The sequence below is a fragment of the Nitrosomonas sp. Nm58 genome, assembly GCF_900107335.1.
In the GTDB taxonomy this organism is placed as follows: Bacteria; Pseudomonadota; Gammaproteobacteria; order Burkholderiales; family Nitrosomonadaceae; genus Nitrosomonas.
In genome coordinates this window covers 1-57,671 of record NZ_FNPQ01000019.1, presented here as the reverse complement: position 1 = coordinate 57,671, position 57,671 = coordinate 1, and the positions used below count along the sequence as shown (strand labels likewise).

The following is a 57,671-nucleotide window of genomic DNA, read 5'->3' as shown; positions in this document are numbered from 1 at the left end:
TCGAGTGGAATTTGGGTTTCCTGCGCAAGCGCTGTAGTTAAGCACGCCCACGCCAGCAGCGATGTGCAGATTAATAATTCGGTGAACGGACGAAATTGTGATAGATTCATAGTTTCTAATTCCTCGAATTTCAGAGAATGTACGGGCTCTGGCATACCAGAACGGCAATGCCTATTGAGAACAATTTAATGCATCATCATGCAACTTATTGAAACCAAGAGGGATAAGTGTTTGTTATTTCCAGCTCGACTTCCAACTGGTCATCCATTTCATGTTCGGGTTCAAAAGCTCTTTTTTTCGGCTCTCTATAATAAGCATTTACCGAAACTATCTCTCGAAATACGTCTTTCAAGTCAATGTCGACGCTATAATCAAGTAATGATTTATGTTTCATATCTCCTCCTTTGAAGAGAGCTTTAAAGATTCATTTATACTTCTTTCAGCTATAGATTGCACTTTGTTAGTTAATCTTCTCCTCAGTTCCCTCTTTGAGGGAGATTGAGGCACTTGGTTTGAATCGAACAGAAATTTAGCTTTAAAAATGACTAGACAGAATGAATCATTTTGTCCAATGTCAAAATCTCCTGTTCTTAATTTTGTCAGATTCCGGTTTCCCCAAAAACACCCAAACATTAGGTAAAGCGATATAACCAACCACTTCTGGCCTCACTATAAAAATCACAATAGCAGAATTATTTAATAACCACTGTTCGGTAGCGTACATAGTGGGAAAAGTGAAACTTCCGTTCGAGAAGTTAACTGGCCAAGTCGAGAAAAGTTGGTTTTGTCGCATTAACCACAAAAACGCATATTTCGAACGAGTAAATATGCCAGTCCTTCAAACTAGGCTTGATATATATATTCGCTTTGATGCGGGTCAAAGCCACAGGATTATCAACATAATCTTCAAGAACAAAAAGTTCATGGCTTGGTTGATTAAGCAGTGATTTCCTTCAATACATCAGGACGGCGCTCAGCAATAGCAATCAGTGTTTTGGCTGCACCACTGGGCTGACGGCGGCCTTGTTCCCAATCCTGCAAGGTGAGGTAGAGAATCAGCTCGCGTAGGGCAAAAAATTTAGTGCCAGACCTTACATTTGACATTCTTTTTCCTTCTTTTCAATCTGTTCATGTCAAATGTATGATCTGATGAAAGTCTGCTAAAACTGGATCCGCTGTTCGTTGAAACTGACATCAACCGCAGCTTTTTCAAAGTTCTAGAAACCATTCCCGAAATTGGACTTGAATTTCTAGTGGTATGTTTAATTTTCTTTGTTCAAAGCATTGCATTGATCGATAAATGCTTGCCGTCCAGCTTCGTCGTTTTTAAAAGCTGTAAGTGCTTTCTCCATTCCTTTCCCCGAACAATTTACTGCATCGGCTTCGGGAACTCCGTCGCAACCGATCAGAGCGATACTAAGGCCAATAATACAAACGACGCTATATTTAAAATTCATCTAAAATTTTCCTCTATAAAATATTCACTATGGCTTGTTGTATATATCAGATTTCTCAATTGCTTGTTGTTGGCCGGCCACACGAACCTAACCATCTCATTCTACCTGAATCTTCACGGTCTGAGACTTTTGCAAAACGCTTCATTTTCTTAGAGCCTGTTCAAAGTCATTTGGTTTGACGGAAAAAGTGTGGTACTTGCAGGATGAGAACACGTTATCCAAGCGATATCAGTCGCGAACAATTCGAGCAGATTCGCTCGCTGCTGGAAAGTGCGCGCAAGAAGACCAGTCCGCGTCGAATCGATTTATACGAAGTATTTTGTGCGGTGTTGTATTTACTCAAGAGTGGTTGCCAGTGGCGCATGTTGCCAAGCGAATTTCCGAAGTGGCGTACGGTCCATTCGTACTTTGCTATTTGGAGCGAGCCGGATAAAGATGGAGTGAGCCTGCTGGAGCAGGCACTTAAAAAATCAGGTTGGCGCGGCCCGTATGAGACAGGGGCGCAACGCCTGCACGTCATATTTGATCATAGACGCGCAGAGTGTGAAGAACACGGATACGGCGAACCAAAAGGGTTATGACGCGGGCAAGAAGGTTTCGGGTATCAAACGCCATATTGCGGTGGATACGCAGGGGTTGCCACATGCAATTGCAGTCACTACGGCGGAGGTCACTGATCGGCAAGGGAGCGTTGCAGGCGATGGATCGGTGCAAGACGAACCTGGATAGAGTGCAAAGTGTATTGGCTGACGGCGGTTATGTGGGACAACCGTTCGCTGAAGCAGTGAAGACCACAATTGGCGCAACTGTGCAGATTGCTCGGCGCAATCAATTACACATGTTTTCTGTGATGCCGAAACGCTGGGTGGTAGAACGCTCTTTCGCATGGTTGGAAAAATGCCGGCGGCTATGGAAAAATTGTGAACGCAAGCTCAACACTAGCCTACAGTTCGTCCATCTTGCTTTCTTGGCATTGTTACTACAAAGACTTTGAACAGGCTCTTAGAAGCTGTTTGGAAACTTCTATTTTAAGTTAGTCGCCTCAACATAATACGGGTCATGGGCGATGTAAACCCAAGTTTTGTTGATGCGCGCGCGAGACGCTTGTAGCTTTTGCTGAGTTGGCGTGAATGGTTCAGTCAGCTGAAGGTGCGTTCTACCCTCCAGCAACGGGGCAGCAATACAAGTTTCCTGATTTTCTTGGGGCGTAACACCACTACTACCCGGCAGATGACGCAACAGTAAGCGAACACCATCACGGTCCTGCACAATGACAATGGTTACTACAACCGTTAACAGTAACCCCAGTGTGTCTACCAGAATGTGGCGTTTACGACCATTGACCTTCTTGCCAGAATCATAACCACGTTACCCGGAAACCGCAGTGCATTTGACGCTTTGACTGTCCAGACAACTTGCCGTCGGGTGCTTATGGCGTCCGTATTTTTCTCGCAGATGTGAGCGCAACAAATGAGGGAGATGTTCCCATGTTCCGTACGCAATCAGCAGTAAAAATAGTAATAACCGCGCTCCAGGCCGGAAACTCACGTAGCAATTGCCGCCATTGACAACCTGTTAATAGTGTATGTTGATAACATGAAAGCACCACATTATCCTTAACCCACTCTCATTTAATTCTGTAGATTGGCTCATGATTGCGCTTCATCATCCCAATCAATTGATGCATCAATGCCCGCTTCTTCATACAATTTCTTGGCTAGCGAACCATGACCGAAGAATTCAATAACCTGCTTCTGATCCGCGCAAGCCTCAGTCTCGTAGATATTACGTTGACCCTGCCAGCGGGTGCGGTGGATTCGTTGATAGGTAAACTTGCCTTTTACGGTAGAGCTTTAAGACTTGCTAACGACTCGTTTCACCAGACCATGATGAACTCATGGTGCAGTTATCGCTATTAGTTGTTCTGACGATCAATTCGTTCGTAAAAGGTAAGTTCTTCCGTCGTTACGTTCAACAACTATCTTTGAAAATAAAGCAGTCGTGTTTTCTGATGTGCTGCTGGTAAGTATTGTCGAAATATTTTTCATGGTGTTACCCGCTAAAGTATGAGTACATTGCAAAAATGCGGGTAACTTTACAGGTAGGTAATTTTCGATTTTCTGAAAGCTGGATTGGCTTTTGTAGACGCTTCCCACTGATTATGTGAATCTCCTCTCTAGTCCGACCATTTACCAATCTTTTTTAATCTATTTCTAAGACCAGGTAAGGGAAAATTGAGCGCGTAAGCTTTTTCTGCATGCACTTTAGCTTTACTATAGTTCTTTTTATCAAAATACAATAAACCAAGATTGTAATGAGCTGTTGCGCTATCTGGCATCAGTTTTACTGCAATTTCCAGCTGTTCAATAGCTTGATTGGGTTTTTCAATTTTCGATAAATAGCCACCATATATCATTCGAACCGTTCCATCATCTGATCTCATGCGAATGGCACGGTCAAAATAACACTCAACAGGCCACTTTGTTCCACGAGGGCGGGAGGTTTTATCTCTGAGAGAGAGTTTTGCCAAAGCAGTTAATGCTCTATGATGATTTGGCCAGGCGCGCAAGGTGTAGTCTAAATCCGCTCCGACTGATGCTGACATGCCACTGATTAAATTTTCAACATCTGAATTAAAGTGATACTGTTCTACGACATCAAGTTGACCTTTAAGATTAAACCTGTTTAGATAATCAAAAGGACCGAAATGATGGCCATGCAATTCACCGCAATAATTTTCTTCCATTGCTGCAAGCATGGGTGAAATTAATACGAGTGATATGAATAAGCAAATGCGAAGTGTTTTTTTCATATATCTTCTGTTTGCGGGATAATCTCAGTCAAGTTTACTGTTTTATCTGATCTAAATAAAGCTCCAGTCTTTTTCAATGTGAGATGCGTTTAAAGAGAAGAGGCCGTAACATTGGCTCTAATGTCACTTCTGTGATATTCTAAATTTGATTTAAGGAGGGCAGTCAAAACAACTCCAAAGATGATAGCACCAAGAAGATATACTATACCTCCACTGAAATTCAATAGATCTCAGTGGAGGTATAAATAATATCGATAAATTTCTGGAGAGCGAATGACAGCTTCTATTCACGCTAGAGATGTTGGTCGCTGGTGACTGAAGCACACGTTTTGTGTCATATGGGCACAAGGGTGGGGCAATCGTATAATTAAATAAAGCAGCTGGATCGTTGGTTTACCTGCAACAGTTAGGCGATTGATTTATTTAAAATCAAATCAATAGAAAGCAACAAGAATACGATTAAAATTTTCAAAGGCGGATTGATCCCATACATGGAAGTAACCAGATCATCCAGTATCTCAAGAAATTGGATATTGAATCTGATCTGCGGTATCTGATGTTCTTCCGGGTTGTAAATCATGCTGGAATATAAATGATCGCTCATGCTAATTGCTTAGGGATATTCCTAAACATGGTCTGAAGCAGTTACAGAAAGAAGGCGGCTAATATGCCATCCCAGCCTGATTTATCGAACACAGCTATGTTACTGAAACTAAGACGCCTGTATCTGCAACAATTGGGAGCAAAGCAAACCTTAATTGGAGATTCTGTTCAGATTGAAGTGCATTCAGTGATTTTTTGAGGTCTTTTTGTGAAGCGGGTATTGATGATTGCCTACCATTTTCCACCCTTGGCGGGGAGTAGTGGTATTCAAAGAACTTTACGATTTGCAAGGTACCTTCCTGAGTTTGGCTGGCAGCCACTTGTGCTTACCACTACTGCCAACGCCTATGTGCAAACGAGTAATGATCAATTAAAAGATATTCCACAGAATTGTGTTTTAGCGAGAGCACCCGCATTCGACGCAGCTAGAAGCCTCTCGATCCGGGGACGCTACCTGGCCGTAACCTCACGCCCTGACCGCTGGTTAAGTTGGTGGCCAGGCGCTGTTCTATATGGAATGAGATTGATTTCTCGCTACAAACCGGACGTCATTTGGTCGACTTATCCTATTGCCACGGCGCATCTTATTGCGCATACATTACATCGTCTTTCTGGCATTTCTTGGGTTGCCGATTTTAGGGATCCGATGGCTCAAGATGGGGATCCGAGCGATCCTCGACTATGGCGGAGTTTTAAACGTGTTGAACATAAAGTTTTTTCATGCGCAGCCAAATGCACATTCACCACACCCGGAGCAGTGCGATTTTATGCTCAGCAATATCCTGATTATCGCGGTCAGTTGGTTTGCATCGAGAATGGTTATGATGAGGAGGCGTTTACCGGCCTTGAATCCAGTAGTTTGCCTTTAAATGTCGGTAAACTTACTATCCTACACAGCGGAATTGTCTATCCAAAGGAGCGCGATCCCAGTCATCTGTTTCAAGCAATAGCCAAGCTGCGTGATCTGGGTAAAATTGATGCTTCAAGATTCCAGATTCGCTTTCGCGCGCCAGTTCATGAATCCCTTATACAGGTTCTGGTGGAAAAGTATCAATTGCAATCACTTGTGGAAATATTACCTCCCCTCCCATACCGGGAGGCGTTAGCTGAGATGTCCAGGGCAGATGCGTTACTAATTATGCAGGCTGCCATCTGTAATTATCAAATTCCTGCCAAACTCTATGAGTATTTTCGTTGCAATCGTCCAATCATCGCTCTTGCGGAGCCGGAAGGCGATACTGCTCAGACGCTGATAAAAGCGGGTATCCGATCCATTGCCCGGCTTAATCAGCCATCTGATATAGTGGATTTATTGGAGCGATTTATGCGTGCCGATGTTGAAGGCATGACGCCTGTACCCAGCGCCGTCGAGACAACTTCTAGGCGTGAGCGAACTCGCGAATTTGCACAACTACTGGACAGTATTTGATGCATAATTCCGCAAAGCAAAAGCTACTTCAAGTGATGCAGTCGAGTATATTTATAATCACAATAGTTATTATGGTTGCGTGCTCAGACAAATGGACCGCATCGCTACTCAGGGCGGCCGACTCTATGTATGGTATATCGAGCCAGGAGGCGCCCTACGGTATTTATGCTTAATGAGATTAATAAAAATCTAGTGGAACCTAAATTAAGGGAGGAGGCCTTCAACCCAACTTCCGGCCCCCCAGTATGGTGGTCCAAGCTTTTTGGCCAGGTGCAAGCAGGCAGCATTTTTCTTTCACCGCAATGGATGCAGACCTGGCTGGATATCTATGGCATGGATTTCAGCGGTAGATCGCTCTCTTGGTGGCAGAATGATATTTGCATAGCAGGAGTTATTCTGCTATTCCGCCCCGCAAAGCTTGGGCCTTTTCCCATAAGACTGGCGATTTTAAATACTGCCGCTGAAATAGACGAGAACGCCCCTTTTATTGAATACAACGATGTGCTTTGCCAGCCGGGTTATGAGGAATTTATTCTGGATTCACTGGCCTCCTATCTAGCACAGCAATCATGGGATCAACTTTATCTGGCGGGATACACAGAATCCTCTCTTATCGCACGTTTGCAAACCCGCGCGTTGCCTGGTGAGTGGCGTTTGATAGATAAGAAAAGTCCCTATATTGACCTCAAATCGCTTGGAAATGACAGTCTGGATAGATACTTTTCCTCCAACACGCGCACGCAGATTCGAAGAAGCATCAAGTTATACGAGGAGAGAGGGTCGCTGAGGATTGATGTAGCCCAAAATCTTGATGAAAGTCTGAAATATCTGGATGCACTTGCGGATCTGCATCGGGCAGCATGGACGCGACGTGGCCAGCCGGGCGGTTTCCGGTCGCCACGTTTTATTCACTTTCACAAAGCCTTAATACAACGCTTGCTGCCAGAGCGAGCTGTCGAACTTCTCCGTGTTTCAGCAGGAGATCAAACAGTCGGCTATATCTATAACTTTCTACTGGATGGCAAAGTCTATTTTTATCAATCAGGCTTTGCATACGAAGCAGATCCAAAAATTAAACCAGGCCTGGTTACGCATTATCTTGCTGTCCAGAATTACTGGGAGCGCGGTTTTATTGAATACGACTTCATGGCGGGTGATGCGCGTTATAAAAGATCCTTGGCGAAATCAACACGCACTCTTTATTGGTCATGGGTTGAGCGATCCAATTTCCGAATGATATTAATCAAGATCGCCAGAAAAGCGAAACACTTTCTGCGCCGTCAATCTCATACCGAGGCAAGCAATCAGGCTGATACCTGATCAATTCCTGGGACATAGATGTTAAATTACCGCCGGACTTTGCCGAAGGTAATTTAACCCGAATATTTCATAAATTGGCACGTGCCCTCACTTGTCTTTTGATTAATAAGAAAGATTTTGCTCAATCGGGTGTATGAATCACTACACCACTCTTTCTCAAAACTTCCCTATTAATCAAAATCCTGCGCGATCATCACGCGAATTTATGAAATATTCGGGTTAACCATACCGTGAATGGGCATATTTCTGGTGGGTTCGTAGTAAAGACAAAATCGCTCCCCATGCTCAGTTTTCAGGAAAAAGCTCTGCAGGAGGACTTTCTATGCTTCTTTCATTGGGACAGCTTTTGTTCAACAAAGTGGGTCAGGCTACCAAGCGTTGCAAAAGTTTTAGCGCTGATTTCATCGTCATCCACTGAAATATCGTAATACTCTTCCAAGGCAGTAATGATATTGATGACTGCCATTGAATCCAGTTCCGGAATATTTCCAAGTAAGACCGAATCTTCTTTAAGAGAATTTTTACGTTCTCCTAGGCTGAGGACATCAGCTAAGATGTTTTTGACTTCTTCAAGATGTTGCATGATTACTCCAAAGTTTTTAATTTTACTCCTTGTCTTCGTTGAATAATATAAGGGGAGGGCAGCATGATTGGAAGATTGCTTCTTTATTAAGGGTTGGTCGGGGTGAGAGGATTTGAACCTCCGACGCCTGCGTCCCGAACGCAGTACTCTACCAGGCTGAGCTACACCCCGTGAAATATCTTGTAAACCTGCATTAGATGTGTCGAGCTTTATCTCAAGCTTATTTTGATGGCACCGAGGAGAAGAGAATTAGCTAAGTTGCATCAGTGATTTCTCGTTACGGCGAAATAAGCCAATTGTAACAAACATTCCTTGTAGCTAGAATCAGCCAGCATTGCGATAGCTTCCGAAGCCATCTCCGCTTCATTTTGTGCACGTTGCTTTGCATAGGCAAGAGCGCCTGTTTCCTGAATAATTTCTAGAATAGTCTGGAATCCGCTTTCTCCACCTGTTTTAATGGCCTCGCGTATGACGCTTGCTTGCTTTTCTGAGCCTGTGCGCATGGCATAAATCAGGGGGAGTGTTGGTTTGCCTTCTGCAAGATCGTCACCTAGGTTTTTACCGGTATCCTGATGATCGCCGGAATAATCAAGCAGATCATCAATCAATTGGAATGCTGTGCCTAGATGCATTCCGTAAACTGCTAAAGCCTCTTCCTCGGATCGAGTGGCATTGCCAAGGATTGCCCCCAGGCGTGCAGCAGCCTCAAAAAGCTTGGCGGTTTTGAAGCGAATGACACGTAGATAATTTTCTTCTTCTACATTAGGATCTCTGCAATTAAGTAATTGTAGTACTTCACCTTCAGCAATGATATTAGTGGCATCAGATAGCACCTGCATCACGCGCATGTTGTTTACTTCCACCATCATCTGGAAGGCGCGTGAATAGAGAAAATCCCCCACTAATACGCTGGCTGCATTACCAAACAAAGCATTTGCAGTAGCTTTATTACGCCGCAACTGAGATTCGTCTACTACATCATCATGTAACAGTGTTGCCGTATGAATGAATTCAACTACCGCAGCTAGATGATGGTGATATTGCCCAGAATAACCAAAGATACCAGCAGACAAAATAACCAAAGCTGGTCGCAGTCGTTTGCCTCCATTGTGAATGATGTACTCACTTACCTGGTGAACAAGCGCGACCTGAGAATGAAGCTTTTGTTGTATAACAGCATTAACAGCGCTCATGTCCTGAGCAATAAAGCTTCTAATACGTTCGATTGGCACAACAACCCCTTGAAGAAATAACTATGGTAGAAATGTCTCGGCTTAAGTGTCAAGCTAGATGGTGTAAATAGATATTAAATATTTGTCACACAAGATCCTCATAGAATTGTATAATTTTAAAGTATAAGAAAGAGGATGAATAGGGAATAGGATATGTATGCTGTAATAAAAACTGGCGGAAAACAATATCGTGTAGAAGTCGGCAATAAACTGAAAATAGAGCAGTTAGCGGTAGAAGCTGGCAGCGATTTAGTAATTGATCGAGTATTGATGGTTTCTGAAGGTGAAAATATTTCAGTTGGAAAGCCATTTCTTGATAGTGCAAAGGTTAGTGCGACTGTTATAGGACATGGGCGGCACGATAAAATACGCATTTTTAAGATGCGTCGTCGCAAACACTATCAGAAACATCAAGGGCATCGACAAAATTATACTGAAATACAGATTACAGGTATTTCAGCGTAAATAACAGAAGCAAGGGGATTGCATGGCACATAAAAAAGCAGGTGGTAGCTCGCGAAATGGACGCGATTCTCATTCCAAGAGACTAGGGGTAAAACGTTTTGGGGGAGAGCTGATTAAGGCTGGAAGCATTATTGTTCGTCAACGTGGTACTCAGTTTCATCCTGGCGACAATGTTGGAATTGGTAAGGATCATACGTTATACGCGAAAATTGAAGGTAAGGTTCTATTTGGTATAAAAAGTGTATATAAGCGCAAAACTGTATCAGTTATACCCGCTTAAACTCACCAAATTCTAAAAAAGCCCCATTCAGTATGATGGGGCTTTTTTTATTGGCAATGCTTGCTTTCTAGCATTATTCTTATTTATTGTTGTGCTCAGAATCGTTGCTCGATTAAGACAGATTTATGAAATTCATTGATGAAGCGAAGATCCAAGTATTCGCAGGTGATGGAGGTGATGGCATAGCCAGTTTCCGCCGGGAAAAATTTATTCCTAAGGGCGGGCCAGACGGCGGAGATGGCGGGCATGGTGGCAGCATTTATGCGATTGCTGACCATAATATTAATACTCTTGTTGAGTATCGGTTCACGCCAATATTCCGTGCTAAGAAAGGGGAAAAGGGGCGCGGGTCAGACTGTTATGGTAAAGGTGCAGACGATATTATTCTGCGTATGCCGGTAGGAACAATGATTACCAATATGGTTACTGGAGAAATCATCGCGGATCTGCAACATCATCAACAAAAAATACTATTGGCTAAAGGTGGAGCAGGAGGGCTAGGTAACATCCATTTCAAATCCAGTACTAATCGAGCGCCAAGGCAATTTACCTATGGTGAACCTGGGCAAGCTTTTGAGCTAAAGTTGGAACTCAAGGTATTAGCAGATGTTGGACTTTTGGGAATGCCAAATGCTGGAAAATCAACCTTGATTCGGGCAGTATCGGCAGCGCGCCCCAAAGTGGCAGATTATCCATTTACGACGCTCCACCCAAATCTGGGTGTAGTACGAGTGGGCCAAGATCGAAGCTTTGTCATGGCGGATATTCCTGGTTTGGTAGAAGGCGCTGCAGAAGGGGTAGGACTTGGACATCGTTTCCTGAAACACCTGGCAAGAACGCGTTTATTACTTCACGTTATTGACATTGCACCATTAGATGAGCACATCAACCCCGTTCATGAAGCGAGGGCGCTTATCGAAGAACTCATGAAATATGATGAAACTCTTTATCAGAAACCTCGTTGGTTAGTACTAAATAAAATTGATATGCTGCCCGATACAGAGCGCGATGCGTTGTGTAATAAATTTATCCTTGATTTCGGATGGAAAGACAAGTGGTTTGGGATTTCGGCGTTATCAGGTGAAGGGTGCAATGCGTTGACTTATGCCATCATGAATTATCTCGAGCAAGAATTAGCGGTGACTATTGAATAATGAATCAATCAATACTGCAACAAGCTCGTCGTATCGTTATCAAAGTTGGGAGTAGCCTTGTCACCAACCAGGGTCAGGGGCTTGATCATGATGCACTCGCATGTTGGGCTGCTCAGATTTCTCAGATTAAAGATATGGGGAAAGAAATCATATTAGTTTCTTCAGGCGCCATAGCTGAAGGGATGCAGCGACTGGGTTGGAAAAAACGCCCTACTGCATTGTATGAACTGCAGGCTGCTGCTGCTGTTGGGCAAATGGGGCTAGCGCAAGCATACGCTGCCTGTTTTGGTCAGTATGAATTGCTTACGGCACAAGTATTGCTCACCCATGATGATTTATCCAACCGCAAGCGCTACTTGAATGCCCGTTCAACGCTCACTACCTTATTGAAACTGAATATCATTCCGATCATCAACGAAAATGATACGGTTGCAATTGATGAGATACGTTTTGGTGACAATGATACCTTGGCTGCATTGGTTACCAATCTTACTGAAGCCGACGCACTCGTGATTCTTACTGATCAAACCGGATTATTTACCAGTGATCCACGTAAAAACACGGATGCCAAATTAATCCAAGAAGCCAATGCCGGGGATCCTGAGATAGCAGCCATGGCGGGCGGTGCTGGCAGCGAAATTGGGCGTGGCGGCATGCAAAGCAAAGTGATTGCAGCCAAGCGTGCAGCGAGAAGTGGCGCACATACCCTTATTGCATCGGGCAGAGAAGTTAACGTGCTCGTTCGTTTGGCGCAAGGTGAGGCAATTGGCACTCGTTTGCTATCCAACATGCCAGTCCTCGTGGCACGAAAGCAATGGCTAGCTGACCATTTACAAATCCGTGGCAGTGTAGTCCTCGATTCAGGCGCTATGAAAGCACTTGTCACGGATGGAAAAAGTTTATTACCAATTGGTGTGGTAGATGTCAGGGGTGATTTCGAGCGAGGAGAAGCAGTGGCTTGCCTGGATCAGGAAGGGAATGAAATCGCGCGAGGTCTAATCAATTACAGTGCCAGGGAGACTCGAAAGATCATGCGACAGCCGAGTCATGAAATTCAGATCATTCTCGGTTATGTGGATGAATCCGAGCTCATCCATAGAAATAATTTGGTACTTTTGTAAACTGGAGTTTAACCCGAATATTTCATAAATTGGCACGTGTCCTCACTTGTCTTTTAATTAATAAGAAAGATTTTGCTCAGTCGGGTGTATGAATCACTACACCACTCTTTTTCAAAACTTCCCTATTAATCAAAATCCTGCGTGATCATCACGCGAATTTATGAAATATTCGCGTTAATTCAACGATTTTATCGACGAGGAATCGGGTATGACTGAAGCAGATGTGGAAATTATACGAAAAGAGCTGTGCTTTCATGGTTTTTTCCGTATGGAGCGTTATACTTTGCGCCACCGTCTGTTCAATGGTGATTGGAGTCAACCCATTACTCGTGAATTGCTGGAGCGCGGTCACGCCGCCGCTATCCTTCCCTATGATCCAGTAAAGGATCAAGTCGTATTGATCGAGCAATTTCGGGTGGGGGCGATGTCGATAGCTACTGGACCATGGCTACTTGAGATTGTAGCCGGTATCATAGAAACGAATGAAGCTGCAGAAGAAGTTGTGAGAAGGGAGGCTGTAGAAGAAGCTGGTTGCAATATCCTTGATCTTGTTCCCCTCTATGATTATCTGGTTAGCCCAGGCGGGACGACTGAGCGCATTGCTTTGTTTTGTGGTAAGGTCGACTCAACTGATATGGGTGGGATTTATGGCAAAATGGAAGAGGGAGAAGATATCAAAGTGCATGTGATGTCTCTGGATAGCGTATTAGCATTATTAAGTTCAGGGAAAATTATTTCAGCCAGCGCGATCATAGCGCTGCAATGGCTGGCTTTGAACCGGGAGTACCTTCATAAAATCTGGTTAAGCGGATAACAATCCAATGTGTTCTGAGAAAGAAAGTGAGCACGCTTCTTTTTACTTGAAAATCAAATTCAGCATTATCCTGCTGTTTTTCTTATGCTGGTTATGTCCAGCGATTGCGCAGACAAGTAACACGGCCTTATGGTTGGATGTCGATGGCGCTATTGGCCCAGCCAGCCATGACTATATCAAACGCAGTCTTGCCACGGCTGCAATACAGAATGCCCAGGTTGTTATCATTCGGCTCAATACTCCCGGTGGTTTGGATGTTTCCATGCGCGAGATCATTCAAGAAATCATTGCCTCCCCAGTCCCGGTTATCAGCTATGTTGCTCCAAGTGGAGCACGTGCAGCCAGCGCAGGTACCTATATTCTTTATGCGAGTCATATTGCCGTCATGGCGCCGGCCACTAATCTGGGTGCGGCTACGCCTGTAAAAATAGGCGGTTTCCCTGGTGTTCCCGATTCATCTGATAAGAAACCAGGAAATAGTCAACATGAACAGTCTGATGCGCAAGATCTCATGACGAAAAAAATTGTTAATGATGCGGTTGCTTATATTCGTGGACTTGCTCAGATGCGGGGGCGCAACGCGGAATGGGCAGAAAAAGCAGTACGTGAAGCTGTTAGCTTGACAGCTAATGAAGCACTGGGCGAGGATGTGATTGATCTGATCGCGGTTGATATTCCGGATTTGCTCACCAAGATTGATGGACGCATAATCAACATACAAGGACAAGAAATAACATTATCAACGCAAAAAATCAATATCCAGCAGCTGGAGCAGGATTGGCGCACGCGGTTGCTGGCAATCATCACGGATCCCAATATTGCCTATATTCTGATGCTGATTGGTATCTATGGATTAATATTTGAATTCGCCAATCCAGGTACAATCATACCTGGTGTGGTGGGGGCAGTTTGTTTATTGCTCGCGTTATTTGCATTTCAGGTATTACCCGTCAATTATGCCGGACTCGCGCTTATTTTTCTCGGTATTGTATTCATGCTGGCTGAAATGCTGGTACCGAGTTTTGGTGCGCTGGGAATTGGTGGAATGATCGCTTTTGTCATGGGGTCTATCATGTTACTTGATATGGATATACCGGGCTATGGTATTTCCATCCCACTGATTGCTACGGTTGCTCTGATGACTGCAGGATTCTTTCTACTGGTAGTGAGTATGGCAATAAAAGCCAGACAACGCCCTGTCGTAAGTGGTAAGGAAGAACTGATAGGCAATGTTGGCGAAGTGACCGATGATTTCGATAGTGAAGGATGGATCAGGGTGCATGGGGAATTGTGGCGAGCAAAATCCAACGTGCCATTACATCGTGGACAGAAAGTCAGGGTGACTGCAATGAAAGGTCTGATGCTGCAAGTGGAAGTCTATCGTCAGGATAATTCAGAGGAGAATTAGCATGGATATAGATATGGTATCAACGATTATATTGACCTTGGGGTTTGCTGTTTTTTTCCTGGCGAGTACTTTCAAGGTTCTGCGTGAATATGAACGTGGCGTCGTATTTCTGTTAGGGCGATTCTGGAAGGTGAAAGGACCGGGGCTGGTAATTGTTGTTCCGATCATTCAAACTATGGTGCGAGTCGATTTACGTACCATTGTCATGGACGTGCCCAGCCAGGATGTCATATCGCGTGACAATGTTTCGGTGAAAGTGAACGCAGTCCTGTATTTCCGTGTAGTTGATCCACAAAGAGCAATCATTCAGGTGGAGGATTACAATGCTGCTACCAGTCAGTTAGCCCAGACTACTTTACGTTCCGTACTTGGCCAGCATGAACTGGATGAGATGCTGGCAAGCCGTGAAAGGCTCAATAGTGATATCCAGAAGATTCTGGATGAACAAACCGAAGCCTGGGGTATCAAGGTTGCCAATGTCGAAATAAAACATGTCGATCTCAATGAAAGCATGATTAGGGCGATTGCCAAACAGGCAGAAGCAGAACGTGAACGACGGGCAAAGATCATCCATGCCGAGGGTGAGTTGCAGGCATCGCAACGCCTGTTGGAAGCTGCGCAGGTTCTTGCAAAACAACCTGAGGCGCTGCTGCTTCGTTATTTGCAAACGCTTACCGAGATTGCTGGGGAGAAGAGTTCCACGATAGTTTTTCCATTACCGATGGAGATGATGGCATCTCTTCAGAAAATGATGGAGAAACAGGTAGAAAAATAGTCACTGAAGCTCTCGTTCCATTTCCCTTTCCCTTATCGGAGGGCTTTCGGATGAACTCCTGCTTTTAACGCCTGAATAGCTTCTTCTGGCGATCCGACAATAAGGCCTCGCGGGCAGAAATAATATTTAGCAAGTTCACGTTGAGCGTAATCCTGTGTGATATTTTCGAGCCTTTGCCACTCGGAAATACGGGGTTGTCCCCAGGTTTTGTCATTGCGACCCAAAGCATAGCGCTTTTTTTCTTTTGTTTCACAGCGTATCCCTTCAAAAGTCGTATTCTCTGCGCCTTGTGCAGATTTCACTACCAGACTGTATCGAATTACCCCATCTTTCCCGATAGTGATGGATGCACTATCCACGTAATACCGGTGATTACTCGTAGGGCCTACATTAAATTCCAGCAGATTGCTGGCTTCGGGATAGGTCGGTAATTGTGTTTGAAGTTCTACCCAGTCTTTTTTATGATCCAATGTATCAATAAATTTTTCTTTACTTACACAAGCTGTAATGGACAAGACGCAAAGTATTGGAAGAATTTTTTTCATTTAGCTATTGCTTAGACTTTTGAATTAGATAGAAGAATCAACATTATATGTGACAAAGCAGCGATATGATTGAATAATGCCTCAATTGTGTTACAAGCCTATATCACTCATATTAAAATTATGACTCCAGGATTTCAGGCTAATCAGTGCTTCGGGAACTAGCGAACGGTTCTCTGTTTGTCAGTATGGTTACCAACATCATGACTGTTGAGACATGGAATCTTCATGATTAATTTTTGCAGAAAAAAGGCTTGCTGAAACGATCATTAAACCACCTATCCACTCTTTAGGCGTCATTACTTCATTAGTAAGAAAGTATGAAGCGATGGCGGCAACGATTAGTTCGAACAACATAATGACAATAGCTTGATTTGCCGGAATATGCGTTAAACCATATTGCAATATGATACTCAAGAAAAAAATTGTTAATCCTAGCCCCAGTAAAAGTAGCCAGGTATCGGTAGAAATGTTCGAGATCAATGGAAGGGATTCCATACGCCATGTCGCAAAAAAACCAGTAAGTGTGACACCCAGCCATATTGCCAGTGATTTTAATTGAACATTATGCTGCTGATCTTTACGAGCCAGTACATTGGCCAGAGCAAACATAATGCCACCCAATAATCCCATCCAGTCACTATATGAGACGGGAAAGGGAAAAACATTTCCTCGCTGCCATAGCATCGTCATTGCGCCGAGGATTGATAGCAGAATGACCCAGTATCCACGCAGGCTAAGCTTTTCGTTAAGCAGAGCGCGAGCAAATAGAATCGTCCACAATGGCGCCAGATAAAACAGAAGTAATACTCGCATGACTTCGCCATGGATAATTCCTAGAATATAAGCAATATTCGCCAAACCTGAACAAACACCAATCCAGACCAATAAATAGGCTGCTTTGTCCAGGAAATTGGGCGCTCGAATTTGTTTGTGGAATAACATAAGTCCCATTAATAAGGCGACAAAGTAAGTGAGAGTGGTAGAAGCTTCTCCTCTAATCCCAGACTGCTCCAGCAAACGATAGGGATACCAGGCTATACCCCAAATAGCTGCACCAATGAGCAAAGCGGTTATAGGGACGATATTTTTTTGTTTGGCCAACATTAACGCTGCCCTTTATAATGATTTGCTTTTATCAAACAATTGAATAAAACCGTGTAAGCTGGAAGAGATCATTTGAAATACATTTACTACTTATAGCCTAATCATAGACATACCAGAATGAATCCAATGCTGAACAGCTTGCAGCCATACCCTTTTCAGAAACTTTCAAAGTTACTTGAGGGAATTATACCTAACCCATCATTATCCCCCATCAATTTGCATATTGGCGAACCGAAACACGCAACACCTGATTTCATTCGCCAGGAATTGATCAATAATCTTGACGGGTTGGCGCATTATCCTACAACGCTTGGTGCAAAGTGGTTGCGTACGAGCATTGCCGCTTGGCTGGTGAAGCGTTATCGTTTAGCAACAATTAATCCTGATACAGAAGTGATTCCGGTCAATGGCAGCCGTGAAGCGTTATTTTCATTTGCCCAGGCCGTTATTGATGCCCATCGTGCTCAACCGCCGGTGGTGGTGTGTTCAAATCCTTTTTATCAGATTTATGAAGGCGCAGCTCTGTTAGCTGGAGCAATTCCCCATTTTCTCAATACGCTGGTTGAAAATAATTTTGTATTGAATTATGCGCAGCTGCCTGATGCTACTTGGTCACGTACCCAACTTGTCTACGTTTGTTCACCGAATAACCCTACCGGCAGGGTAATGACGCTAGATGAATGGCAACAATTGTTTGCACTTTCTGATCGTTATGAATTCATTATTGCCTCAGATGAATGTTATTCGGAGATTTATTTTGATGAGGACTACCCCCCGTTAGGAGCTCTGGAAGCGGCACACCGACTGGGCCGAGACGGGTTTCCCCGGCTAGTTGTGTTTAGTAGCTTGTCCAAGCGTTCCAATGTGCCTGGGATGCGCTCCGGTTTTGTGGCAGGAGATGCTGCTATTCTGAAAAAGTTTTTGTTATATCGCACTTATCACGGTAGTGCTATGAACCCCGCGGTGCAGGCTGCTAGTAAGGCTGCTTGGGCTGATGAGCAGCACGTGATTGAAAATCGTCGCATGTACCGGGAGAAATTCAATACAGCTATGTCAATCATGACAGGACACTTGCCTGTTACCATGCCCGATGCCGCCTTTTATCTATGGGTAAAAACGCCCCTCAGTGATACTGAATTCACTCAAAAGCTCTATCGCGATTATAATGTCAATGTTTTGCCAGGCAGCTACCTTGCGCGTGAAGCCCACGGTATTAATCCGGGCGAAAATTTCGTACGCATAGCGCTGGTCGCACCATTAGCTGAGTGTGTGGAAGCAATGGAAAGAATAAAAGATTGTTGTATCTGAATTGATTAAACGTTTTAAGGAATAGCATGGAACAATTGCAGGCCATTATTGAAGAAGCTTTTGAGCGTCGTGCTGAGATTACACCGCGTAATGTCGAAGCAAATCTCAAAGAGTCGATTGCACAAGTCATCAGTCTGCTTGACAGCGGCAAGTTACGTGTTGCTGAAAAAATTGGCGGCGAGTGGGTAACGCACCAATGGATCAAAAAAGCAGTATTATTATCTTTCCGGATCGAAGATAACAGTTTCATCAAGGGTGGCTTTTCTAATTACTTCGACAAGATTCCATCCAAATTTGCGGATTATAGTTCCAGAGATTTTCGTGACGGCGGGTTTCGGGTAGTACCGCCTGCAGCTGTCCGCAGAGGCTCATTTATCGCCAATAATGTGGTGCTGATGCCTTCTTATGTCAATATTGGGGCTTATGTGGATGAGGGCACCATGGTTGATACTTGGGCTACTGTGGGATCGTGTGCACAGATTGGCAAAAATGTTCATTTATCAGGGGGTGTAGGTATTGGCGGTGTGCTGGAACCCGTGCAAGCCAATCCCACGATCATTGAAGATAATTGTTTTATTGGGGCGCGCTCCGAAATTGTCGAAGGAGTCATTGTCGGGGAAAACTCGGTCATTTCGATGGGAGTCTATATTGGCCAGAGCACCAAGATATATCATCGTGAAACCGGGGAAATCAGCTACGGGAGAATACCGCCAGGTTCAGTCGTGGTGTCAGGAAGCCTGCCATCTGAGAATAAGCAATATAGCCTCTATTGTGCAGTGATTGTAAAACAGGTTGATGCTAAAACCCGTTCCAAAACGGGGATTAACGAATTGTTGAGGGGCATTTAACAGCAATCAGCGCAGGGGATCAAACAAACCCCGGGGTTTCTCCGGGGCAGCGCCAGTACTTCCTGTTATCTCTTATGTTTAGAGTCTACTGGTTTGGCGTTGATTGACTATCTTTTTAAGTGAATCTGATTATCAACCTTTTGGACGCCATCAACTAACCAAGTCTGCATGCTAATCTGGTCGATCTGGGTCTGATTGTCAGCCAGACCATTGATGGATACCTCGCCGTTTCTCACGTCAATATTGACAGCCAGGTCTTTCAGATCTGGATTAGCAGATAGTCTCGATTTGAGATTGTTAAGAATGTCGCTATCCTCATAACGAGGCCCCTCAGGTGGCACTATCCAGGATTTATGGACTCTTTCAGAATTGCCGCAGCCCGTCATAGCCAAAAAACTAAAAAGTATTGCAATCAAAACCCATAATTTATTACGCATTTCCATATTGTCCTCCTTAAAGTAATATAGTGAGAAGGAGGGGCTTGAATGTCAATCAGTTATTCGTTGTAAGATTCATCGTTTGCAAGTATGCAATCACTTGTTGGGACAAATTCTCCGCAAGGCAGTCGAATTCCTGTAATCCTGTCATTCCTCGTAACCAAGTTAATTGCCGTTTAGCTAATTGTCGTGTGGCCGCAATTCCCATATCTTTCATTGTAGTAAGACTAATGAGATTGTCCAGATACATGTATACCTGTCGATAGCCGACACAGCGCATTGAAGGAGTTTCGGCATTTACGCAATATTGGCCACGGATAGTGCGTACTTCATCAATTAATCCCATTTCTAGCATTCTCTCGAAACGGAGAAGAATACGCTGATGCAGAATTTTCCGATCATTCGGTAGTAATGCCATGCTGATCAACTGATAAGGAAGACTCATGTTTTTCGGCTGCGTGAGCACTGCTGACATGGGTCGGCCAGTGAGATAGCATACTTCCAGTGCCCGTTGAATGCGTTGGCTATCATGAGGTTTGATGCGTGCTGCGCTAACAGGGTCAAGTTGGCTCAGCATTTGATGCATTTCCGGCCAGCCTTTCTTTTCAGCAACCATTTCAATTTCCTTACGGAGACTGTTATCTGCCGGAGGAAGCTCAGAGAGACCTTCTTTCAAGGCCTTAAAGTAAAGCATGGTGCCTCCCACCAATAGGGGGATTTTTCCTTTCGCCGTGATTTCATCCATTCTTGTGAGGGCATCTTTGCGGAATTGTGCAGCAGAATAATGTTCGTCCGGATTAATTAAATCAATCAGATGATGAGGTACCGTAGCCAAGGCATGCTGGTCAGGTTTAGCACTCCCGATATTCATTTCCCGATAGACCTGCGCTGAATCTACGCTGATGATTTCAACCGGAAAATGTTGAGCAATTTCCATGGCGACATTTGATTTTCCGCTGGCTGTCGGTCCCATCAGAAGAATGGCAGGTGGAAGTTTTGCGACATTGTACTGACTCAACATATGATTTTGACAAAAATTGAAGGAATGATTAGAGAATTTCAAAAGACTACCTGGAAGTTACCGGATCAATCATATAAATTACGGTTATCAGTTACAATAAAGCTGAGCCAACAACTGAATAAGCCAAGACACTCGGTTATCTACTGTTTAGGCTTGATGATCAATGTAAGTAAATTCCAACAATTACAGGAATAAGAATTGAAGATCTTTGCTATTTTACTATTGCTGATAATACTTTACAGCCTCGGGTCTGCGCTTTACTACATGCTTAAAGATGGCGGAGAGAGCACTCGCATGGTCAAATCATTAACGATACGTGTCGTTCTGTCTCTTGTACTGTTCATTGTCATGATGATAGCGACCTATATTAACTATATTCATAAAGGTTGATTATTGCGATTACCCATAGAAAATGCGTAAAGCTGCTATCAAAATATGAAAATCACGCTTTCTTGTGATCAATAATCGTGCTTTGGCCGAAATAGCATGATGGCAGCGATAATACAATCACCAGAATGATTTCCGAGAACGTCAGCATTATTTGAAATAGACAATACCATCTAAAGAAGATATCAGTAGCAACGTGATGGGCTGGAACATTGATCAGAATGAAATGTTCAGCACATATGGCGTTTCCTGGTCCGAAGCATCTTTGTGTCGCCTGCCTGTCACATTGATGCTCGTTGCTTCAATTCGGTATTGAATTGATGTTACTGGTTCCCGGTGACCTCCAGAAATTGAAGCAGCGTAATACCTCAAATCTTTGAAGAAATGCCTCGTGGCATGATTCTAATTACGACTATCACTTTACGCTTAATCCACGGGTATTTCGATCAGCTTAACCCGAATATTTCATAAATTGGATCCGCTCTCGTTCCGGACTTGCTTGCAGACGGGAACGCTCAAACCTGGCTGCCTGGGCGTCTCACCTGCTTTATGGCTGAACTTTTTGTGAGACCCCCGGTTTTTTCAATAAGCGAAATTAACAGCAACGGCTGATTTTGCCGCCATAACGCGCCTCCTGGCGTTCACGAAAAAATGCCTGATAAGACATGATTGCCTTATCAGGATGTGCCTCTTTCATATGCGCGACATACACGCTGTATTCAGGCATGCCGACCATCAATCGCATGCTTTGTCCTAGATAACTACCTGCCTGGATGATTTTTTTTAACATGATGAAAAGCCTCAACTGTTGTAAGTCATGAAAATTAATAAGGATTTAAAGGAGATAATTCGATTTGAGCGGTTCTGCGTGCAAGTAATACGGTTCGGAAGCCAAAAAACAACATGCTGATGAGTATGCACATGAACATTGCAGCGAGTCCAGCGTCCAGATAATCGTTAAAAATCACCTGCTGCATCTGGGAAGTCGATTTAGCGGGCGCAAGCAGATTTCCATCGCTGAGCGCCGTCTCGTATGAGTTCGCATGGGCTAGAAAGCCAATGCGGGGATTGTCATTAAATATCTTATGCCAAGCAGCGGTTAAGGTCGTGCAGGCAATCCAGACGGTAGGCACAATAGTGATCCATGCATAACGGTCGCGTTGCGTTTTGAACAGGATGCAGGTGCACAAAATGAGCGCAATGCAAGCGAGCATCTGATTGGTGATACCGAATAGCGGCCATAAGGTATTGATGCCTCCTAATGGATCGATGACTCCCTGGTATAGAAAATATCCCCAGCCACTGACACATAACACGGTTGCTATCAGGTTTGCAGAAAGTGAATCAGTGCGCTTCATAGCAGGAATAAAAGTACCAAGCAGATCCTGCAACATGAATCGTCCAGCACGGGTACCCGCATCGACTGCTGTCAGGATAAAAAGCGCCTCAAACAGAATCGCGAAGTGATACCAGAATGCCATCATTGCTTGCCCGCCGATAAAGTTAGACAGGATTTGCGCCATGCCGACGGCCAGCGTGGGCGCTCCTCCTGTACGCGAGATGATGGTATTTTCACCCACATCTTTGGCAGTTTGAGTCAGCATTTCCGGCGTGATATAAAATCCCCATTGTGAAATGGTTTGTGCAGCAGACTCGGCGGTGGCGCCAATCAATGCCGCCGGACTATTCATTGCAAAATAAATTCCTGGTTCAATGATTGAAGCAGCCACCAGTGCCATGATCGCGACAAATGACTCCATCAACATAGCGCCATAGCCGATGAAACGAGCATCTTCCTCATTTTTAATCATTTTGGGTGTCGTGCCAGACGAGATTAACGAATGAAAACCCGACACAGCGCCACATGCGATGGTGATAAAAAGGAAGGGAAACAAACTGCCAGACCAGACTGGACCTGTGCCATCAACAAATTGTGTGATGGCCGGCATTTTGAGCTCAGGTGAAATAGCCAGAACCCCCACAGCTAACCCGGCAATTGTGCCGATTTTCAAAAAAGTTGATAGATAATCACGCGGCGCCAGCAACAGCCAGACGGGTAACACCGAAGCGAACGCGCCGTACGCAATCAGCATCCAGGTCAGTTGGATACCATCAAAGGTAAATAAAGCTGCCAGTTCAGGATTTTCCTGCACGGACTGTCCGCCCATGATGGATAGCATGAGGAGGATAAAGCCGATCAAGGAAATCTCACCGATTTGTCCTGGGCGAATATAGCGAGCATAAATACCCATCAAGAATGCAATCGGAATGGTCGCGGCCACGGTAAAGGTTCCCCAAGGTGATTCAGCCAGCGCCTTGACCACAATTAATGCCAATACCGCCAGCAGAATCAGCATGATGAAGAAGGTGCCTACCAGCGCGATCATACCGGGGACAGGCCCCAGCTCAGATTTGATCATATCGCCAAGTGAGCGGCCATCACGCCGCATGGACATGAATAGCACAATAAAATCCTGTACTGCTCCTGCGATCACTACGCCGACCAGCAGCCACAGCAAGCCGGGAAGATAACCCATCTGAGCAGCTAAAATGGGTCCAACTAAAGGCCCGGCTCCGGCAATCGCAGCAAAGTGATGGCCAAACAGCACATACTTATTAGTCGGTACATAATCCAGCCCATCGTTAAATTTATGGGCCGGGGTCATGCGTTCGGAATCAAGCCCCAATACCCTGCGTGAGATAAACAGGCTGTAATAACGATAGCCAATCAGGTGAACACAAACAGCCGCGATCACAATCCAGATCGCATTAATGGATTCACCTTGCTGCAAGGCGATCACGCCAAGAGAAAAGGCACCTGCAATAGCTAGAATCAGCCAGCCAGTATGTTTAATAAGATGATTCATGGTTCTCCTATAGATAATATTGACGATCAATCAGAAACGGGATGCTTTTGCTATTTTACTTTGCAGACAAATCATAAGCATGCTGTGGAGACCATGTAGCTAAACGCGACTACTTGTTAACAGAAATATTAAGCAAAGAGAAAAGTGTGCGTCATTATGAAGTAATTGAGGAATTATCATGAAGATATGGTACGGAAATTGATCAGGAATAGCTCTTGAAGTGGTCTCATTTAACGAGGCAATCTGACATTAAAGCGAGCAGAATGAGTTAGATTGCTTCCGTTTGTTGGATAGCAATCGTTTGAGGGGATTTTCATAAGGGTTTGAATAACGCTCCCCCTTATGAAATACTCTCTGGATTTTTACATCAGACTGTAAATGACTCCTGCAGCATTCAAGCAACTTGAAAACGATCTCTGAGCCGCGGCTGACAACCTGCGCGCCAATTCGGATCTCAAATCCAGCGAATACTCCACGCCAGTACTCGGCCTCATCTTCCTCAAGTTTGCCGATAACAAATACCGGCAGTAGGAGAAGAAAATTCTGGCTGAATTTGCCCAACTCAAGGGCACGCGCCGGGGAAAACCGCTTGCCGAGATCGCCATCGAGCAATGCGGCTTCTATCTGACACATCACATCGGCCAGCTGCTGGATATCAGTGTGGTATTGAATTCCTCCAAAGCGCCTGGTATTCAGCAGGAAGATCCGCGTTATCTCCCGATCAAGCAGGGGAGAACCTGGGATCTGAGCAGAATAGATTTTGAAGAATTACGGCAGGATTTCAAGATGACGCGCTATAAAAATATCGAAATTGCCGACCTGCGCGCCTTTATCCAGCACAAGCTGGATCAGATGCTTCAGGAAAACCGTACCCGCACCGATTTTGCGCAACGGTTGCAGCAGATTATTGACACCTATAACGCGGGAGGCTCTTCGAATGAGCATTATTTCGATGAGCTGATGAAATTCACCCGGGCGATGAAAGAGGAAGACGAGCGGCCTATACGCGAGGGATTGACGAAAGATGAGCTGGAGTTGTTCGATTTACTCAAAAAAGTCAAGATGACGCAGGAGGAAACCAAGAAAGTCAAACTCGCGGCAAAATCGTTGCTGCATCGCCTCCTTAATCAACCTCCGAAAGTATTGGTGCAGGATTGGTACCGGGATTCACAAAGCAGAAAAGTGGTGCGGGCGACAGTGGAGCAAGTGCTGGACCAGAATCTGCCCGAGAGTTTTGATCGTATTGTATTCAAAGAGAAATGCGATAACGTATTCGACATGATGCTTGACTATGCAAGCCAGGGGCGCAAGTGGGCGGCTTGATAGATGGGAACTATCACCACTGACGTAGAGGGGTATTTAGCCAGTTGACGATTGATTCCGTGATAAAATCATCCCGAGTAAGATAATCTGATGCTTGCTGGTTACGAACATTATTACTTGGTTTCATTGATATAAAAAATGCTGCTGATGATCGACAATTACGATTCTTTCACCTATAACCTGGTGCAATATTTTGGTGAGTTGGGGGAGGACGTCGAGGTTTTCCGTAATGATGAAATAACGCTGGAGCGCATTAAGCAGCTTCATCCTGATAGAATTGTCATTTCACCGGGCCCATGCACGCCTAATGAAGCGGGGATTTCCTTACCATTGCTTAGAGATTATGGCGGGCAGGTTCCGACGCTGGGGGTATGCTTGGGTCATCAGAGCATCGGGCAGGCGTTCGGTGGCCGGATTATTCACGCCAAACAACTCATGCATGGCAAGACCTCTCCGATTTTTCATCATGATGTCGGGGTGTTTCGGGGCTTGCCCAATCCTTTTATTGCGACGCGCTATCATTCTCTTGTAATCGATCGCGATAGCTTGCCGGATTGTCTGGAGATTACTGCCTGGACGGAAGATGGTGAAATTATGGGGGTGCGCCATAAAACCCTGCCGATCGAGGGGGTGCAGTTTCACCCGGAATCAATCCTGAGCGAGCATGGCCACGAATTACTCAAAAATTTTCTGGTTGGCGGGTAACAGCCAGACATCCAATCCTTTCATCAAGCAATTTAATCAGTGAATCCACAAGAGATATTGATTCGCCTGATCGAGCATCGGGAAATTCCGTACGATGATATGCTGACGCTGATGCGGCAAGTCATGTCTGGCGAACTGTCACCGGTGATGATTGCTGCCATCATCACCGGTTTGCGCGTAAAAAAAGAAACTATCGATGAGATTGCTGCCGCAGCGCAGGTGATGCGTGAATTTGCCAGCCGGGTTGACGTATCTGATTTGACCCATCTGGTCGATACCTGTGGAACGGGTGGCGATACTTCCCATACCTTCAATGTATCGACTGCATCTGCCTTTGTCGCCGCTGCAGCCGGCGCGCAGGTGGCCAAACATGGCGGGCGTTCGGTTTCCAGCAAATCGGGCAGTGCGGATGTGCTCGAAGCGGTGGGGATCAACTTGAATCAGACGCCTCAGCAAATTGCAAAATCGATCGATCAAATCGGTGTCAGCTTCATGTTTGCGCCGAATTTTCATAATGCGATGAAACATGCTGCTCCGGTTCGCCGTGAATTGGGCGTGCGCACATTATTCAATATCCTGGGGCCGCTTATCAACCCCGCCGGTGCCAGGAATCAGTTACTGGGCGTATTTGACGCCCGGCTGGTCAGTATCATTACCCGCGTGTTACAGCGCCTCGGCAGCCATCATGTCATGGTTGTCCACGGCTATGATGGTCTGGATGAAATCACCATTACCGGGGAGACGAGGGTGGGCGAGCTTAAGCAGGGGGAAATCTATGAATATACGATCCAGCCAGAGGATTTTGGTATTGCCAGTGCGCCGATTGAAACCATTAAAGTCTCCGATCTAACCCACGCTAAAGAAATGCTGCTATCCGTGCTGGACAATCAGGCTGGGCCAGCCAGAGATATTGTTCTGCTGAATGCAGGCGCTGCCATTTATGTGGCAGGAATCACCGCATCGCTTGTTGAAGGCGTTGAGAAAGCACGCAGTATTCTCGCCAGTGGCGCGGCGATGAAAAAAATGCAGGAATTAATCGCATTTTCCAATCATAAAAGTAACTAGGATTTAAGCATGTCCGATATTCTCAATAAAATTCTTACCGTCAAGGCGCAGGAAGTGGCGGCTGCCCAAGCATTGAAACCGTTGGCAGCGATGGAGGCAGAAGCTCAGGCAGCGATCACGCCACGCGATTTTGTTGGTGCTATCCGTAGCAAAATTGATCAGGACTTGCCTGCCGTGATCGCTGAAATAAAACAGGCGAGCCCAAGCAAGGGGTTGTTGCGTGGGCGGGTACAGTCATCGACGATACCTTCTGACTTGACCATGGGGAATACGCTCGATGCAGTGATCGAAGGCTTTGATCCGGCCGCGATTGCCGCAAGCTATGCCAGACAGGGTGCGGCTTGCCTTTCTATTCTGACTGACAGGCAGTTTTTCATGGGGAGCGCGGATTATTTAAAACAGGCGCGCGCTGCCTGTGAGTTGCCGGTATTACGTAAGGATTTCATGCTGGATGATTATCAGGTATTCGAGGCCCGCGCCATGGGCGCGGATTGTATCCTGTTGATTGTCTCCGCTTTCCTGCTGTTTCCTTATCCCGATAGGAAGCACGCAGCCGATCCCCTTACCCGAATGCGTCAACTTGAATCACTGGCACATACGCTCGGTATGGCGGTACTGGTTGAAGTGCATGATGCAGATGAACTTGATCTCGCCTTGCAGCTGACCACCCCTTTGATCGGTATTAACAATCGGAATTTACGTACTTTTGAGACGCGCCTGGATACCACCTTACAATTGATCGAACGTATTCCAACGGAGAAAATCGTCGTTACTGAGAGTGGTATCAAGACTCCTGATGATGTCGCTTTGATGCGTGCGCATCAAGTGCATACTTTCTTGGTAGGGGAAGCATTCATGCGCGCTGACGATCCCGGAATGGAGTTGAAGCGCTTGTTCTTCTAGAATATTTTATCTCTCCACCGAGCTTTTTGGTAGAAAGTAATTTTCAATTTGTTGAATTTTGTCATAGAAATGACACAAAAATGTCATGTATGTCATAAATCTGTAATATAGCTCCTCTAATATTCTGCCCCAATTGCTGACAATTATTTGGGACAGAATATGAAATTAATCAAACAGGCTTTTACCTTTTCACTTGCATTGGGTGCAGGGGTTACTTCAAACGCGATAGCGCTGGAACTCTACGTCGACACTAAAACCAAGCAGATTTATGCCGAGCCTGGACCGGGTCGGACGCGCTTGGGTTCATTTGAGCGTGTTGAAGATAAGCAAACGAGCATTCCAGCAGTGGTACCTGAGCCTGCTGCACAAGCAGCGCCTGCTAGTTCTGCTGAGATAACTGCAATTCGTGAAGAGTTGGAGCAAAAAACCAATGCGATTACAGCCTTGGAAGAACGTGTCAAGGATACCGAGAAAGTTAAAGTAAAGTATGGGCCCGGACTGCATTTTGAATCTGCTGATGGCAACTTTACTGCAGGTATCGATGGCCGTGTTCAAGTCGATTCCCAATACAATATTACTAATGACGTCTTACCTGCTACGGGTAACTCAACACCCAATGAATTAAATAGCGGAGCGAATCTCCGTCGTGCCCGTTTAGGGGTTGAAGGGACGGTCTATAAGGACTGGTTTTACAAGTTTGAGTATGATTTCAGTCGTGGTAACGGTTCAGTCACTTCGGGGATTACCGATGCTTTCCTGCGGTGGACTTATCCTGGCAGTCCCTTCTCGATCAAGGTGGGTTCATTCAAAGAGCCGTTCAGTCTGGAGGAGGCTACCAGTAACCGCTTTCTTACCTTCATAGAGCGGAATATGATCGTCAATACTTTTGTTGATAACCCTAATACTTATAAAACCGGTATCGGGGCTAACTGGGCAGAAGAGCGCTATCAAGTCGGGCTCGCTTTCCAGACCGAGCCAGTAGGTAGTTGGTCATCAGCAGCTACTTCTGTGAATCCCAATGGTAATAACAGCCGTAATAATGGATCAGGCGATACCAGTTGGGAGGTGATAGGCAGGATCTCGTTTCTGCCCTGGAAGGAAAGTGATAGCAAATTTTTGCATATAGGTGGGTCAGGAGGTCATACGGTCGTGAATAGCCAATTCCAAGGCGACGGCGATTTCAATAATGGCGGTATGTCATTTGCCGCTTTTCCTGGAGCAAACGTAGATCGTACCAACGTCTTGAATACCAGTAATTTGACCAGAGGAGTAAAAGGTGCTCCTGGTTCACGCATCATCGATAACTACAATCGCTTTGGTGCTGAAATGGCTTTAGTATATGGTCCTTTTTCTCTGCAGGGTGAATATATCCAGACGGATGTCCATGGTACAGGCTATAGCGGTGAATCGCTATTTGGCTATTATGGCTATGCAAGCTATTTCTTAACCGGTGAGTCACGGTCTTACCGTAAGGAAACGGGAGCTTGGGGACGGATCAAACCTCAGCGCAATTTTGATATGAAAGGCGGTTGGGGGGCATGGGAAATCGCTGCGGGGTATGATTATATCAACCTAAATGATGGTAACGTGAGAGGAGGGAAGGCCGATACTATAAAATTCGGTCTGAACTGGTATCCTTATCCAAACATACGTTTAATGAGTAACTATATTCATGTACTCGATATAAATACAGCCGGAGTTGCCGATCATCGCAGTGCCGGTTTCAATAATGCCAATCTGGATATCTTTGAGACACGCGTGCAATTTGATTTTTAGTTTATCTAATGAAAGGCTTTTGCATGGCTGATTTCTGTGAGTATGAAACGAGTCATGCAGAGCAAGACCATTAACCCGAATATTTCATAAATTCGCGTGATGATCACGCAGGATTTTGATTAATAGGGAAGTTTTGAGAAGGAAGAGTGTAGTGATTCATACACCCGACTGAGCAAAATCTTTCTTATTAATCAAAAGACAAGTGAGGGCACGTGCCAATTTATGAAATATTCGGGTTAATAGACATCCAGTATCAAATGTTGAAATAGGGTGATGTACCTTGACTGGACGATGTATGACACGGTATAACAGATTAAACTAGGTTTTATAAAGATCTGTTAGCGTTGTCAGTTTTTCAAAAACAACATGGTTCATCACTCACGCTATGGAAACAAAACTTCAAAGAAAGCGGCCAAAGCATCTAAATCTTTTTAAGATTAAGCAACCATTGCCAGCGCAGGTTTCCATCCTGCATCGTATAAGCGGTGTGTTATTATTTTTTCCAGGCATTCCATTATTAGTTTACATTTTACAAATGCTATTGGGATCGCCCGAAGGTTTTACCAAGATCCAATTGATACTGGATGATCCATTTGTGAAGTGCGCATTGTTACTGCCAATATGGTTCTTTATGCATCATTTTTGTGCAGGCATCCGGTATCTGGCCCTAGATTTACATTATGGCATTTCTCTGGAACAAGCGCGTTTGAGTAGTAAGATTGTATTGATTATGGGTTTTGTCTTAACAGCACTCGTTGGAGCTTTGTTATGGTAAAGGATATAAATCGTGTTATAACGGGTGCGCATTATGGCTTGCGGGATTGGCTAATTCAGCGTATTACAGCTGTATTGATGGTAGTCTATGTATTGCTATGGGTGATTCTGACCACTTTTTTACAGATTTCTGATTATGCTGCATTGAAATCGCTATTTACCAATCAGTGGATGAGAATCGCTTCTTTTCTGTTTTTTATAAGTCTTTGCTGGCATGCCTGGGTGGGTGTGCGTAATGTATTGATGGATTATATTCATACCGCCAGTATTCGTCTGACGATACACATAACTGTCATCATTTCACTATTTTTCTATCTCATCTGGTTTGCTGAAATTTTGTGGGGTTAATAACGTGGCCATCACTAAACGAAAATTTGACGTAGTTATTGTTGGTGCGGGCGGGGCAGGGATGCGCGCTGCATTGCAATTATCAGAAGCCGGTCTAAAAGTAGCCGTGTTGTCTAAGGTCTTCCCAACGCGCTCGCACACCGTTGCCGCACAAGGCGGTATTGCTGCCTCTCTGGGGAATGTTACCGAGGATAATTGGCATTGGCATATGTATGACACCGTAAAAGGATCCGATTACTTGGGGGATCAAGATGCGATTGAATTCATGTGCCGCCAGGCTCCCGAAGTCGTTTACGAGCTCGAACATTATGGCATGCCATTTGATCGACTGGAGAATGGCAAAATTTACCAGCGACCTTTCGGTGGGCATTCACAGAATTTTGGGGACACATTGGCAACACGATCCTGTGCAGTGGCTGATCGCACTGGCCATGCTATGTTGCATACACTTTATCAGCGTAATGTGAATGTCAATACCCAGTTTTTTGTAGAGTGGATAGCATTAGACTTGATTCGTGATCAGCAAGGCGATGTGCTGGGTGTAACAGCACTGGAAATGGAAACTGGCGAGATGATAATTCTTCAAGCCAGGGCGACATTATTTGCCACGGGTGGAGCGGGGCGCATTTTTCAGGCAAGCACCAATGCATTTATTAATACCGGCGATGGTCTGGGTATGGCTGCGCGTGCCGGTATTCCATTGCAAGATATGGAATTCTGGCAATTTCATCCTACTGGTGTACATGGTGTGGGGGTGCTGATCAGTGAAGCCGTACGCGGAGAAGGCGGTTATCTGCTCAACAACGATGGAGAGCGCTTCATGGAACGTTACGCACCCCATGCAAAGGATCTGGCCAGTCGTGATGTGGTATCGCGTGCGTTGACTACTGAAATAAAGGAAGGTCGGGGTTGCGGCCCAAACGCTGATCACCTTTTATTGAAGCTCGATCATCTTGGTGCCGAGGTGATCAAATCGCGCTTACCCGGAATACGTGAGATTGCCATCAAGTTCGCCCATGTGGATCCCATCGAGCAACCCATTCCTGTTATACCGACTGCTCATTATATGATGGGGGGGATTCCTACTAATTTCCACGGCCAGGTGGTTGCGCCCTATAAAACAGGACCCGAAGAAGTTGTGCCAGGCTTTTATGCGGTGGGCGAGTGTGCCTGCGTTTCTGTACACGGGGCAAATCGTCTGGGGACTAATTCGTTGCTGGATATTGTTGTTTTCGGCCGTGCCGCAGGTAATCAAATCATTGAAGATTTAAAGCATAATTCTCACCATAAACAACTGCCTGATAATATTGCTGATAAATCGCTTGCGAGATTAGCGCGTCTGGATAATCAGAAAGATGGAGAAAATGTCGCGCAAGTAGGTGAGCTACTACGAAAAACCATGCAGACATACTGTGGTGTATTTCGCTTTGCTGATATGTTGAAGCAGGGGGTAGCAAAAATCAGTGAAGTGGCAGGGTGCGTTGCGCAAACGGAAATCAGGGATAAAAGCAAAGTATTCAATACTGCCCGCGTTGAAGCATTAGAGCTTGATAATCTGATTGAGGTCGCAATGGCGACGATGGTATCTGCTGAGGCTCGTTGTGAAAGTCGTGGTGCGCATGCTCGTGATGACTTTCCCGAACGGAACGATGACAAATGGCTTAAGCACACTTTGTTTTTCAGAGAAGATCGACGTATTGACTACAAACCAGTCCGGTTGAAGCCTTTGACGGTAGAATCGTTTCCACCCAAAGCAAGAATTTACTAAGGATGTGATCTGATGAGCTGGCAATAGATAGCTTGCAGATTAGTTATTTGGCCAGTGTGATGCTGAGAAGGACATCTTATTGTCTTTCCCTTTGCGAGCTATTTTCTTCATTATTCTCCAGGATTTGAAAGAAAACCTCATCTTTCTGAATCATCCCTAATTCATTCCGGGCAAGTTCCTCAATGGCGTCAAGTCCTTTTTTAAGATCATTAACTTCTGCTTCCAGGACGGTATTTCTATTTTGTAATTTTTGATTGGTCTGGCGCTGTGCGGCAACTTGCTGGTCTATTTCAAAGACATTTAGCCAGCCCCCTTTGCCATACCATAATGGATATTGCGCCAGAGCAATCAATATAACAAGCGTGAAAGCCAGTTTTTTCATTACCTTAGTTGATAGTAAGCTCTCCGTCCTGGATATTTAGCCATATTGCCAAGATCTTCTTCAATGCGCAGCAGCTGATTATATTTTGACAAACGATCAGAACGGGAAAGTGAGCCAGTTTTAATTTGGAGTGCGTTTGTGGCAACTGCAATATCAGCAATGGTGGTATCTTCAGTTTCTCCCGACCGATGTGATATTACGGCAGTATAGCCGGCACATTTAGCCGTTTCGATAGCAGACAGGGTTTCGGTAAGCGTGCCGATCTGATTGACTTTAATCAATACCGAATTGGCAATACCCCGTGCAATCCCTTCTTTCAGAATGTTTGTATTAGTGACGAATACATCATCCCCAACGAGCTGCACTACCTTCCCTAGCTTATTGGTCAGCAGCTCCCAGCCATCCCAATCATGCTCGCTCATGCCATCCTCAATGCTGATAATGGGATATTTATCTACCCAGCTGGCAAGATAATCGGCAAATTGAGTTGAGGTAAAACTGAGTCCTTCCGAATCTAAATGATATTTTCCGTCTTTATAAAACTCTGAACTTGCGCAATCCACACCAATTGCAACATCAGAACCTGGTAGATAACCCGTCTGATCAATAGCTTGTACGATAAGCTTGAGCGCTTCTTCATTATTCATGAGATTGGGCGCAAATCCCCCCTCATCACCAACGGTTGTTGGCATATTTTTTTTATTTATGAGTGTTTTGAGCGTATTAAAAATTTCAGCACCACACCGGATCGCCTCGCGAAAGCTTGGCATACCTAATGGGATAATCATGAATTCCTGCATATTCAGATTATTATTAGCATGTGCACCGCCATTGATCAGATTCATCATGGGTACCGGCAGGGAAATTGCCCCAACACCTCCCAGATAGCGGTATAGCGGTAGGCCCGACTCCTCGGCGGCTGCTTTGGCTACTGCCAATGAAACGGCTAGAATTGAGTTGGCACCTAATCTTGATTTGTTTTCACTGCCATCCAGATCAATCAGAGTCTGATCAATGAAGGATTGCTCTATCGCATCAAGTCCCATAATGGTTTCTGAGATCTCGATATTAATGTTTTCGACAGCTTTTAATACACCTTTCCCTGAGTAGCGTTGTTTGTCTTCATCCCGTAATTCTACTGCCTCTTTAGTGCCAACAGATGCGCCTGAAGGAACTGATGCGCGTCCTAGTACACCTGACTCAAGCAATACATCTGCTTCAATGGTCGGGTTGCCACGGGAGTCTAAAATTTCACGGGCGATTACATCCACTATTGCACTCATGCTACTTTCCTTGTAGTGATTTAACTTAAATATTATTGTTAAAATTATTTATGTATAGACAAACCAATCAATTTTTGTGATTTGATTGTTTATGAAGGGGTGGCTCTTAATAAATTAAGCAATTAAATTCATAAAATGCATGGTAGCGATTCAAATGCTATTTTTTATTTCATCAGTACTGTTCATTCTGAGCTGGAACGATTGTTGGCAGAATCAATAGCAGCTTTAACGTAAGCTTTGAATAAGGGATGTCCCATTCTAGGTGTAGAAGTAAATTCTGGGTGAAACTGACAGGCAACAAACCAGGGATGCACAGTTTGTGACAATTCGACCATTTCACATAAGTTTTCTTCTGAAGATAAGCCACTTACTTGTAGTCCCGCTTGTTCTAATTTCGGAATAAATTCTGCATTCACTTCGTAGCGATGTCGATGACGTTCAATGATTTTGTCTGCGCCATAAATTTCTCTCGCCAGCGAATTTTCTTTGAGTACACATTCCTGCCCACCCAGGCGCATGGTTCCCCCTAAATCCGTTTTGGCTGTACGTTTCTCGATGCGGCCCTCGCGTGTACGCCACTCGGTGATCAATCCTAAAACAGGATAGCGTGTATTGGGATTGAATTCTGTGCTATGTGCATCTGACATTTTAAGCTCATTGCGCGCAAATTCGACGACAGCCAATTGCATACCAAGACATATGCCCAGATAGGGAATACGGTTAGCACGAGCGTATTGAATAGCCTTTATTTTTCCTTCAACCCCACGTTTACCAAATCCACCTGGAACCAGAATAGCATCCTTGCCAAGGAGACAATCTGTGCCATTTTTTTCAATATCTTCTGAATCGATATAGCATATGTTTATCTTGCTGCAGGTATGAATACCCGCATGTATCAGTGCTTCTGATAGGGATTTATAAGATTCCGTCAGATCGACATATTTTCCTACTAGTGCAATCGTGATCTCGTGTTTGGGGTGTTCCAGGGCATGAACCAGTTTTTTCCAGACTGAAAGATCGGCTGATTTGGCAAGAATATTCAGTTTGTGACAAATGATTTCATCCAACATTTGCTCATGCAGCAATGCAGGTATTTTGTAAATACTGTCGACATCGATGGCTGAAATAACGGCTTCTTCCTTGACATTGGTGAACATCGCGATTTTGCGTCGCTCCTCTTGTGGAAGCAAACGGTCGGCACGGCAGAGCAATACATCAGGTTGTATACCAATTTCTCTTAACTCTTTCACTGAGTGCTGTGTTGGTTTGGTTTTAAGTTCTCCAGCTGATCCAATATATGGTAATAAGGTCAAATGAATGAAGCAGGTATCTTGGCGCGGGAGCTGCACAGCCATTTGCCTGATTGCTTCCAAGAAAGGCAAGGATTCGATATCGCCAACGGTACCGCCAATTTCTACAATGGCTACTTGGGCATCATTTACGCCATTATGGATAAAAAGTTTGATTTCATCAGTAATATGGGGGATGACTTGTACTGTGCCGCCAAGATAATCTCCTCGCCGCTCCTTACGAATTACGCTTTCATAGATTTGACCAGTCGTAAAATTATTACGTTTAGTCATCTTTGTACTGATGAAACGCTCATAATGCCCTAGATCGAGGTCAGTTTCTGCGCCATCATCAGTGACAAAAACTTCCCCATGCTGAAATGGATTCATCGTGCCTGGATCTACATTGATATAAGGATCCAGTTTTAGCATGGTTACTTTAATACCACGAGATTCCAGGAGGGCCGCTAATGAAGCTGCAGCGATGCCTTTACCTAAGGAAGAAACTACGCCGCCAGTCACAAAGACATATTTGATCATGGGGGGCAATGTTAACTCAAAAAGGACATGATGGAAACCCTGATTAAGTTGTCGTTGATAGCTTTGGGGTGACTATTCATGTTTATCTAAAGTCTCTGCAAAAGTGAGTTGATTGGAAGCATATAGTTCCGAAGTAATGGTCTGCTATGAAAGCCAGTATGCTGAGTGATTGAAGAAAGGTTCTATGCACAAGTGGTTGGTTCTTAAAGAATGTGGTGTGATTGCTGTACAAGTAATCTTACGAGGCAGAAAAATTGTAAGCTTTCTACCTATATGAAATAAAGAGCCATTTTGCTCATATTTAAGCTCGAAACGCTCTAATGATGTTACGTCCAAAATGCTGGCGAATTCACTGCTATTTTTGTTGTCGCCACGGAGCAATTTCTGAATTAGCTATTATAGCTTCATTGATAATACGTGTTGTATCAAAGTTTATCAGCCTGCCTGCGCCGATAGCCAGAGTTTGAGTACCAATCTGGAGTTCTATCTGACCTTCTGCAATAGCGATATCGCCACCATTCTTTTGCCTTCTGATGCTAAAACGCGTGCCGGTATTCCGGATACGCGCATTACCCAGAATGATTTCCAGTTTGTCACCATTTTCCTGGGTAGCATGCACGTCAAAATAAGCCTCTCCGCGTAGGAGTTCGATCTGAATGGAGTCATTTTTTTTGACGGATACCGAACTATTTGTATCCAAATCAATAGTAATTTCTGGGGTGACCTTGATAGTTAGATATTGCTCAGAAGCCGTTTCATATAACCGGGTAGTGGTGGGGTGTGGGATGATGTAGCTTAGAAAGCTCGCAGCAATAACCAGCAGTACGCTAATAAATGGCAGGATAAATTTTTTGTGAGTATGCGTTGCGTCCTTCGAATTCATTTCAAATAGCGTAATCAGAAGATTGGTACCGACAATGCACGTATTTTAACAAATTAGACTTAAATCGTTTCTTATTCGAGAGTTGGATCCGTAACAAAGCCAATTTTCGTTAATCCAGCTTTTGCTGCTATGCTCATGATACGCGCCACGTGCTCATAATGCGTATTTTTATCAGCACGGATATGCAGCTCAGTATTGGGAGAATTTTCTGCTGATTGAGTAAAGCGCGGCGCCAGCTGTTCCAGTGTAACTGCCTCACCATTCCAGAAAAAACTGCCATCAGCACGAATGGCAAAATCAATATGCTCTGGTTGGATCGTATTGGGATTACTCGATGCTTTTGGTAAATCAATTTTTACTGAATGAGTGAGTAATGGAGCGGTGATGATGAAGATAATCAACAAAACGAGCATGACATCTACGAGGGGTACTACATTGATTTCAGACATCGTTGTCTGCCCCTGATAGCGGTTTGAGCTGCCGAAAGCCATTAGTGCCTCCCTTCAAGGGCTGAGACGGTTGTTGCAGTTGATGTAAACTGGGGATTGTGATTTTCCTCAGTTGATGCTTTGATACTATCTCCACCTTTGTTGCCAACTGTAATGATTGTAAATAAATCATGCGCGAATGCATCCAATCGCGCCATCCATATTCTATTCCTTCTGATAAAAGCGTTATAGGCTAATACCGCTGGAATAGCGACAGCCAATCCTAGCGCTGTCATAATTAACGCCTCACCAACGGGTCCAGCAACTTTGTCCAATGTTCCCTGTCCAGAAAGGCCAATCTGTATCAGTGCATGGTAAATACCCCAAACAGTACCAAACAATCCGATATAGGGAGCGGCAGAACCAGCCGATGCGATAATAGTGAGACCATTCTCAATACGTGTTGCTTCCTGATCGATACCATTGCGCAGCGTGCGTGTTAATAGTTCGCTCGTTCCCCCAGTTACAGCGAGTTTTTCTAGACCGTGCTTCTGTGAGCCAGCTGTAACATTTACCGCTAATTTCGCAAGATGGGCAAAGGCATTGTCAGTAGACGAACCTTTCATTTCTATTTTCAATTCTTGGAGAGAATCAACCTCCCAGAAATGTTTCAGAAAAGCATTAGCGCGCCGAGTGGCAATAAAATTACTGATGCTCTTCGTGATAATCAGGTACCAACTAGCGACAGAAAGGGAAAGCAATAAAATGAGTACACCCATCCCTACATGGTCTATCTGAGTCAGAAAATGAGAAAAACCAAGATTTTCTTCCATTACATTAATTTCCTTGGATTACAAAATTAAAAGGTTGTAACGCGATAGCCCGTACGGGTTGACCATCACGTACTGCAGGTTTGCAACGCCAGCTCTTTACAGCAGCTAGTGCAGCATTATCAAGCCGGGAATAACCGCTACTATTGATAACCCGAGTATTGCTGATACGGCCTGACTCATCCAGTTCGACTTGTAGCATTAGCTTCCCTTCCTCACCCAATCGGCGTGAAAGAGCAGGATAATCCGGTGCGCTCAGTTCTGGGCAAGACACCGATAATTCAGATGAAAGGGTGACAGGACCAGTCTCCATTTGCTCAGGGCGAGCGGCCGCTACAGATTTTGTTTCCTGTTTTTGTACAGGCTCAGCCTCGTCGTGGATAGGTTCCGGCATTGGGGGGGGGGGAGCTATAAATTCCTCTTTAGGCAGTACGGGCGAGCTAGAGGCTAGCTGGCGGTGTTTAGGTTGCGGCGGTGTTTTTTTGACAAGTTTTGGTTTTTCCGGAGGGGGGGGGATGTGCTCTGCTTTTAAATCGACTTTGGATGCTTCGGGTGCTTCAATTCTAGGTTGTGGCGGCGCAATTAACTCGGCAAATAGTGTAACCTGCGGACTTATAGATGGTAAACGATGATGCCACATGCCATAGAGCAAGGCAGCATGCACCATGAGAACTAATAATAGGCTAGCAAGAGAGATGAATGAAATGGTCGAATTGCGTTTTGTACGGATCATGCAGTTAACGCCCTCCAAGAGAAGAAATATTGGCTAATCAGGTCGTTTCTTGTTTAGGGATGATGAACTGAGATGGTTAATTTAATTTATTTGGGTCGCTTATCGTATCTGCAATAACCTAAAAGGTTTAGATTATTAACTATAAAAATATTAACGCAAACGATAATAATTATCAATCATTGTTAATAGAGAATTTCTTATATTCGGAAGAAGTTAAACAATCCAATCTGTTTCTGATGTAAAAATGAAATGGCCATATAGAATGTCTTACAATGTGCCACTTTAGAAGGCTTTTCTTATTAATCTCGGAAAAGGTTACCACAATGTGTGTGGCCTATATAATCTTTCATGACGAACTCAATTCCTCGATTCTGGCGGCGCGCATTAAGCATACTTTATGAATTTCTGCTGTTACTTGCAGTCTGGTTTATTGCCAGTTTTATTTTTCATTTTGTGTTTCGTGATACCACCGCAGTGTATTTCAAACCACTATTTCAGTTCTACCTGTTGTTTGTTGGAGGAATTTATTTTATCTGGTTCTGGACGCACGGTGGGCAAACTTTGGCCATGCAGACCTGGAAACTGCGTGTGGTAACAGTTGATGGAAATAAGCTCGATACTTGCCAGGCTATTACACGTTACCTCTTCGCCGTAATTGGCATCACTTTCTTCGGCTTTGGAATTATATGGGCGTTGTTTGATCGTGATCGGCAGTTTCTGCACGACCGGCTTGCCGGAACACGTATTATAAAAGTAGAAAACTGAAATTGAAGTCGATTTAAATTTCTTCGTATTACATCCAACGACAAGCCAGGAGTTTCCATGCTGAAAATATCACTCAATATGCAAATCCTAGTGGGTACATTGGCTGGTATTTTGTTGGGTCTGGGGCTTGTCATGTTAGATCGAGATTCCTCCATTTCCCAGAATAGTTTGTATATCGCTAATTTGATCAGTACTTTGTTTATCGATTTATTGAAAATGGTACTTGTTCCATTGGTGTTTACCTCCATTGTTGTCGGTGTGGCGAATTTACGCGCGCATCAACAGATAAACCGGGTATGGCTAGCCACCCTCAGTTTTTTTGCATTGACTATGATATTGGCTATTATGCTTGGTTTGACAGTAGCTAATGTATTCCGGCCCGGAGAAGGGCTTCAGATTGCGATGTTTCAGGATGCCATGCAAGGCTTTGAAGCCAAGCAGATGTCTTTGCGCGATTTTTTTGCTCATTTTCTGCATTCGCTATTCATGAATCCGTTAGCAGCGCTTGCTGAGGGTCACATTCTTGCTATCGTAATTTTTGCATTGCTGCTTGGAATTGCCATGGTGGTGGGTGGGGAGCGTTATCGCAACATTCTCATTCTGATGAAGGAATTTTTAGAATTGATACTGATGCTGGTAGGGTGGATCATGCGCCTTGCCCCGCTAGGTATTATGGCATTGCTACTGCAATTGATCGTTGCTCAGGATATTACACTGCTTACTACACTAATTAAATTTATTGTGATTGTTATCGGTGCAACTTTATTCCATGGTTTAGTTATCCTACCTCTTGCACTCTATCTAACGACTAGGATGACACCTCTCAGATTCTGGAAGGGCGCGCGCGAGGCATTGATTACTGCTTTCGCAACGAGTTCCAGTGCGGCAACGATGCCTGTTACTTTGCGTTGCGTGGAACAGCACTTGCATGTTGAGCCTGATGTGGCAGGTTTTGTCGTGCCGCTGGGAACCACCATCAACATGGATGGCACTGCATTGTATGAAGCCGTCGCTGCTCTGTTTATTGCCAATCTCGTTGGTGTTGAACTTGATCTCACGCAACAACTGATTGTTTTTTTAACCGCTATGCTTGCGGCTATCGGTGCACCTGGCATTCCCAGTGCAGGGATGGTGACGATGGTGATGGTGCTGCAATCAGTAGGTTTGCCAGCCGAGGCGATCGCTATTCTGCTTCCTATTGATCGTTTGTTAGATACTTTTCGTACCATGGTCAATGTCGAGGGGGACATGATTGGCAGTCTAGTCGTACAGAAGTGGATAAAAAGCCCCTAGCGCCGTGTTTCATTCTATTTGAAACTTAAGTTGCTGTTGGCACGAATCACCCACTGCAAGATGCCGCAAGCGCTTTTGGCCAAATAAACGGTTTCGAATTGGTTTATGGTGAGCGATAAATTCGTTGGTCAGCCTTACAACCAATAAGGCATGGCTATCGATTTCATGAAGTTAGTTGCAATATCCATACTATAATGAGGTAACAAAGGAACCATCTCTATTCTCGGAAATCTCAGAGCCATTTGATATCTATTTTAGGCGCTTTAGTTCAATTCGCATAAGGCTTGACTCATGTTCATCAGTGTTCTTAATCTCTTTAAAATCGGAATTGGCCCTTCTAGCTCCCACACTATGGGGCCGATGATGGCTGCCAACGATTTTCGCGGCCGCATTAATCAGTTTGTCGTAGCCTCGCCAAGCAACAAAGTCATGCATGTTCGCTGCGTGCTTAAAGGCTCTTTGGCTTTTACCGGCAAGGGTCATGCAACAGACCGGGCTGTTGTATTGGGGCTTCACGGCTATACTCCAGAAGCATTGTCTGTGCAGGACGTCAATGCATTAATTGCAAAGCTATGGGTTACGCATTCCATTATGCTAGATAATGGTGCAGCTATCACATTTAATCCGGATAATGACATTATTTTTGATAGAAATGAAACATTACCTCAGCACCCAAATGGTATGGTTTATACGCTTCTTGATGAGAACGAAGAAATCTTACTGACTGAAACCTACTTTTCAATCGGTGGGGGATTTATTAATACGCTTGCTGAAATTAATCAGCTAAGTGCTCCCTTGAGAATGGAATCAGCTAAATCTTTCCCCTTTCCATTTGATTCAGCACGGAGCATGTTACAAATGTCTCAGCAAAGTAATTATTCGATTGCAGACATGAAACGTGCTAATGAACTGATGAAACTATCTGCCAATGAGCTTGATGAGGGGTTAGACAAAATTTGGCATGCCATGCAACGTTGCATTGAAAATGGTTTAACAGCAGAGGGGCAGCTACCTGGTGGTCTTAAGGTATCTCGTCGGGCTAAAACACTCTTTAATCAACTTCATCAAGATCCTGGAAAAACGACTTTGAATGATTGGTTATGCGCATACGCAATGGCCGTAAATGAAGAAAATGCAGCAGGCCACATGGTAGTGACTGCTCCCACTAATGGGGCAGCAGGCGTTATTCCGGCCGTTCTGTATTACATGGTAAAGCATGAAAATGGCAGCATTGAGAATGTAAGGGATTTCTTACTGACTGCTGCAGCCATTGGTGGCATCATCAAACACCGTAGTTCTATATCCGGCGCAGAAGTGGGTTGTCAGGGAGAAGTAGGATCTGCTGCTGCGATGGCCGCGGCGGGCCTATGTGCGGCACAGGGAGGTACTGTAAAGCAAATAGAAAATGCGGCAGAAATTGCACTTGAGCATCATTTGGGGATGACCTGTGATCCTGTGGGTGGCTTAGTTCAAGTTCCGTGCATCGAGCGCAATGGATTTGGTGCCATTAAAGCCCATACAGCCGCAGCGCTGGCGCGCCGGGGAACGGGTGAGCATTTCATGCCGTTAGATAATTGTATTGCAGCGATGAAACAAACTGGCCTAGAAATGTCACACAAATATAAGGAAACATCGTTGGGTGGTTTGGCAGTCAGCATTACTGAATGCTGATTAGTTCTGGGTAGGGCTGAAAACATTCTGGTGTCCAGAAGATTAGTCTTGCTTGGGAGATGGGGCTAATGGAGTAGGTGGCCAGCTTTCTTACACTATAATCATAGTCCGATCAGGTTGAGAGATTTGATGAAGTAGGTCAATTGTGCTTTGTCGATGCGACTGCATGCCATGACTTCCAGTTGACCTGTCATGCGCACTGAGCAGGTACGCTTCACAGTACAACAACGTTTCTTCGCCCCTCTTTTTCGCTGATTGCATTTCTTCAATAACTGTTAGTATTCGTCATAGCACGGTACATACCAACAAGAATTGAAGGTGAAGTACTCACTGCCTGCCATATCGGCTATACTGCTTATTTATTACGAGGGAATCCTGAATAAGTGCCTACGCAAGAGAATAGCTGCGTTAGGCGATGCTCAAAAACTTGCCTATCTATCTAATATGTTTCGTTTCCTGTGCCCCGTCTGCTTTGCACTTCATTCCGCGCGGCGACTTATTCAGGGTTTTTCTGGATATTCTGAATGAATAAAGACTTTTAACGTTAGATACCAAGATTAAATTAGTCATACTCGCCAGTCAGAACAATTTTTCCTTAAGCCTTGATCGATAAAACTAATCAACCCATGCCTGAATTAAAGCAAGAGCATATAACATCATCTGCAAAAATAAAAAAAGGGACTGAGACAGAACCAATTAAAACTTTTGAAGTTGATGGTCACAAAATCACGATCCTCGGTACCGCCCATGTTTCTCAAGCGAGTGCAGATAAAGTGAAAGAATTAATTGCTACGGGTGAGTTTGATGCCGTTGCTGTTGAGTTATGCCCAAGCCGTCATAAAGCAATTGTCAATCCTGATCTATTAACAAGGATGGATCTCTTCCAAGTTATTAAAAAAGGCCAAGCGAGTATGGTTGCTGCCAGTCTGGCATTAGGCGCTTTTCAGCAACGTATGGCCGAACGGTTAGGGGTCGAGCCGGGCGCAGAAATGCGAACTGCTATTAAAGACGCAACGGAAGCCAAATTACCGATTTTACTGATTGATAGAGAGATTGGAACTACTCTTAAACGTATTTACCACAATGTGCCGTGGTGGAGACGTATGGAGTTATACAGTGGTTTGCTAGCCAGTATTATCTCTCGGGAATCAGTGAGTGCTGCAGAAATCGAACGATTGAAAGAAGGTGATGTGCTGGAGAGTGCTTTTTCACAGTTTTCAGAAAACGAAAAGCACTTATTTAAACCCCTGATTAGTGAACGTGATGAATACATGTCCGCCCGCTTGTTAAAGGAAAGTGTGGAGAATAACTATCAGCATACTCTTGCTGTCGTTGGCGCTGGGCACATGAAAGGAATTGAACAAATCCTGAAGACCCGCAGTATCAACGATCCGGATGAAACCATCCAGCAGCTTGACACCATTCCAGAATCCACAAACTGGCTTAAATTTCTGCCATGGATCATCGTGGCATTGGTTCTGACTGGATTTACGATAGGATTTATGCGTAGCCCTGATATCGGTATGGCAATGGTAGTCGATTGGATACTCATACATGGTGGATTGTCTGCATTAGGTGCTGCGATTGCATTCGCTCATCCACTCACGATTTTAACTGCCTTTCTGGCTTCCCCAATTACCTCCCTTGATCCTATGACAGGGGTTGGAATGTTTACAGCGCTAGCAGAGACTTATTTACGTAAACCTAAAGTAGGTGATTTTAGTCGCCTTAGAAGTGATACCACTAGTCTGAAAGGGTGGTGGCACAATCAAGTCACACGAATTCTGCTTATTTTCATACTCTCATCGTTTGGCTCTGCCATGGGGACTTATATAGCTGGATTCAGAATATTTGAACGAATCAGTGGTAGCTGATATTAGAAGAGATCCTTTGGGCATAAGATAATAATCCTAACACATTGCTCCAGCATCTCCCCTCCGCAGAATGCTCTATGCTCGACTACTTTGAACGCCTAATCAATCCCTTCCCACCTGAACATCCCACTGAACCGCCTAAGGGTTTGTACCAGTTCTGTCGCCACTATACCCGAGGAATCGAGCCCTATTTGCTGTTGATGGCGATCCTCACCATCTGTGTCGCCATCGGTGAAGCCATGCTCTATGGCATTCTGGGAAAGATTATCGATTGGCTGGCTGAAAAAGATCCCCAGAGTTTCCTGGAAGAAGAAATGCTCTCATTGATTGGCTTATCGCTGTTTATACTGCTACTGATGCCCATTCTGGTTTTACTCCATTCACTGATTATGTATCAAAGCTTAATGGGTAATTTTCCTATGATAGTGCGCTGGCAAGCCCATCGCTATCTGCTCAATCAAAGCTATGCTTTTTTTCAAAATGAATTTAGCGGTCGCATTGCAACCAAAGTCATGCAAACAGCGCTGGCTGTACGCGAAACTGTCATGAAAACACTCGATGTGATGCTTTTCATTAGTGTGTACCTCATCACCACTTTATTTCTCGTTGTGAATGCTGATCCTCATTTGTGCATCCCATTGCTCATCTGGCTGGCTGTGTATTCAACCATATTGTATTACTTCATTCCAAAATTAAAACAAATCTCTGAACTGCAGGCTGATGCACGTTCTACCATGACCGGTCGCATTGTGGATAGTTATACAAATATCTTGACACTCAAGTTATTCTCACACAATCAGCGCGAGTCTGAGTATGCAAAAACAAGCATGGAAAATTTCCTGACCACCGTTCACCCGCAAATGCGCCTGGTTACCAAGCTGCTTGGATGTGTATGGGGCAGTAACATGCTGCTGGTATTCAGTGTTGGCGCGCTGGGAATTTATTTATGGATTAACGGAAATGTCAGCACAGGGGCCATCGCAATCGCCCTGAGCCTTGCGATACGCCTAACCGGCATGTCACACTGGATCATGTGGGAAATCAGCGCGCTATTCGAAAATATTGGGATTGTCCACGATAGCATAAATACGATATCAGAACCACAGACCGTCGTGGATGCTCCCAATGCTATTCCGTTGAAAGTGAAATCTGGTGCTATTGATTTCAACCACATCGGATTCGTCTACAATCGAATAGATCAGAAGCAAAGCGAGCAGGTATTTAATAACCTTGATTTGCATATTGCCGCTGGTGAAAAAGTCGGTATTGTCGGACGTTCAGGCGCTGGCAAGTCCACCTTGATTAGCCTGTTATTACGTTTTTATGATGTTCAGCAAGGCAATATCCAGATCGATGGGCAGAATATTCGCCAAGTTACTCAAGATAGCCTGCGTGCCAATATAGGTATCGTTACCCAAGATACTTCATTGCTTCACCGATCCATTCGCGACAATATACTATTCGGTAAGCCTGATGCGACTGAAGCACAGATGCTTGAAGCCGCAAAACTTGCTCATGCTCATGAATTCATTCAGGCCCTTGTGGATAGTAACGGCCGAGAAAGCTATGATGCGTTCGTCGGTGAGCGCGGCGTTAATCTTTCAGGAGGCCAACGTCAGCGTATCGCGATTGCCAGGGTATTATTGAAGAATGCCCCGATCCTGATTCTGGATGAAGCGACATCTGCTCTCGATTCAGGCGTGGAGGCGAGTATTCAACAAAATCTATATCAACTCATGCAGGGTAAAACAGTTATCGCGATCGCCCACCGCTTATCCACTATCGCAGCAATGGATCGACTCATTGTATTGGACAAAGGGCGTATCGTTGAACAAGGCCGTCACGCAGAATTACTTTCTCATAATCAGCTCTATGCAACGCTCTGGAATCATCAATCGGGAGGATTTCTTGGGCATTTGAATGAATAGAAAAGAATATATTTCAATGCTCTTTATATTCTCTCGTAAATTTCAGGAAGATAATCATAAAATATTTACCGGGTGCGAGGATTGATCCGTCTCCAGGTAAAAAAGTCAGACAGAGTACTTTGATAATGTAAGAAACTCTGATACTCTGCCTAGAGCTTCTATAGACAAAAACAAGCTCGTCTTTGGATAAAGTGCGCAAAGTATGCCAGTTCAATATCTAGCTGAGATTCTTCGGAGGGTCAGTATGAAAAAAACAAAATTGGAAAACATAGCATCTGGTTTCATACTCGCAATCGCTTTCGCGGCGAGCAATGCATGGTCAGCACCGGAGGAAATTCCTGGTCGTGGATTCGTATGGAAGGATGGTGCAGAAATCTATGCCAAGATTTGCGCTTATTGTCACGAAGCACATGTTGGACCGCCTATTCGCAATCGTGAGCTTCCTACCGGGTATATCCGCACAGTAGTTCGCAACGGAAGCCGAGCCATGCCAGCCTTTCGTTCTTCAGAAATCGATGATGAATCATTAGTAAAATTGGCGGATTTTATTTCAAAAAAAGAAGCTAAGCACTAAGGAGGCCCATCCCATGGATGAAACTCGACGTAGCCTCATCAAAGGTATGCTTACTGGAGGAACCTTGTTGGCCCTCGGCACTCCTGGCATCACTCAAGCAGTATCCATTAGCCAATCTCCCTCTGGGAGTACCCGAAATTGCCAGCTATTGCTGGGAAACACAACAATAGACGAAGCATTTGCCAGAGGCGCTTATGCCGCTTGCACTAGCTATACAAATTACCGTCAAGGCACATTACCGATAATAAGATTAGAAGATGAACTATTAACCAATCCTCTAAGAGTGGCTGAACTATTGACACAATCCCGCAATATTCGTTGGATTGCCGTCATGGACGATGCCAGCGCAGCCATATTCACTGAGTTGGTGCGAAATTTTGAAGGCCGTCTACTTTCACTTGGCTCACACTCTTTTTCTTCCGGCAATGACATCTCCTTTCCTCTGCGTCATGTGTGGGCTACCGCGTCACCCGCGTACAGTGCTGGAGGATTGCTAGCATCTGAGCTTATTCCAAACCAGCATAATTTTTCTATCGTCGAAAATTTTCTTGGAGAATCGGTTGGTGATGGCGTAATAAAAGGTTCATCAATATCGGGATTTTTGTCTTATAGGCTGTCTGAGCAGCCAACAACTTATTTACATTGTGCCGGAATCTCTCTGATAGAAGCCAGTCAATTAGTTGGCTGGAAGGGAGCAGAAAATTGGGGATCCGTACTCCCTCGAGTAGATAAATTCCAGACCTATGAAGATAAAACAGCGAATGATGCAGCCATTAAACATCCTCAGTTAGAGAACTGGATAGAGACCACCGGTTATGCTGTTGTTGCTACCGCACTTGGTTTGGGGACGAATCAAGAATCTTGTTCCGCTCGCGCATTCGTACATCGACCAAGTCAGCGCAATCGGAATAATCAAGAGTTATCGGGAAAACATTTCGTGTCGTTTGTAATAGACGTATAGGGAGAAAACACAGAATGACCAATAAATATATCGCGTTGCCAAAAGGGGTATCCGAGAAAGCATTTGATGCCGCCATCAGCAGTTTTCGCAGTGCACTCGGTGACACAGCTGTGCTTATCAGCGCAGAACAACTGGCTCCCTATATTAAGACCATGATGCCGGTGCCCGATGCAGAGCATACGCCTTCCGCAGCCCTCCTGGCGACAACAGTCGAGCAGATCCAGAAAATTGTTGCGATCTGTAATCAATACAAGGTGCCGATCTGGACGATTTCTACCGGAAAAAATCTGGGCTATGGTGCCGCAGCACCTGCAGAACGTGGTCAGGTCGTGCTTGATCTCAAGCGCATGAACCGCATTCTCGAAGTCGATAAGGATTTAGCCTATGCCCTGGTCGAGCCGGGCGTAACCTATCAACAACTCTACGACTACATTAAAGAACACAAACTGGGCTTATGGCTATCGATGCCTGCGCCTTCCGCCATTGCGGGGCCGGTTGGTAATACGCTAGATCGCGGCGTTGGCTATACACCATATGGCGAACATTTCCTATTTGCTTGCGGCATGGAAGTTGTGCTGGCAAATGGCGAAGTATTACGCACTGGCATGGGTTCGATGCCCAATTCCAACACCTGGCAGGTATTCAAGTGGGGGTATGGTCCTTACCTGGATGGCATTTTTACACAATCCAACTATGGCATCGTCACTAAATTCGGCTTCTGGCTCATGCCAGAACCCCCAGCATTCAAGCCGTTCGCCATTCAATACGAACATGAAGAAGATATTGTGGAAATCGTGGAGACGATTCGTCCGCTGCGCATTAGCGGTGTGATTCCCAACGCTGTTGTCATCGCCCATGCGCTATATGAGGCACCCGTAAAGGCACGGCGTAGTGATTACGTGTCCGGATCCGGATCAATCCCAGATGAAGCGGTTCGCAAGATCACCAAGGATCACAAATTGGGAATCTGGAACGTGTATGCAGCCCTCTATGGAACCCAAGAGCAGATTGATGTGAATTGGAAGATCGTAACACAAGCATTCGGTCAATCTGGCAAAGCAAAGATCCTGACGGAACAAGAAGCGGCAGATGATCCTGCATTTACTTACCGGGCTAAGCTCATGCGGGGAGAAATGACGCTCACGGAATTTTCCTTGTATAACTGGCGGGGAGGTGGTGGGTCGATGTGGTTTGCGCCCGTCTCTCAAGCGCGCGGCAGTGAAACCCTCAAACAAATGGCTCTGACCAAGCAGATACTGGCCAAGTACGGACTAGATTATTCCGGCGAATTCATCGTTGGGATGCGCGATATGCATCATATTGTTGACGTGCTGTACGATAAAACTGATCCTGAGCAGACGAAAGCGGCTTACCAGTGCTTTGATGAATTGCTGACCGAATTCTCTGCGCGAGGATATGGAACTTATCGCGTCAATACGGCTTTTATGGATAAAGTCGCTGAGACCTATGGTCCAGTACAGCGGAATATTCACAAGACACTTAAAGAAGCGCTGGATCCCAATGGAATTCTTGCGCCGGGAAAATCGGGTATTCGCTAGTTTCATTTTGACTTTGAACAGGAAATGACAATTTCCAAATCGGAGGTACAAGTGAGAACAATCAAGGCAGCTGTTGTCCGTCAGAAAGGCGGGCCTTTTCACATCGAAGAGCTGGTGCAGGATGAGCCACGCTCCGATGAAGTGCGGATTCGGATCGTAGCAACGGGTATGTGTCATACCGACATGGTCGCGCGCGACCAGCTCTATGAAGTACCCCTGCCGGTGGTGCTGGGGCACGAAGGCTCAGGGGTGGTCGAACAGATTGGCAGCAACGTAAAAAAAGTAGCTGTTGGTGATCATGTTGTGTTGACTTACATGTGGTGCGGTCACTGCAAGTCCTGTTTACGTGGCGATTTGACTTATTGCGAGTGTTTTTATGCACTGAATTTTGGTGGCGGACGCGAAGACGGCAGTACGTCAACCTATGGAACAGGCAATACACCAGAGTTGATTCACGACCATTTCTTTGGGCAATCATCGTTTGGCACATTTGCGCTAGCACATGAACGCAACGTCATCAAAGTACCCAAAGATGCGCCCTTGGAGCTGCTCGGGCCACTTGGCTGTGGCATTCAGACTGGCGCCGGAGCAGTTATAAATGCATTAAAAGTCAGTCCGGGCAGCAGTTTTATAGCCTTCGGCGGCGGCGCAGTAGGATTGAGTGCCGTGATGGCTGCGCGCATCGCAGGCGCTGCCACCATTATTGCTATAGACGTGGTGCCATCGCGGTTGACGTTGGCTATGGAACTTGGTGCAACCCATACAATCAATAGTCACGACGCCGATCCCGTTGAGACTGTCCGCAAAATAACGGGCGGAGGTGCTGATTTCACACTGGAATCGAGCGGACGACCAGCCGTATTGCGTCAAGCCATTGATGCGTTATCTACCCGAGGAACGTGCGGTATTGTCGGCGCACCGGCCTTAGGCACTGAAGCGAGTTTCGATGTGAACGGGGTGATGACGACAGGGAAGCGTATCATCGGAATCATTGAAGGCGATAGTAAGCCGGATCTTTTTATTCCAGCACTCGTTGAGCTTTATAAACAGGGAAGATTTCCTTTCGACAAGCTGGTGAAGTTTTATTCCCTCGATCAAATCAATCAGGCGGCAGAAGACAGTGAGAAAGGCATCGCCATTAAACCGATTATCCGGCTGTAGCAAGATTCATAAACTTCATTCCGTAAAAATTTCAACCAGATAATTTACGAGTAAAACAAAAATGGAGAATGCGTTATGAAAGAAAGTAAACAATCTCTGTCACCCTACTCAAACTTCGATCAACTACCCATAAGTGGCAAATGGCGCCACGGCAATGGAGAGAAGATTCTGCGAGACCTTAATCCTTATGATGCAAATGTTCTGGTCGAGATTCCACATGCCAATCGTGATGACATGGATGAGGCATTCCGTAGTGCCGCTGTCCTACAGCCTGGTTGGGCGGCATTACTGCCGGGTGACCGGGCAGCAGTCATGCGTCACGCGGCACAAATCATGGAAGCACGTCGTGAAGAGATCGTGTCATGGCTGATTCATGAATCTGGCGGAACGCGCATCAAAGCCAATCTGGAATGGAATGCCGTGCATGGCGTATTGCTGGAAGCAGCTACTCTGCCTTACCTGGTGGAAGGCCGGATTCTTCCGGTTGATATTTCCGGCAAGGAAAGCCGGGTGTACCGCAAACCTGTGGGTGTCGTCGGCGTGATCAGTCCCTGGAATTGGCCTATGCAGCTTACCGTCCGTTCTGTGGCGCCCGCACTCGCGGTTGGCAATGCCGTTGTCGTCAAGCCAGCCAGTGACACCCCTGTAACGGGCGGGTTGCTGTTGGCTAAAATTCTGGAGGAAGCTGGACTTCCTCCCGGTGTATTCAGCGTGATTGTTGGTGCAGGGAGCGAGATTGGCGATGCCTTTGTTACCCACCCCATTCCTCGCGTCATATCGTTTACTGGTTCAACCCCAGTTGGCCGCAATATCGCAAGACTGGCAGCTGAGGGACCCACTCTGAAACGACTTGAACTAGAGTTGGGCGGTAATGGTCCCTTCGTAGTGCTGGATGATGCTGATCTGGAACAGGCAGTAGAAGCCGCAGTGTTTGGTAAGTTTCTACACCAAGGCCAGACCTGCATGAGCGTTAATCGCTTCATTATCGATGACCGTGCTCACGATGAGTTCCTGGAGCGCTTTGCCGATCGGGTACGCCAATTGAAAGTGGGTGATCCGAACGCGCCTGATACCATGATCGGACCCATTATTAATGAATCCCAGTTAAATGGTCTCCGTAGCCGAATCCAGGAAGCTATTTCAGCTGGGGCAAACCAAGTCGTCGGCGGTGAAGCTCAAGGCCTTATTCTCCCTCCTCATATATTTTCCCAAGTAACGAATCAGATGCCATTGGCACAAACGGAATCATTCGGCCCAATTGCACCAATCCTACGTGCACGCAATGAAGAAGATGCGCTGAATATCGCCAACGACACAGAGCTTGGGCTTGCTGCTGCTGTATTTACGCGCGATGTCGAGCGTGGTTTTCGCTTTGCACAGAAAATCGAGGCAGGCATGGCGCATGTCAATGATCAACCGGTGAATGATTTGCCTTATAACCCCTTCGGTGGCGAAAAGAATTCTGGTATTGGTAGATTCAATGGTATTTGGGCGGTAGCCGCATTTACTACCGATCAATGGATAACTGTCCAACATATACCGCGTCGCTATCCTTTCGATGCGCGAGTCATTACATAATCTGGAACTGAGCCGTAAGCATGGTGATAGAAATAGGACAGCTATAGCAGAAAGATTGCAGTTACCCGCAAGCTGCTTTCGTATTTCATTCAGTCTGAATATTAATTCTTTTATAAGGAAAAGTTTTGACCCTTAACCTCCATATTATTATTTGCAGTACCCGGCCTGGTCGTGTCGGGCTTCACGTTGCCAAGTGGTTCCATGGAGTCGCAATGCAACATAACAAATTTCAAGTCTCACTGATCGATCTCGCAGAATTTAATCTCCCAGTATACGATGAGCCGGAACATCCCATTCACCAGCGCTACCAGCATGAACATACCAAAAAATGGGCCGCCAGCGTAAATGCAGCTGATGCCTATGTGTTCGTTACTCCAGAATACAATTTTGGTCCGCCACCATCACTTCTGAATGCACTTAACTACGTTTATAAGGAATGGAACTATAAACCTGCTGGGATTGTCAGTTATGGCGGTATTTCAGGTGGGTTGCGATCTGCTCTGATTGAGAAACTTACCTTCACCACATTAAAAATGATGCCAATGGTAGAGGCAGTGTCAGTTCAAAATGTTTCCACACTTATTGATGAAAACAAAAATTTTGCACCTAGCGATCATCACATCAACTCGGGAACATCACTGCTCAACGAGCTGCATAAATGGGCGCAAGCACTGAAAACAATGAGACCATGATCTCATTCTGATCGACTATTTATTTATTAATTAATCTTTTGCTATAAAAATCTAAAATACCTCGAATCAGCGCGTTACTTATTTTGTCTCGGAATACCGTACGTTGCTAGCGATAAAATGCTCAACACGATTGATATGTAACTAATGAGCAGATAAAGCCCTATGATTGCGTTTGCTCGTATAGATGATTACTGGTAATGCTGCTAAGTAACCCAAATGCGCTTGAATCAACGGTAACCACCCTGATTCATAATTTTATCAACAAATTTTTACAAACTTGACTACCCATCCCTAACTTATTTTAATCAATTTGAAGAGGTGATAGCACATGGATTTTCCTGATTTTTATGAACTGGCACCTGTAGTACAGACTCGTGATCCATTTGCAGCTATGTTAGGTGCTGCACGTGACGGCATACTGGAGTACCATTACCTCGATGCAGTACGTTTAGCGGGCCATTCCTGTCCTACTGTTGCTGGCGCATTCCTTATGGGGCGTGCTGCGCTAATAGCACTTTATCCGGATGAGCTTGCCGAACGCGGCGCAATTGCGGTACATATGCCTGCGCCGGAATATGAAGGCACCACAGGTGTTATAGCGCAAGTGCTGACGTTATTAACTGGTGCTGCTGCTGATAATGGCTTTCATGGAATTCAGGGACACTTCAAACGTAAAGGATTGCTTAGCTTTGCGGATCGCCGAGAAGGAGAAGCTATTTTCTTCAAACGTCTCGATACTGGTGCAAGTGTGGCAGTAGAGCTCGATGTTTCTTTGATACCAGGTGATCCTGAGCAGAGTGGACGTTTGATGGCTATTTTACAAGATCGCGCAGATGATTCGCAGCGCAGCGCATTTGCCAATGCATGGCAGGCTCGTGTACGCCGTTTGTTATTGGAGTTCGCAGATGATCCACGGGTAATACGCATTACGCCTATATAATCGACTGATTATGCAGCAAAAAATTAGCTCGTTGAATGGGAATGTTATCGTTGCTTACTATGTTACCCTTGCAGCAGGTCTTCGTGTTAGCAGCAACTTATTCCAATTTCAAATCAAAATTTATTTTGCCAGTCTTTCTTTTCCGTATTGTTTATACTGTTATTGGCTCGCCTCAGCCATATTTTTGATTTAGAAATGGAATTAAACCCGAGTTTCCCGTTAAGAGTTTAATTATTTAATTTTTTAGGAATACTCCGGTGAGGAATGTTTGAATAATTTGTTGACTTTATTGAAACTTGAGAGGCTGATGGAAAGTCTGGGTTAAATTCCAAACAGAATGAAATACTACGCTAGATAGGCGAAGCGTTTTCCATTACACGTAGGCAATATCAGCTATCCATACTTGATTTGGCAGCTCAACTCTCATCCTCGCAGCTAGCCCCAATAATGCACGAAGGGAAATGGCAGTTCTCTTATAATTTTTTATAATTCAGTTACCTATGCTGAATAAAGAGAAGGAATTGCCAGCGACAAAGTATATCCAGAAATCATATAATTTTCCAGATGTAAAGAAGCGCACTGTTGAAGTGAGTCTCCAGGGTGGAGATATCAGTGTGCTGCAGCAAGCGGCGTAAGAGATGAGGGTGGCCCCTCGCACTCGGCTTGCAGGGGCAGGTTGCAAACCACCATGAGCGGCTCTGGTCAAGAGCCTGGGTCGTGAGCGTTATGGAAAAGGTGCTTTAATGCATCAGGTATGGATCAATGAAGACGAACAACCGTGAACTGCTGTTCAAGTGTCGAAGCCACTCAAATGACATCAAAACTGGAGGGTGATGTTACTCCGGGAGCAGTCTGGCCGTTACCTGCTTACGGGCCAGGCGGTGTCCGGCATAGAGGCAGCGTCAGCATGATCCGAGCTCTTACGTTGAACTGCGGGAACCTTCAGTGGCGATGGCAAGCGAAAAGCACAAGCCAAACTGGCGAAGCCGGCAGTAGCCTTGCGCCACCAAGGGACGAAGCAACTCGTATTGTGCGCTGGGCAGCGCATTGATCGTGAGGGTTAAAGTCCCTCCTGCGCCCGAATGAGGGGCGCAGTATCCGAAAGTAGGGGGAATGCCTCACTGGCCGGTATCAGTAGCTGGTACTGGAGGACAGGGTGTTCGCCGCGAGGTGAAATCCGGAGGCTTTGAGGAGAAATACCGGGCCGTAATCGAAGAGGCGATTCTATAGACGAACCGGTCGGCCAAAGATGGGGCAAGGTCGAACCTGCACTATGGAGGCGAAGGTGTTCTCATTCACCCATCAAACCAAGGTGTGTGCGGATGGGGCACAGTATGGAAGATCAATGCGTGACCCCAGGAGGGCTCATGGGATTTGCAGGTGGCACTGTGATAAGCGATCCTATAAACGAAAGTGAAATGGAAAGCGAAGTTCCATGAGTCGTCGGACGGCTGAAGAGTACCTAAAGCGCTACGAAAGTGGGGTAACCGGAATAAACGGCAGCGGAGTGAGCTGGGGAAGGCAGTCGGCAAGGTGGTTGGATAAGGAAGAAAGTTAACGAGTAAGGTCTATGGCAAGGACAAGTTCCATTAGTGAAAACGGTTGGGCATACCGACAGTTGCCGACAGAGTAACCCAAACGGCAGTCAAGCAAATGCTTGAGCCTGTTCTGGATCCCTTGTTTCATCGAAACTCCTACGGTTATCGTCCCGGATGCTCAGCGCTTGATGCGATAGCCATGGTGAGATGGCGAAGCTGGGAATATGACTGGGTGATCGAATTCGATATCAAAGGGCTCTTTGATAAAACATTGAGCGCGATCTGCTTATCCTGACTCATAGTGTCAAGAAGCACTGCCAGCACACCATGGGTGCTGCTGGACGTTAAGCGCTGGTTAAAGGCGCCAATGCAAACTGCACAGGGCGGATTGCTGGAGCGAACGCGTGGTACGCCCCAAGTGCGCTGTAGGCGCGCAACAAATGCAAAGTTATTTACGTAATGTTGAGCTTAAGCTCTATAAATGATGGAGGAATCGACCCTCCGATATCGGCGTTCAGGTGCTGGTATCAAACCACTTCAAGCGGCTACTGTAAAAGGTGGTGGTCGTGAGCGTTGAAGAAAGTCAGGGGATAGAAACGATAGAAACTGGCGAGGTATGGACTAGAAAGACGAATGAAGCTGAATCTCTGTTGAAGCATCGGAAAGCCCTTATGACATCAAAACCGCAGCTATTTGTGGGGCGGCGGGATGAATCCACGAGCAACCTGATTACTGAGTGGGTGGTGTCCGGTATGCAGGAGGCGTGAGTCTAGTTCGGGCATTTATAGGGAACTACAGGAAGCAGTCGCTTGGATGATAAGGAAGAAATTCGAGGAAGTGACATTCCAAGAATAAGAGTACCAAGGCCAAGAACTGTGAGGGGACTACTCGTAGTAGTGAGGAAGTTTCTGTAATGGAAATGGAGCGAAGGGGTGGTGTTAAACAAGCTAAATTTGTTATTCAACTTGCAGGAGGATGAAATAATGAAGGCAGCAAAACCATTTGATATTCCCAAGACATTAGTGTGGGAAGCGTTCAAATTAGTCAAAGCCAATAAAGGGTCTGCTGGTATAGACCAGGAATCACTCGAGGATTTTGAACAGAACTTATCGGGAAACTTATATAAACTTTGGAATAGATTATCATCAGGTGCTTACTTTCCTCCGGCCGTAAAGGGGGTAGCGATACTGAATCGCCCCGGGTTTACAGGAGACTCTATTTCTTGAGAGGATAGAGTAATGAAAAAACCAGTAAGATATTCACCGGAGGTTCGTGAACGGGCTGTCCGATTGCTGTATGAACACCAAAGGGAGTATGGGCCGCAATGGGCGGCACTAGAATTGATAGCCTCCAAGATAGGTTGTACTGCTGAGACGTTGCGCAAATGGGTGCGACAATCAGAGACTGATCAGGGTATCCGGGCAGGCATGTCAACCTCGGATCGTGAGCGACTCAAACAACTGGAACGTGAGAATCGTGAACTGAAGCAGACAAATGAGATATTGCGTAAGGCATCAGCCTATTTTGCGAAAAGGCGCTCGACCGCCGACCGAAGTGATGGCGATATTTGTTGATCAACACAAGGAGCAGTACGGGGTCGAGCCGATCTGCAGGCAAATTCAGATTGCCCCATCGAGTTACTATGAGCATAAAGCACGAGAACGAGATCCTGACCGGCTACCCGATCGCACTAAACGAGATAAAGCGCTTGAGCGGGATATACAGCGTATATGGGAAAGCAATTTCAAAGTTTATGGCGCCAACAAAGTATGGCGGCAATTAATACGTGAAGGTATCCGGGTTGCCCGTTGTACAGTCGAACGGCTGATGAAGAAGCTTGGAATACAAGGCATCAGGCGTGGTAAAAAATGTTGGACGACGATTGCAGATGACTTGCTTGATCGGCCAACAGACAAGGTTAACCGGCAATTTGTAGCGACGCGCCCCAATCAGCTGTGGGTGGCGGACATCACTTTTGTGGCAACGTGGACAGGATTTGTTTATGTAGCTTTTATTATAGATGTTTTTGCACGATTTATTGTCGGCTGGCGGGTCACCCGGTCATTGCATACAGACTGGGTGTTCGATGCATGGGAACAGGCATTGTGGGCGCGGCGGGAAACCAGTGGGTTAATCC

The 57,671-nt window shown here is 45.3% G+C and carries 58 protein-coding genes, 1 tRNA gene, 4 pseudogenes and 1 other annotated feature (1 of these 64 running past the window's edge); of the genes and pseudogenes, 40 read left to right on the top strand and 23 right to left on the bottom strand.

Going from position 1 to position 57,671, the window contains the following annotated elements:
- From BLW34_RS09015 to trbK, 4 genes are all read right to left on the bottom strand, one after another.
- Positions 1-110, bottom strand: partial view of an OmpA family protein gene (locus BLW34_RS09015; RefSeq protein ID WP_177165997.1) — the beginning only. 502 nt of this gene lie to the left of the window's left edge; 110 of the gene's 612 nt are visible here — the first part of the coding sequence; its start codon is at positions 108-110; its stop codon lies off the left edge, out of view.
- A gap of 95 nt (positions 111-205) precedes the next feature.
- The gene (locus BLW34_RS09010) at positions 206-394 is read right to left on the bottom strand and encodes a hypothetical protein (RefSeq protein WP_090578494.1); all 189 of its coding nucleotides are present in this window, start codon (positions 392-394) and stop codon (positions 206-208) included.
- 542 nt (positions 395-936) lie between these two features.
- Positions 937-1,104 (bottom strand): helix-turn-helix domain-containing protein, encoded by a 168-nt coding sequence (locus BLW34_RS16915; protein ID WP_177165996.1) that lies wholly within the window; start codon positions 1,102-1,104, stop codon positions 937-939.
- A gap of 158 nt (positions 1,105-1,262) precedes the next feature.
- Complete coding sequence (gene trbK / locus BLW34_RS09000; RefSeq protein ID WP_090578488.1) at positions 1,263-1,457, bottom strand: entry exclusion lipoprotein TrbK; 195 nt, start codon at positions 1,455-1,457, stop codon at positions 1,263-1,265.
- A 203-nt stretch (positions 1,458-1,660) separates the two neighbouring features.
- Here trbK and BLW34_RS08995 point away from each other — a divergent pair.
- A pseudogene (locus BLW34_RS08995) lies at positions 1,661-2,451 on the top strand (IS5 family transposase).
- 29 nt (positions 2,452-2,480) lie between these two features.
- Here BLW34_RS08995 and BLW34_RS08990 read toward each other — a convergent pair.
- From BLW34_RS08990 to BLW34_RS08980, 3 genes and pseudogenes are all read right to left on the bottom strand, one after another.
- Positions 2,481-2,813: pseudogene (locus tag BLW34_RS08990) on the bottom strand (transposase); the annotation flags it as partial.
- Positions 2,814-3,633: 820 nt separating this feature from the next.
- Positions 3,634-4,269 (bottom strand): tetratricopeptide repeat protein, encoded by a 636-nt coding sequence (locus BLW34_RS08985; protein WP_090543378.1) that lies wholly within the window; start codon positions 4,267-4,269, stop codon positions 3,634-3,636.
- Positions 4,270-4,675: 406 nt separating this feature from the next.
- Positions 4,676-4,873 carry a hypothetical protein gene (locus BLW34_RS08980; RefSeq protein WP_090578482.1) on the bottom strand — a complete coding sequence of 66 codons (198 nt, stop codon included), beginning with the start codon at positions 4,871-4,873 and terminating at the stop codon, positions 4,676-4,678.
- Between the two features lie 222 nt (positions 4,874-5,095).
- Between BLW34_RS08980 and BLW34_RS08975 the strand changes: the two genes are divergently transcribed.
- Positions 5,096-6,301, top strand: coding sequence for a glycosyltransferase (locus BLW34_RS08975; protein WP_090578479.1), 1,206 nt, complete (start codon positions 5,096-5,098; stop codon positions 6,299-6,301).
- A 192-nt stretch (positions 6,302-6,493) separates the two neighbouring features.
- Positions 6,494-7,621 (top strand): GNAT family N-acetyltransferase, encoded by a 1,128-nt coding sequence (locus tag BLW34_RS08970; protein WP_177165995.1) that lies wholly within the window; start codon positions 6,494-6,496, stop codon positions 7,619-7,621.
- A 331-nt stretch (positions 7,622-7,952) separates the two neighbouring features.
- On the opposite strand, the gene BLW34_RS08965 is transcribed toward BLW34_RS08970, so the two are convergent.
- From BLW34_RS08965 to ispB, 3 genes are all read right to left on the bottom strand, one after another.
- Positions 7,953-8,204, bottom strand: coding sequence for an acyl carrier protein (locus BLW34_RS08965; RefSeq protein ID WP_090578473.1), 252 nt, complete (start codon positions 8,202-8,204; stop codon positions 7,953-7,955).
- Positions 8,205-8,298: 94 nt separating this feature from the next.
- A tRNA-Pro gene (locus BLW34_RS08960) sits at positions 8,299-8,375 on the bottom strand.
- Positions 8,376-8,467: 92 nt separating this feature from the next.
- On the bottom strand, positions 8,468-9,436 hold the full coding sequence (gene ispB, locus BLW34_RS08955; protein ID WP_090578470.1) for an octaprenyl diphosphate synthase: 969 nt from the start codon (positions 9,434-9,436) through the stop codon (positions 8,468-8,470).
- Positions 9,437-9,589: 153 nt separating this feature from the next.
- Here ispB and rplU point away from each other — a divergent pair, with 153 nt between their 5' ends.
- The 7 genes from rplU (at position 9,590) to BLW34_RS08920 (ending at position 15,453) form a co-directional block, all read left to right on the top strand.
- Positions 9,590-9,901 (top strand): 50S ribosomal protein L21, encoded by a 312-nt coding sequence (rplU, locus tag BLW34_RS08950; protein WP_090543389.1) that lies wholly within the window; start codon positions 9,590-9,592, stop codon positions 9,899-9,901.
- A gap of 22 nt (positions 9,902-9,923) precedes the next feature.
- Positions 9,924-10,181 (top strand): 50S ribosomal protein L27, encoded by a 258-nt coding sequence (gene rpmA / locus BLW34_RS08945; RefSeq protein WP_090543391.1) that lies wholly within the window; start codon positions 9,924-9,926, stop codon positions 10,179-10,181.
- 125 nt (positions 10,182-10,306) lie between these two features.
- Positions 10,307-11,335: an Obg family GTPase CgtA gene (cgtA, locus tag BLW34_RS08940; RefSeq protein ID WP_090578468.1), complete on the top strand. Its 1,029-nt coding sequence runs from the start codon at positions 10,307-10,309 to the stop codon at positions 11,333-11,335.
- The gene (gene proB, locus BLW34_RS08935) at positions 11,335-12,456 is read left to right on the top strand and encodes a glutamate 5-kinase (protein WP_090578465.1); all 1,122 of its coding nucleotides are present in this window, start codon (positions 11,335-11,337) and stop codon (positions 12,454-12,456) included. The genes cgtA and proB overlap by 1 nt, the downstream gene beginning before the upstream one ends.
- A 208-nt stretch (positions 12,457-12,664) precedes the next feature.
- Positions 12,665-13,270, top strand: coding sequence for an ADP-ribose diphosphatase (nudF, locus tag BLW34_RS08930; protein WP_090578462.1), 606 nt, complete (start codon positions 12,665-12,667; stop codon positions 13,268-13,270).
- Between the two features lie 7 nt (positions 13,271-13,277).
- On the top strand, positions 13,278-14,678 hold the full coding sequence (locus tag BLW34_RS08925) for an NfeD family protein (RefSeq protein WP_090578459.1): 1,401 nt from the start codon (positions 13,278-13,280) through the stop codon (positions 14,676-14,678).
- Between the two features lies 1 nt (position 14,679).
- Entirely contained in the window at positions 14,680-15,453 is a 774-nt protein-coding gene (locus tag BLW34_RS08920) for a slipin family protein (RefSeq protein WP_256203708.1), read from the top strand.
- A gap of 32 nt (positions 15,454-15,485) precedes the next feature.
- Here the strand turns inward: BLW34_RS08920 and BLW34_RS08915 are convergent, their stop codons facing one another.
- A complete protein-coding gene (locus BLW34_RS08915; RefSeq protein ID WP_090578456.1) occupies positions 15,486-15,998 on the bottom strand; it encodes a CNP1-like family protein in 513 nt (170 codons plus the stop codon).
- Positions 15,999-16,196: 198 nt separating this feature from the next.
- Positions 16,197-17,102, bottom strand: coding sequence for a DMT family transporter (locus tag BLW34_RS08910; protein ID WP_090578453.1), 906 nt, complete (start codon positions 17,100-17,102; stop codon positions 16,197-16,199).
- A gap of 117 nt (positions 17,103-17,219) precedes the next feature.
- Between BLW34_RS08910 and dapC the strand changes: the two genes are divergently transcribed.
- Positions 17,220-18,410, top strand: a complete 1,191-nt coding sequence (dapC, locus tag BLW34_RS08905) for a succinyldiaminopimelate transaminase (RefSeq protein WP_090578450.1) — start codon at positions 17,220-17,222, stop codon at positions 18,408-18,410.
- A gap of 26 nt (positions 18,411-18,436) precedes the next feature.
- The gene (gene dapD, locus BLW34_RS08900) at positions 18,437-19,258 is read left to right on the top strand and encodes a 2,3,4,5-tetrahydropyridine-2,6-dicarboxylate N-succinyltransferase (protein WP_090578446.1); all 822 of its coding nucleotides are present in this window, start codon (positions 18,437-18,439) and stop codon (positions 19,256-19,258) included.
- 107 nt (positions 19,259-19,365) lie between these two features.
- Here the strand turns inward: dapD and BLW34_RS08895 are convergent, their stop codons facing one another.
- Together BLW34_RS08895 and miaA are read right to left on the bottom strand one after the other, a co-directional pair.
- Positions 19,366-19,701: a BON domain-containing protein gene (locus tag BLW34_RS08895; RefSeq protein ID WP_090578443.1), complete on the bottom strand. Its 336-nt coding sequence runs from the start codon at positions 19,699-19,701 to the stop codon at positions 19,366-19,368.
- A gap of 49 nt (positions 19,702-19,750) precedes the next feature.
- A complete protein-coding gene (miaA, locus tag BLW34_RS08890) occupies positions 19,751-20,716 on the bottom strand; it encodes a tRNA (adenosine(37)-N6)-dimethylallyltransferase MiaA (RefSeq protein WP_090578439.1) in 966 nt (321 codons plus the stop codon).
- 198 nt (positions 20,717-20,914) lie between these two features.
- Here miaA and BLW34_RS08880 point away from each other — a divergent pair, with 198 nt between their 5' ends.
- Positions 20,915-21,106 (top strand): twin transmembrane helix small protein, encoded by a 192-nt coding sequence (locus tag BLW34_RS08880; RefSeq protein WP_090578433.1) that lies wholly within the window; start codon positions 20,915-20,917, stop codon positions 21,104-21,106.
- 592 nt (positions 21,107-21,698) lie between these two features.
- Here the strand turns inward: BLW34_RS08880 and BLW34_RS08875 are convergent.
- Both BLW34_RS08875 and BLW34_RS08870 read right to left on the bottom strand, forming a co-directional pair.
- Positions 21,699-21,893, bottom strand: a complete 195-nt coding sequence (locus BLW34_RS08875; RefSeq protein WP_090578431.1) for a YbdD/YjiX family protein — start codon at positions 21,891-21,893, stop codon at positions 21,699-21,701.
- A 34-nt stretch (positions 21,894-21,927) separates the two neighbouring features.
- Complete coding sequence (locus BLW34_RS08870; protein ID WP_090578428.1) at positions 21,928-23,970, bottom strand: carbon starvation CstA family protein; 2,043 nt, start codon at positions 23,968-23,970, stop codon at positions 21,928-21,930.
- 435 nt (positions 23,971-24,405) lie between these two features.
- Between BLW34_RS08870 and BLW34_RS08865 the strand changes: the two are divergent.
- The 8 genes and pseudogenes from BLW34_RS08865 to sdhA all read left to right on the top strand — a co-directional run bounded on the left by BLW34_RS08865 (position 24,406) and on the right by sdhA (position 32,632).
- Positions 24,406-25,293 (top strand): annotated as a pseudogene (locus BLW34_RS08865) (type I restriction enzyme endonuclease domain-containing protein).
- Between the two features lie 138 nt (positions 25,294-25,431).
- A complete protein-coding gene (locus tag BLW34_RS08860; protein WP_090542733.1) occupies positions 25,432-25,998 on the top strand; it encodes an anthranilate synthase component II in 567 nt (188 codons plus the stop codon).
- A 39-nt stretch (positions 25,999-26,037) separates the two neighbouring features.
- Positions 26,038-27,063, top strand: a complete 1,026-nt coding sequence (gene trpD / locus BLW34_RS08855) for an anthranilate phosphoribosyltransferase (RefSeq protein WP_090578425.1) — start codon at positions 26,038-26,040, stop codon at positions 27,061-27,063.
- Positions 27,064-27,072: 9 nt separating this feature from the next.
- Positions 27,073-27,966 carry an indole-3-glycerol phosphate synthase TrpC gene (locus BLW34_RS08850; RefSeq protein WP_090578422.1) on the top strand — a complete coding sequence of 298 codons (894 nt, stop codon included), beginning with the start codon at positions 27,073-27,075 and terminating at the stop codon, positions 27,964-27,966.
- Positions 27,967-28,125: 159 nt separating this feature from the next.
- The gene (locus tag BLW34_RS08845) at positions 28,126-29,742 is read left to right on the top strand and encodes an OprO/OprP family phosphate-selective porin (protein WP_090578419.1); all 1,617 of its coding nucleotides are present in this window, start codon (positions 28,126-28,128) and stop codon (positions 29,740-29,742) included.
- A 385-nt stretch (positions 29,743-30,127) separates the two neighbouring features.
- Positions 30,128-30,517: a succinate dehydrogenase, cytochrome b556 subunit gene (sdhC, locus tag BLW34_RS08840; RefSeq protein WP_090542741.1), complete on the top strand. Its 390-nt coding sequence runs from the start codon at positions 30,128-30,130 to the stop codon at positions 30,515-30,517.
- On the top strand, positions 30,511-30,864 hold the full coding sequence (gene sdhD, locus BLW34_RS08835) for a succinate dehydrogenase, hydrophobic membrane anchor protein (RefSeq protein ID WP_090578416.1): 354 nt from the start codon (positions 30,511-30,513) through the stop codon (positions 30,862-30,864). Before sdhC ends, sdhD begins: the two co-directional genes overlap by 7 nt.
- Positions 30,865-30,868: 4 nt before the next feature.
- Positions 30,869-32,632, top strand: coding sequence for a succinate dehydrogenase flavoprotein subunit (gene sdhA / locus BLW34_RS08830; RefSeq protein WP_090578413.1), 1,764 nt, complete (start codon positions 30,869-30,871; stop codon positions 32,630-32,632).
- 76 nt (positions 32,633-32,708) lie between these two features.
- Here the strand turns inward: sdhA and ftsB are convergent, their stop codons facing one another.
- The 7 genes from ftsB to BLW34_RS08795 all read right to left on the bottom strand — a co-directional run bounded on the left by ftsB (position 32,709) and on the right by BLW34_RS08795 (position 39,000).
- Positions 32,709-33,014: a cell division protein FtsB gene (ftsB, locus tag BLW34_RS08825; RefSeq protein ID WP_090578410.1), complete on the bottom strand. Its 306-nt coding sequence runs from the start codon at positions 33,012-33,014 to the stop codon at positions 32,709-32,711.
- Positions 33,014-34,297: a phosphopyruvate hydratase gene (eno, locus tag BLW34_RS08820; protein ID WP_090542748.1), complete on the bottom strand. Its 1,284-nt coding sequence runs from the start codon at positions 34,295-34,297 to the stop codon at positions 33,014-33,016. Before eno ends, ftsB begins: the two co-directional genes overlap by 1 nt.
- 182 nt (positions 34,298-34,479) lie before the next feature.
- A complete protein-coding gene (locus BLW34_RS08815; RefSeq protein WP_090578407.1) occupies positions 34,480-36,126 on the bottom strand; it encodes a CTP synthase in 1,647 nt (548 codons plus the stop codon).
- A gap of 355 nt (positions 36,127-36,481) precedes the next feature.
- A complete protein-coding gene (locus BLW34_RS08810; RefSeq protein WP_090578404.1) occupies positions 36,482-37,009 on the bottom strand; it encodes a FecR domain-containing protein in 528 nt (175 codons plus the stop codon).
- A 71-nt stretch (positions 37,010-37,080) separates the two neighbouring features.
- Positions 37,081-37,500, bottom strand: a complete 420-nt coding sequence (locus BLW34_RS08805; RefSeq protein ID WP_090578402.1) for an ExbD/TolR family protein — start codon at positions 37,498-37,500, stop codon at positions 37,081-37,083.
- Positions 37,500-38,270 carry a MotA/TolQ/ExbB proton channel family protein gene (locus BLW34_RS08800; protein WP_090578399.1) on the bottom strand — a complete coding sequence of 257 codons (771 nt, stop codon included), beginning with the start codon at positions 38,268-38,270 and terminating at the stop codon, positions 37,500-37,502. The genes BLW34_RS08805 and BLW34_RS08800 overlap by 1 nt, the downstream gene beginning before the upstream one ends.
- A gap of 4 nt (positions 38,271-38,274) precedes the next feature.
- On the bottom strand, positions 38,275-39,000 hold the full coding sequence (locus BLW34_RS08795) for an energy transducer TonB (protein ID WP_090578396.1): 726 nt from the start codon (positions 38,998-39,000) through the stop codon (positions 38,275-38,277).
- A 348-nt stretch (positions 39,001-39,348) separates the two neighbouring features.
- Here BLW34_RS08795 and BLW34_RS08790 point away from each other — a divergent pair, with 348 nt between their 5' ends.
- From BLW34_RS08790 to BLW34_RS16900, 19 genes and pseudogenes are all read left to right on the top strand, one after another.
- Positions 39,349-39,765, top strand: coding sequence for an RDD family protein (locus BLW34_RS08790; RefSeq protein ID WP_090578393.1), 417 nt, complete (start codon positions 39,349-39,351; stop codon positions 39,763-39,765).
- Positions 39,766-39,822: 57 nt separating this feature from the next.
- Positions 39,823-41,058 (top strand): dicarboxylate/amino acid:cation symporter, encoded by a 1,236-nt coding sequence (locus BLW34_RS08785; RefSeq protein ID WP_090578389.1) that lies wholly within the window; start codon positions 39,823-39,825, stop codon positions 41,056-41,058.
- Between the two features lie 291 nt (positions 41,059-41,349).
- Positions 41,350-42,729 (top strand): L-serine ammonia-lyase, encoded by a 1,380-nt coding sequence (locus BLW34_RS08780; RefSeq protein WP_090578385.1) that lies wholly within the window; start codon positions 41,350-41,352, stop codon positions 42,727-42,729.
- A 602-nt stretch (positions 42,730-43,331) separates the two neighbouring features.
- Entirely contained in the window at positions 43,332-44,603 is a 1,272-nt protein-coding gene (locus tag BLW34_RS08775) for a TraB/GumN family protein (RefSeq protein ID WP_256203707.1), read from the top strand.
- A gap of 77 nt (positions 44,604-44,680) precedes the next feature.
- On the top strand, positions 44,681-46,531 hold the full coding sequence (locus BLW34_RS08770) for an ABC transporter ATP-binding protein (protein WP_090578380.1): 1,851 nt from the start codon (positions 44,681-44,683) through the stop codon (positions 46,529-46,531).
- Between the two features lie 244 nt (positions 46,532-46,775).
- Positions 46,776-47,105 carry a c-type cytochrome gene (locus BLW34_RS08765; RefSeq protein WP_090578377.1) on the top strand — a complete coding sequence of 110 codons (330 nt, stop codon included), beginning with the start codon at positions 46,776-46,778 and terminating at the stop codon, positions 47,103-47,105.
- Positions 47,106-47,118: 13 nt separating this feature from the next.
- A complete protein-coding gene (locus tag BLW34_RS08760) occupies positions 47,119-48,066 on the top strand; it encodes a hypothetical protein (protein ID WP_090578374.1) in 948 nt (315 codons plus the stop codon).
- Positions 48,067-48,080: 14 nt separating this feature from the next.
- Positions 48,081-49,625, top strand: a complete 1,545-nt coding sequence (locus BLW34_RS08755) for an FAD-binding oxidoreductase (protein WP_090578371.1) — start codon at positions 48,081-48,083, stop codon at positions 49,623-49,625.
- Positions 49,626-49,676: 51 nt separating this feature from the next.
- A complete protein-coding gene (locus tag BLW34_RS08750) occupies positions 49,677-50,786 on the top strand; it encodes an NAD(P)-dependent alcohol dehydrogenase (RefSeq protein ID WP_218138820.1) in 1,110 nt (369 codons plus the stop codon).
- A gap of 75 nt (positions 50,787-50,861) precedes the next feature.
- On the top strand, positions 50,862-52,364 hold the full coding sequence (locus BLW34_RS08745) for an aldehyde dehydrogenase family protein (protein ID WP_090578365.1): 1,503 nt from the start codon (positions 50,862-50,864) through the stop codon (positions 52,362-52,364).
- A gap of 125 nt (positions 52,365-52,489) precedes the next feature.
- Positions 52,490-53,056: an NADPH-dependent FMN reductase gene (locus BLW34_RS08740; RefSeq protein ID WP_090578362.1), complete on the top strand. Its 567-nt coding sequence runs from the start codon at positions 52,490-52,492 to the stop codon at positions 53,054-53,056.
- 328 nt (positions 53,057-53,384) lie between these two features.
- Positions 53,385-53,996, top strand: a complete 612-nt coding sequence (locus tag BLW34_RS08735; RefSeq protein ID WP_090542782.1) for a hypothetical protein — start codon at positions 53,385-53,387, stop codon at positions 53,994-53,996.
- A gap of 500 nt (positions 53,997-54,496) precedes the next feature.
- Positions 54,497-54,631, top strand: coding sequence for a hypothetical protein (locus BLW34_RS16910; RefSeq protein WP_256203705.1), 135 nt, complete (start codon positions 54,497-54,499; stop codon positions 54,629-54,631).
- A gap of 176 nt (positions 54,632-54,807) precedes the next feature.
- Complete coding sequence (locus BLW34_RS08730; RefSeq protein ID WP_090578358.1) at positions 54,808-55,047, top strand: hypothetical protein; 240 nt, start codon at positions 54,808-54,810, stop codon at positions 55,045-55,047.
- 384 nt (positions 55,048-55,431) lie between these two features.
- Positions 55,432-55,554 (top strand): hypothetical protein, encoded by a 123-nt coding sequence (locus tag BLW34_RS16905; RefSeq protein ID WP_256203704.1) that lies wholly within the window; start codon positions 55,432-55,434, stop codon positions 55,552-55,554.
- A 44-nt stretch (positions 55,555-55,598) separates the two neighbouring features.
- Positions 55,599-55,829 (top strand): reverse transcriptase domain-containing protein, encoded by a 231-nt coding sequence (locus BLW34_RS16430; protein ID WP_218138819.1) that lies wholly within the window; start codon positions 55,599-55,601, stop codon positions 55,827-55,829.
- A gap of 271 nt (positions 55,830-56,100) precedes the next feature.
- Complete coding sequence (locus BLW34_RS08720) at positions 56,101-56,301, top strand: hypothetical protein (protein ID WP_090578356.1); 201 nt, start codon at positions 56,101-56,103, stop codon at positions 56,299-56,301.
- 216 nt (positions 56,302-56,517) lie between these two features.
- Positions 56,518-56,760, top strand: coding sequence for a hypothetical protein (locus BLW34_RS08715; RefSeq protein ID WP_218138818.1), 243 nt, complete (start codon positions 56,518-56,520; stop codon positions 56,758-56,760).
- 12 nt (positions 56,761-56,772) lie between these two features.
- Positions 56,773-57,671: pseudogene (locus BLW34_RS16900) on the top strand (IS3 family transposase); the annotation flags it as partial.
- Positions 57,051-57,166 (top strand) — a sequence feature (AL1L pseudoknot). (Overlaps the previous pseudogene by 116 nt.)

Coding starts and splice junctions, on each gene's coding strand:
- BLW34_RS09010 (WP_090578494.1), bottom strand. CDS start 394: ATGAAACATAAATCATTACTTGATTATAGCGTCGACATTGACTTGAAA.
- BLW34_RS16915 (WP_177165996.1), bottom strand. CDS start 1,104: ATGTCAAATGTAAGGTCTGGCACTAAATTTTTTGCCCTACGCGAGCTG.
- trbK (WP_090578488.1), bottom strand. CDS start 1,457: ATGAATTTTAAATATAGCGTCGTTTGTATTATTGGCCTTAGTATCGCT.
- BLW34_RS08985 (WP_090543378.1), bottom strand. CDS start 4,269: ATGAAAAAAACACTTCGCATTTGCTTATTCATATCACTCGTATTAATT.
- BLW34_RS08980 (WP_090578482.1), bottom strand. CDS start 4,873: ATGAGCGATCATTTATATTCCAGCATGATTTACAACCCGGAAGAACAT.
- BLW34_RS08975 (WP_090578479.1), top strand. CDS start 5,096: ATGATTGCCTACCATTTTCCACCCTTGGCGGGGAGTAGTGGTATTCAA.
- BLW34_RS08965 (WP_090578473.1), bottom strand. CDS start 8,204: ATGCAACATCTTGAAGAAGTCAAAAACATCTTAGCTGATGTCCTCAGC.
- rplU (WP_090543389.1), top strand. CDS start 9,590: ATGTATGCTGTAATAAAAACTGGCGGAAAACAATATCGTGTAGAAGTC.
- rpmA (WP_090543391.1), top strand. CDS start 9,924: ATGGCACATAAAAAAGCAGGTGGTAGCTCGCGAAATGGACGCGATTCT.
- cgtA (WP_090578468.1), top strand. CDS start 10,307: ATGAAATTCATTGATGAAGCGAAGATCCAAGTATTCGCAGGTGATGGA.
- proB (WP_090578465.1), top strand. CDS start 11,335: ATGAATCAATCAATACTGCAACAAGCTCGTCGTATCGTTATCAAAGTT.
- nudF (WP_090578462.1), top strand. CDS start 12,665: ATGACTGAAGCAGATGTGGAAATTATACGAAAAGAGCTGTGCTTTCAT.
- BLW34_RS08925 (WP_090578459.1), top strand. CDS start 13,278: ATGTGTTCTGAGAAAGAAAGTGAGCACGCTTCTTTTTACTTGAAAATC.
- BLW34_RS08920 (WP_256203708.1), top strand. CDS start 14,680: ATGGATATAGATATGGTATCAACGATTATATTGACCTTGGGGTTTGCT.
- BLW34_RS08915 (WP_090578456.1), bottom strand. CDS start 15,998: ATGAAAAAAATTCTTCCAATACTTTGCGTCTTGTCCATTACAGCTTGT.
- BLW34_RS08910 (WP_090578453.1), bottom strand. CDS start 17,102: ATGTTGGCCAAACAAAAAAATATCGTCCCTATAACCGCTTTGCTCATT.
- dapC (WP_090578450.1), top strand. CDS start 17,220: ATGAATCCAATGCTGAACAGCTTGCAGCCATACCCTTTTCAGAAACTT.
- dapD (WP_090578446.1), top strand. CDS start 18,437: ATGGAACAATTGCAGGCCATTATTGAAGAAGCTTTTGAGCGTCGTGCT.
- BLW34_RS08895 (WP_090578443.1), bottom strand. CDS start 19,701: ATGGAAATGCGTAATAAATTATGGGTTTTGATTGCAATACTTTTTAGT.
- miaA (WP_090578439.1), bottom strand. CDS start 20,716: ATGTTGAGTCAGTACAATGTCGCAAAACTTCCACCTGCCATTCTTCTG.
- BLW34_RS08875 (WP_090578431.1), bottom strand. CDS start 21,893: ATGTTAAAAAAAATCATCCAGGCAGGTAGTTATCTAGGACAAAGCATG.
- BLW34_RS08870 (WP_090578428.1), bottom strand. CDS start 23,970: ATGAATCATCTTATTAAACATACTGGCTGGCTGATTCTAGCTATTGCA.
- BLW34_RS08860 (WP_090542733.1), top strand. CDS start 25,432: ATGCTGCTGATGATCGACAATTACGATTCTTTCACCTATAACCTGGTG.
- BLW34_RS08850 (WP_090578422.1), top strand. CDS start 27,073: ATGTCCGATATTCTCAATAAAATTCTTACCGTCAAGGCGCAGGAAGTG.
- BLW34_RS08845 (WP_090578419.1), top strand. CDS start 28,126: ATGAAATTAATCAAACAGGCTTTTACCTTTTCACTTGCATTGGGTGCA.
- sdhC (WP_090542741.1), top strand. CDS start 30,128: ATGGAAACAAAACTTCAAAGAAAGCGGCCAAAGCATCTAAATCTTTTT.
- sdhD (WP_090578416.1), top strand. CDS start 30,511: ATGGTAAAGGATATAAATCGTGTTATAACGGGTGCGCATTATGGCTTG.
- ftsB (WP_090578410.1), bottom strand. CDS start 33,014: ATGAAAAAACTGGCTTTCACGCTTGTTATATTGATTGCTCTGGCGCAA.
- eno (WP_090542748.1), bottom strand. CDS start 34,297: ATGAGTGCAATAGTGGATGTAATCGCCCGTGAAATTTTAGACTCCCGT.
- BLW34_RS08815 (WP_090578407.1), bottom strand. CDS start 36,126: ATGATCAAATATGTCTTTGTGACTGGCGGCGTAGTTTCTTCCTTAGGT.
- BLW34_RS08810 (WP_090578404.1), bottom strand. CDS start 37,009: ATGAATTCGAAGGACGCAACGCATACTCACAAAAAATTTATCCTGCCA.
- BLW34_RS08805 (WP_090578402.1), bottom strand. CDS start 37,500: ATGGCTTTCGGCAGCTCAAACCGCTATCAGGGGCAGACAACGATGTCT.
- BLW34_RS08800 (WP_090578399.1), bottom strand. CDS start 38,270: ATGGAAGAAAATCTTGGTTTTTCTCATTTTCTGACTCAGATAGACCAT.
- BLW34_RS08795 (WP_090578396.1), bottom strand. CDS start 39,000: ATGATCCGTACAAAACGCAATTCGACCATTTCATTCATCTCTCTTGCT.
- BLW34_RS08790 (WP_090578393.1), top strand. CDS start 39,349: ATGACGAACTCAATTCCTCGATTCTGGCGGCGCGCATTAAGCATACTT.
- BLW34_RS08785 (WP_090578389.1), top strand. CDS start 39,823: ATGCTGAAAATATCACTCAATATGCAAATCCTAGTGGGTACATTGGCT.
- BLW34_RS08780 (WP_090578385.1), top strand. CDS start 41,350: ATGTTCATCAGTGTTCTTAATCTCTTTAAAATCGGAATTGGCCCTTCT.
- BLW34_RS08770 (WP_090578380.1), top strand. CDS start 44,681: ATGCTCGACTACTTTGAACGCCTAATCAATCCCTTCCCACCTGAACAT.
- BLW34_RS08765 (WP_090578377.1), top strand. CDS start 46,776: ATGAAAAAAACAAAATTGGAAAACATAGCATCTGGTTTCATACTCGCA.
- BLW34_RS08760 (WP_090578374.1), top strand. CDS start 47,119: ATGGATGAAACTCGACGTAGCCTCATCAAAGGTATGCTTACTGGAGGA.
- BLW34_RS08755 (WP_090578371.1), top strand. CDS start 48,081: ATGACCAATAAATATATCGCGTTGCCAAAAGGGGTATCCGAGAAAGCA.
- BLW34_RS08745 (WP_090578365.1), top strand. CDS start 50,862: ATGAAAGAAAGTAAACAATCTCTGTCACCCTACTCAAACTTCGATCAA.
- BLW34_RS08735 (WP_090542782.1), top strand. CDS start 53,385: ATGGATTTTCCTGATTTTTATGAACTGGCACCTGTAGTACAGACTCGT.
- BLW34_RS16910 (WP_256203705.1), top strand. CDS start 54,497: ATGCTGAATAAAGAGAAGGAATTGCCAGCGACAAAGTATATCCAGAAA.
- BLW34_RS08730 (WP_090578358.1), top strand. CDS start 54,808: ATGACATCAAAACTGGAGGGTGATGTTACTCCGGGAGCAGTCTGGCCG.
- BLW34_RS16905 (WP_256203704.1), top strand. CDS start 55,432: ATGAGTCGTCGGACGGCTGAAGAGTACCTAAAGCGCTACGAAAGTGGG.
- BLW34_RS08715 (WP_218138818.1), top strand. CDS start 56,518: ATGAAGGCAGCAAAACCATTTGATATTCCCAAGACATTAGTGTGGGAA.